Source organism: Fibrobacter sp. UWP2 (assembly GCF_900141705.1).
GTDB lineage: Bacteria > Fibrobacterota > Fibrobacteria > Fibrobacterales > Fibrobacteraceae > Fibrobacter.
The window spans coordinates 1-57,671 of record NZ_FQYM01000009.1; the positions used below are offsets into that span (position 1 = coordinate 1).

41 protein-coding genes and 2 pseudogenes (1 of these 43 running past the window's edge) are annotated in these 57,671 nt (G+C 54.8%); 17 read left to right on the plus strand and 26 right to left on the minus strand.

Going from position 1 to position 57,671, the window contains the following annotated elements; translation table 11 throughout:
* The 4 genes and pseudogenes from BUB55_RS06095 to polA form a co-directional block, all read right to left on the minus strand.
* Positions 1-1,269 (minus strand): annotated as a pseudogene (locus BUB55_RS06095) (hypothetical protein); the annotation flags it as partial.
* Between the two features lie 21 nt (positions 1,270-1,290).
* Positions 1,291-2,124: an FISUMP domain-containing protein gene (locus BUB55_RS06100; RefSeq protein WP_073189139.1), complete on the minus strand. Its 834-nt coding sequence runs from the start codon at positions 2,122-2,124 to the stop codon at positions 1,291-1,293.
* 12 nt (positions 2,125-2,136) lie between these two features.
* Positions 2,137-3,792, minus strand: coding sequence for a hypothetical protein (locus tag BUB55_RS06105; protein WP_073189141.1), 1,656 nt, complete (start codon positions 3,790-3,792; stop codon positions 2,137-2,139).
* Positions 3,793-3,966: 174 nt separating this feature from the next.
* Complete coding sequence (gene polA / locus BUB55_RS06110; protein WP_073189143.1) at positions 3,967-6,837, minus strand: DNA polymerase I; 2,871 nt, start codon at positions 6,835-6,837, stop codon at positions 3,967-3,969.
* 53 nt (positions 6,838-6,890) lie between these two features.
* Between polA and BUB55_RS06115 the strand changes: the two genes are divergently transcribed.
* Genes BUB55_RS06115 through BUB55_RS06125 form a run of 3 tightly spaced genes read left to right on the plus strand, consistent with a single transcriptional unit; the run spans position 6,891 to position 9,559 of the window.
* A complete protein-coding gene (locus BUB55_RS06115) occupies positions 6,891-7,592 on the plus strand; it encodes an SIMPL domain-containing protein (RefSeq protein WP_073189144.1) in 702 nt (233 codons plus the stop codon).
* Between the two features lie 3 nt (positions 7,593-7,595).
* The gene (locus BUB55_RS06120) at positions 7,596-8,375 is read left to right on the plus strand and encodes an FISUMP domain-containing protein (protein ID WP_073189146.1); all 780 of its coding nucleotides are present in this window, start codon (positions 7,596-7,598) and stop codon (positions 8,373-8,375) included.
* Between the two features lie 26 nt (positions 8,376-8,401).
* Positions 8,402-9,559, plus strand: coding sequence for an FprA family A-type flavoprotein (locus BUB55_RS06125; RefSeq protein WP_073189148.1), 1,158 nt, complete (start codon positions 8,402-8,404; stop codon positions 9,557-9,559).
* A gap of 47 nt (positions 9,560-9,606) precedes the next feature.
* On the opposite strand, the gene BUB55_RS06130 is transcribed toward BUB55_RS06125, so the two are convergent.
* The 16 genes from BUB55_RS06130 to BUB55_RS06205 all read right to left on the minus strand — a co-directional run bounded on the left by BUB55_RS06130 (position 9,607) and on the right by BUB55_RS06205 (position 40,479).
* Positions 9,607-11,376 carry an NAD(P)H-hydrate dehydratase gene (locus tag BUB55_RS06130; RefSeq protein ID WP_083596907.1) on the minus strand — a complete coding sequence of 590 codons (1,770 nt, stop codon included), beginning with the start codon at positions 11,374-11,376 and terminating at the stop codon, positions 9,607-9,609.
* A gap of 64 nt (positions 11,377-11,440) precedes the next feature.
* Positions 11,441-12,376: a hypothetical protein gene (locus BUB55_RS06135; RefSeq protein WP_073189260.1), complete on the minus strand. Its 936-nt coding sequence runs from the start codon at positions 12,374-12,376 to the stop codon at positions 11,441-11,443.
* A gap of 317 nt (positions 12,377-12,693) precedes the next feature.
* Positions 12,694-14,328 carry a 2,3-bisphosphoglycerate-independent phosphoglycerate mutase gene (gpmI, locus tag BUB55_RS06140; protein ID WP_073189150.1) on the minus strand — a complete coding sequence of 545 codons (1,635 nt, stop codon included), beginning with the start codon at positions 14,326-14,328 and terminating at the stop codon, positions 12,694-12,696.
* 104 nt (positions 14,329-14,432) lie between these two features.
* Entirely contained in the window at positions 14,433-15,443 is a 1,011-nt protein-coding gene (locus BUB55_RS06145) for a hypothetical protein (RefSeq protein WP_073189151.1), read from the minus strand.
* A 121-nt stretch (positions 15,444-15,564) separates the two neighbouring features.
* Positions 15,565-17,706 (minus strand): SF1B family DNA helicase RecD2, encoded by a 2,142-nt coding sequence (locus BUB55_RS06150; RefSeq protein WP_073189153.1) that lies wholly within the window; start codon positions 17,704-17,706, stop codon positions 15,565-15,567.
* Positions 17,707-17,709: 3 nt separating this feature from the next.
* A complete protein-coding gene (locus BUB55_RS06155; RefSeq protein WP_073189155.1) occupies positions 17,710-19,254 on the minus strand; it encodes a carbon starvation CstA family protein in 1,545 nt (514 codons plus the stop codon).
* A 28-nt stretch (positions 19,255-19,282) separates the two neighbouring features.
* A complete protein-coding gene (locus tag BUB55_RS06160; protein WP_073189157.1) occupies positions 19,283-20,434 on the minus strand; it encodes a DUF6588 family protein in 1,152 nt (383 codons plus the stop codon).
* Positions 20,435-20,474: 40 nt separating this feature from the next.
* Positions 20,475-21,143, minus strand: coding sequence for an outer membrane beta-barrel protein (locus BUB55_RS06165; protein WP_073189159.1), 669 nt, complete (start codon positions 21,141-21,143; stop codon positions 20,475-20,477).
* A gap of 87 nt (positions 21,144-21,230) precedes the next feature.
* Positions 21,231-22,247 carry a quinolinate synthase NadA gene (gene nadA, locus BUB55_RS06170; protein ID WP_073189261.1) on the minus strand — a complete coding sequence of 339 codons (1,017 nt, stop codon included), beginning with the start codon at positions 22,245-22,247 and terminating at the stop codon, positions 21,231-21,233.
* Positions 22,248-22,273: 26 nt separating this feature from the next.
* A complete protein-coding gene (locus BUB55_RS06175) occupies positions 22,274-23,101 on the minus strand; it encodes a metallophosphoesterase (protein ID WP_073189161.1) in 828 nt (275 codons plus the stop codon).
* Positions 23,102-23,204: 103 nt separating this feature from the next.
* Positions 23,205-23,933 (minus strand): pseudouridine synthase, encoded by a 729-nt coding sequence (locus BUB55_RS06180; protein WP_234971825.1) that lies wholly within the window; start codon positions 23,931-23,933, stop codon positions 23,205-23,207.
* Positions 23,930-25,423 carry a sigma-54-dependent transcriptional regulator gene (locus BUB55_RS06185; RefSeq protein ID WP_073189162.1) on the minus strand — a complete coding sequence of 498 codons (1,494 nt, stop codon included), beginning with the start codon at positions 25,421-25,423 and terminating at the stop codon, positions 23,930-23,932. The genes BUB55_RS06180 and BUB55_RS06185 overlap by 4 nt, the downstream gene beginning before the upstream one ends.
* Positions 25,424-25,433: 10 nt before the next feature.
* Complete coding sequence (locus tag BUB55_RS06190) at positions 25,434-25,808, minus strand: response regulator (RefSeq protein WP_073189164.1); 375 nt, start codon at positions 25,806-25,808, stop codon at positions 25,434-25,436.
* Between the two features lie 21 nt (positions 25,809-25,829).
* Complete coding sequence (locus BUB55_RS06195; RefSeq protein ID WP_083596908.1) at positions 25,830-28,181, minus strand: ATP-binding protein; 2,352 nt, start codon at positions 28,179-28,181, stop codon at positions 25,830-25,832.
* Positions 28,182-28,198: 17 nt separating this feature from the next.
* Positions 28,199-33,994 (minus strand): glycoside hydrolase family 9 protein, encoded by a 5,796-nt coding sequence (locus BUB55_RS06200; protein ID WP_073189168.1) that lies wholly within the window; start codon positions 33,992-33,994, stop codon positions 28,199-28,201.
* A 5-nt stretch (positions 33,995-33,999) separates the two neighbouring features.
* Positions 34,000-40,479 (minus strand): glycoside hydrolase family 9 protein, encoded by a 6,480-nt coding sequence (locus BUB55_RS06205; protein WP_159431936.1) that lies wholly within the window; start codon positions 40,477-40,479, stop codon positions 34,000-34,002.
* Between the two features lie 284 nt (positions 40,480-40,763).
* On the opposite strand from BUB55_RS06205, the gene BUB55_RS06215 reads away from it, so the two are divergent.
* From BUB55_RS06215 to BUB55_RS14570, 3 genes and pseudogenes are all read left to right on the plus strand, one after another.
* Positions 40,764-41,882 (plus strand): hypothetical protein, encoded by a 1,119-nt coding sequence (locus tag BUB55_RS06215; RefSeq protein ID WP_143152941.1) that lies wholly within the window; start codon positions 40,764-40,766, stop codon positions 41,880-41,882.
* A 141-nt stretch (positions 41,883-42,023) separates the two neighbouring features.
* A pseudogene (locus BUB55_RS14745) lies at positions 42,024-42,125 on the plus strand (hypothetical protein); the annotation flags it as partial.
* A gap of 112 nt (positions 42,126-42,237) precedes the next feature.
* Positions 42,238-42,891: a preprotein translocase subunit SecA gene (locus BUB55_RS14570; protein WP_143152942.1), complete on the plus strand. Its 654-nt coding sequence runs from the start codon at positions 42,238-42,240 to the stop codon at positions 42,889-42,891.
* A gap of 86 nt (positions 42,892-42,977) precedes the next feature.
* Here BUB55_RS14570 and BUB55_RS14465 read toward each other — a convergent pair whose 3' ends face one another.
* Positions 42,978-43,649 (minus strand): hypothetical protein, encoded by a 672-nt coding sequence (locus BUB55_RS14465; RefSeq protein ID WP_200778519.1) that lies wholly within the window; start codon positions 43,647-43,649, stop codon positions 42,978-42,980.
* A 248-nt stretch (positions 43,650-43,897) separates the two neighbouring features.
* Between BUB55_RS14465 and BUB55_RS06235 the strand changes: the two genes are divergently transcribed.
* The gene (locus tag BUB55_RS06235; RefSeq protein WP_073189179.1) at positions 43,898-45,535 is read left to right on the plus strand and encodes a fumarate hydratase; all 1,638 of its coding nucleotides are present in this window, start codon (positions 43,898-43,900) and stop codon (positions 45,533-45,535) included.
* Between the two features lie 3 nt (positions 45,536-45,538).
* On the opposite strand, the gene BUB55_RS06240 is transcribed toward BUB55_RS06235, so the two are convergent.
* Positions 45,539-46,090, minus strand: a complete 552-nt coding sequence (locus tag BUB55_RS06240) for a pseudouridine synthase (RefSeq protein ID WP_073189181.1) — start codon at positions 46,088-46,090, stop codon at positions 45,539-45,541.
* Between the two features lie 46 nt (positions 46,091-46,136).
* Here BUB55_RS06240 and BUB55_RS06245 point away from each other — a divergent pair, with 46 nt between their 5' ends.
* A complete protein-coding gene (locus tag BUB55_RS06245; protein WP_073189183.1) occupies positions 46,137-46,892 on the plus strand; it encodes an acyl-[acyl-carrier-protein] thioesterase in 756 nt (251 codons plus the stop codon).
* Between the two features lies 1 nt (position 46,893).
* Here BUB55_RS06245 and BUB55_RS06250 read toward each other — a convergent pair whose 3' ends face one another.
* A complete protein-coding gene (locus tag BUB55_RS06250) occupies positions 46,894-47,445 on the minus strand; it encodes a carbohydrate-binding family 9-like protein (protein WP_073189185.1) in 552 nt (183 codons plus the stop codon).
* 211 nt (positions 47,446-47,656) lie between these two features.
* Here BUB55_RS06250 and BUB55_RS06255 point away from each other — a divergent pair, with 211 nt between their 5' ends.
* Together BUB55_RS06255 and BUB55_RS06260 are read left to right on the plus strand one after the other, a co-directional pair.
* Positions 47,657-47,995, plus strand: a complete 339-nt coding sequence (locus BUB55_RS06255) for a SpoVG family protein (protein WP_083596909.1) — start codon at positions 47,657-47,659, stop codon at positions 47,993-47,995.
* A 10-nt stretch (positions 47,996-48,005) separates the two neighbouring features.
* Complete coding sequence (locus BUB55_RS06260) at positions 48,006-49,529, plus strand: YifB family Mg chelatase-like AAA ATPase (RefSeq protein WP_073189187.1); 1,524 nt, start codon at positions 48,006-48,008, stop codon at positions 49,527-49,529.
* 28 nt (positions 49,530-49,557) lie between these two features.
* Here the strand turns inward: BUB55_RS06260 and BUB55_RS06265 are convergent, their stop codons facing one another.
* Both BUB55_RS06265 and BUB55_RS06270 read right to left on the minus strand, forming a co-directional pair.
* A complete protein-coding gene (locus tag BUB55_RS06265) occupies positions 49,558-49,923 on the minus strand; it encodes a dihydroneopterin aldolase (RefSeq protein WP_234971826.1) in 366 nt (121 codons plus the stop codon).
* Positions 49,917-50,978, minus strand: coding sequence for a hypothetical protein (locus BUB55_RS06270; RefSeq protein WP_073189270.1), 1,062 nt, complete (start codon positions 50,976-50,978; stop codon positions 49,917-49,919). Before BUB55_RS06270 ends, BUB55_RS06265 begins: the two co-directional genes overlap by 7 nt.
* A 196-nt stretch (positions 50,979-51,174) precedes the next feature.
* Between BUB55_RS06270 and pgk the strand changes: the two genes are divergently transcribed.
* The 6 genes from pgk to BUB55_RS06300 all read left to right on the plus strand — a co-directional run bounded on the left by pgk (position 51,175) and on the right by BUB55_RS06300 (position 56,373).
* Positions 51,175-52,431 (plus strand): phosphoglycerate kinase, encoded by a 1,257-nt coding sequence (gene pgk, locus BUB55_RS06275; RefSeq protein ID WP_073189189.1) that lies wholly within the window; start codon positions 51,175-51,177, stop codon positions 52,429-52,431.
* 96 nt (positions 52,432-52,527) lie between these two features.
* Positions 52,528-52,881, plus strand: a complete 354-nt coding sequence (locus BUB55_RS06280; RefSeq protein ID WP_073189191.1) for a hypothetical protein — start codon at positions 52,528-52,530, stop codon at positions 52,879-52,881.
* A gap of 23 nt (positions 52,882-52,904) precedes the next feature.
* Positions 52,905-53,462, plus strand: coding sequence for a hypothetical protein (locus BUB55_RS06285; RefSeq protein ID WP_073189193.1), 558 nt, complete (start codon positions 52,905-52,907; stop codon positions 53,460-53,462).
* A gap of 49 nt (positions 53,463-53,511) precedes the next feature.
* Positions 53,512-54,747 carry a hypothetical protein gene (locus BUB55_RS06290; protein WP_073189194.1) on the plus strand — a complete coding sequence of 412 codons (1,236 nt, stop codon included), beginning with the start codon at positions 53,512-53,514 and terminating at the stop codon, positions 54,745-54,747.
* A gap of 37 nt (positions 54,748-54,784) precedes the next feature.
* Positions 54,785-55,399 (plus strand): imidazole glycerol phosphate synthase subunit HisH, encoded by a 615-nt coding sequence (gene hisH / locus BUB55_RS06295; protein ID WP_073189196.1) that lies wholly within the window; start codon positions 54,785-54,787, stop codon positions 55,397-55,399.
* A gap of 101 nt (positions 55,400-55,500) precedes the next feature.
* Positions 55,501-56,373, plus strand: coding sequence for a DUF3078 domain-containing protein (locus BUB55_RS06300; protein ID WP_073189198.1), 873 nt, complete (start codon positions 55,501-55,503; stop codon positions 56,371-56,373).
* 291 nt (positions 56,374-56,664) lie between these two features.
* Here BUB55_RS06300 and BUB55_RS06305 read toward each other — a convergent pair whose 3' ends face one another.
* Positions 56,665-57,282, minus strand: coding sequence for a hypothetical protein (locus BUB55_RS06305; RefSeq protein WP_143152943.1), 618 nt, complete (start codon positions 57,280-57,282; stop codon positions 56,665-56,667).
* A gap of 162 nt (positions 57,283-57,444) precedes the next feature.
* Here BUB55_RS06305 and BUB55_RS06310 point away from each other — a divergent pair, with 162 nt between their 5' ends.
* Positions 57,445-57,671 carry the start of a fibro-slime domain-containing protein gene (locus BUB55_RS06310; protein ID WP_083596910.1) on the plus strand. It continues 2,494 nt past the right edge of the window, so 227 of the gene's 2,721 nt are visible here — the first part of the coding sequence; it begins with the start codon at positions 57,445-57,447; the stop codon falls past the right edge of the window.

Sequence of the window (57,671 nt, forward strand, 5' to 3'; positions counted from 1 at the left end):
CGCAAGCCTCCATGCGCCCGCGTCGCAAATGAGGCGGTCCTTGTCGTCATCGTTGTTGGGGACGCCCTTGGCGACAACAACGCCGTCGTTCGCCTTGGCGCAGCTGTCCAGCTTGAATTCCGTCTGCCAGAACAGGGTCACGAACTTCTCGAACGCGGGCACGGAATCGGAAAGCTTCCAGGATTTCACGTTCGCGCGGAAATCGGACAATCGGCCGTCGAGGTCCGCGTTCATCGCCCAGTCGGCGATGACCTTGCGCATGGACTCGTCGTCCCAGGTTCCGTCCTTCTCGAGGTTCGCTGCGAAACCTGTGATGAAGTCGGAGAGCTGGCTCACCGAGCCGTCGCGCTGCATCATGATGGATACGGCGAGGAGCGCCGCGTCGGCTTCGCTGGTGCCCGCGATGTTCAGGTCTTCCGAGCTCTTGAAGTCCTTGGAGTCGATGTGGAACGCCGCGAAGATTTCTTTTTGCGCCTGTTTTTTGGCGGAGGCGAATCGCTTGCCCATGTTTTTCACCAGGTGGTACACGCGGTCGTACTCCAGGTGCGTGAGCAGGTTCAGGTTCGCCGAGGTGTGCGTCGTGAGGTCGGTCAATGCGTTTAGCGTAATCTGCGACTCGGAGTTTTTGCCTGTGACTTCGTTGCGGTAGAAGCCCGTGGCGGTGAGGCTCACGTACTGCGACTTGAGCATGCCGCCGCGCAGCTTGAACTCGCCGTCGTCGCTGCCGATCTTGCCCTCGTAGGTGATGTTGGATTGCGTGAGGGTGCGACCGTTTTCGAGGCCGCGCACCGAGACGGGAGTCCCCTTGAGGAACGGTCCTTTTTGCGAGTAGCCTGTGATGCTGTCGAGCGAGGTCGCTACCGCTTCGGAGTCCGCAGCGGCGGTGTCCTTGAGGTCCTTGCCGTTGGCTCCGTTCTTGCCGTCACTTCCGTCCTTGCCGTTTAGTACCACGCCGACGGAGTCGCCGTTGCACATAAGTTTCATTCCGCTACTGTCGGCGAGAGGTTCTGTATAGCATGTGCCTCCGCTGCCGACGATTGCCCACTCCTCCTCGGAGCAGACCCTGAGCTCGTTCTCGCTCTTGATCCAAACGTACGCCCCTTCATTGTCGGTGGTACATTCCGGGAGGCTGTCCAAATCGGCGACCAGGTCAAGGGAACCCCCTTCAACAATGTTGGTTGTTTCGTTTGTGTCGCCACAGGCGACAAGAAACGCGGTGATCGTTGAAAGGGCAGTCAACGATTTGCAGGCAAAAGAACAAGTCTTCATGGTAGCCTCACAATGAATTTTTTAGTCTAGCACGCAGCGGATGGAAAATGCACTGTATTCGGTGTCGTCTTCCATGGTCATGTAGTTGCCTTGATCGCTGTTGTTCGATAGCCAGTATGTTCCGTAAATGCTGTCTTTAATGGCCCACCAGTTGGCTTTCTCGTCAATTCCAAAGAATTCATATTCGCCTTCATCGTCACGAGCAGCTGATCCACTGGCGAGAGCGTTGAAACCAAAACGGTCGCTGCCGGCCATACCATCCCAGCCGGTTTTGCTTTTTACCATGGTTCCAAAATTTGAACAGAAGTTTTCGGCATTGGCGTCAAATGAACCGCCGCAGGCCATAAATGCGAGCGCGTCAAGATCGGTGTCGGTGGGCAAATGCGTTCCCTCGGGGCAAGCGCTGCTTAGAACGGCCTTGGTGCCAAGGTAAAGCGCCCCTAGTTTTTCGCAGTTGAAGTCTTTGTTGTCGTAGCATACGGACCCCTTGGCTGGCTGATAGCTCAAGTTACTGCCGAACCAGCAGGTGTTGGCGCCATCTTTGTTTGTCAGGGTGATGATGTCGTATACGGCATCATCTCTGGAGTCGGTAAATGTCTTGGGACACACCACCACCGAAGAGGAAGACTCCACCGACGATGAGGATTCAGGCTTGGAATCCGCAGAGGGCATGATAACAACTAGGGTGTCCTTCCCGTGTTTTTCAGAAGAGGAGGATTCCTTGTCGGCTACGGACGAAGAGGAGATTTCTTCGGCCTGGGTAATGGGAAGCAGGTCTTCGTCAAAGGTATCGTACAGAGTGCAGCCAGTAAACGAAAGGGCGAGCACAGCAAAAATGGATAATGTCTTTTTCATTTCTATACCTCCTTACCATTCCACGCCAAGGCTTACGTAGGCTCCGTTACCCATATCGGTAATGAGTGCGTAGCCGACTTCGATGTTGAATACCCAGAGCGAAACGAAAACGCCGCTCCTGAACTGCATCCACTGTTCCTCGTCGCTCTTGGCAATCGGGAAAATGGCGGTTTCGCGGAAGCCAAAGAACTTGTAGCCGAGTTCGACCTGGCCGAGCGGAGCTACGTAAACGCGTTCGAGTTCATCGCCAATGGCGAACCCGACCATGCCTCCGGCACCGATGGCAAAGGAACCTTCGGCCTTTTCGCCGAAGTTCAACTTGACGCGCACGGCGGCGGCCACGTCGGGCAATATGAACATGTCCTTTTTCTTAAGCCCGTAACCCAGAGCGGCCTCGTTGTCGTAAATGGCGCCGACGCCTGTGATGGCGGCCCAAAGGGACGGGTGCACGCCGCGGCGCTTCTCGATTTCGGCGTCTTCGGCGGCCTTTTGTTCTTGGGCGGTCGTGGTCTCGGCTGCCTGCAGGGAGTCGGCGTCAAAGGCGGGGCCAAAGTCCACGCCCTCGGTATTGCCCTGGTTTTCCCAAATCCAGCGACCGTTCAGCTTTGCCGACTTTTGTGGGAATTCCACCGAGCCCTTGAATGCGGCCGGCGTGCCGTCAAACTTGGTGACGGAGGATTCGCCGTCGACCTTTACGGGGGAGCCCTTGGGGAAGGAAATGCGCAGGTGGCTCTGTGAAGCCGGACCCGGGTTGATGCGCGTGTGGAACAGCTTGACGCCGTTCAGGTAGTAGGCGCTGCGCACGGGCTGCGTGTTGTCAAGGTAAAGCATGGGTGCGCCCGTGGTGTCCACCTTGTACACGGCACGGGAGCCTTCGTTAGACAAGTCTTCGTTGAGCTTGGCAACGCGTTCCAAGAAGAACGGGGCAAAGCCCTCGCCGTCTTGGCGCACCACCATCTCGCGGCAGGTCTCGCCCCACTTTTGGGCAATTTCAAAGGCGCGTTTTTGGTGGTTCGGCTCAAACGTCAGGTTGAAGTTGTAGTTCGCCTGGAATCCCTTGGTGAGCGGTTCCAGGAACACGCCGCCGTCGAGGTTTACGTGCTGGTCTTTGGAGGTCGAGAGGCTGTAAAGAGCGTCGACGCAAGCGAAGATCTGTTTTTTGCGGTCTTCCAGGCCGCGGGCGGTCTCCATGTAGCCAAGGCGGACTTCACCGGTCACCTGCATGTAGCGGGCTTCGAATTCGGGGAGTTCTACGCGGTAGAAGTCCCAGCAGTCTTCGCCCATCACGTCGTTGATGCTAATGGCCGAGCAGTGGTCGTTCATCTTCGCGATTTTGTCGGCGTACTGGAGTAGGGAGTCCAGCTCTTCGTTGGCGCTGCCCAGACCTTGTTGCAACTTTTTCAATTCATCTTGGTGCTTGTGGAATATCGCGGGGTCCTGCACAAAGATCGAAGCGGATTGCGACGCCTCGTTTGCGGGAGCTTCTACCTTGGGAGTTTCAGCTACAGGGACGCTATCGGCTGCAGGTGCCGCGGGCGTTGCTGCAGTGTCGGCAGGTTGCGAGACTTCGGCTTTAGGCGTTTCTGTGGTGGGGAGTGCCGCGGGCTCCTGCGCAAAAGCAAAAGCCGTAATGGCTAGAGGGAGGACGAATTTTAGTTTGTTTTTCATAGGCATAACAACTTATTACGGAGCGTTCGCTCGCGTAATAAATTCTCACAAAAATGTTACACATAGAATGTAAGTTCTAAGTTTACATTCGTCAATAGGAGGTGATGTACCTTAAAAGACCTTTTGCCCATTTTTAGGGACAAAAAAGCCCTTTTGGGAGGTCTTGCTTAGCCTTTAATGCGCCTCGAGCCAGTTTTCACCGAAGCCCACGCTCGCAACGAGCGGAACCTTCAGCTCCATGGCACCTTCCATTTCAGATTTCACCATCTGGGCCATCGCTTCCACCTGGTCGCGGGGGCATTCGAACACGAGTTCGTCGTGCACCTGCAGCATCATGCGGAGCGGGAGTTTTTCTTCGTTGATTCTCTTCTGGATGCGTATCATCGCAATCTTGATGAGGTCGGCGGCGGAGCCTTGGACGGGAGTATTCACGGCCATGCGCTCGGCCATTTGCGATTCCATGCGGTCGCTGCTGTCGATACCTGCGATGTAGCGGCGGCGGCCCGAAAGCGTTTCCACATAGCCGTCGCGGTGGGCGGCCGCCTTGGTATCTTCAATAAACTGCTGTACACCCTGGTACATCCCGAAGTAACCGTCGATGAAATCCCTTGCCTGCGACATCGGGATTTTTAGGTCACGGGCGAGGCGGAAGGCCGTCATGCCGTAGAGCACGCCGAAATTCACCACCTTGGCATCGCGCCTCATGTCACTCGTGACGGCGTCTAGGTCAACTCCGTAAATTGCGGCGGCTGTGCGGGCGTGGATGTCGATGCCTTCCTTGTAGCTTTCGATGAGCGCGGCATCGCCACTCAGGTGTGCGAGCATTCTGAGTTCAATCTGCGAGTAGTCTACCGCAAGGATTACGTTGTCCTTGCTCTGCGGGATAAATGCTGCGCGAATCTTTTTACCCAAGTCGCTACGCACGGGAATGTTCTGCAGGTTCGGATCGCGGCTCGAAAGGCGGCCTGTCGCGGTACCCCACTGGATAAAGCTCGTGTGGATGCGGCGCGTGTCCGGATTGATGAGCGTCGGGAGCACCGAGATGTAGGTGCTCTGCATCTTCTTGAGTTCGCGGTATTCTATGACGGAAAAAACAATCGGGTGCGGCGCGCGGAACGAAAGTTCTTCGAGAACGACGGCGTCGGTACTGCGCTTCTTGATTTCGGGGAGGCCGAGCGTATCGAAAAGCACATCGCCCAGCTGCTTTGGCGAGCCGATGTTGAACTCGACGCCCGCCATGTCGCAAATTTCCTTTTCCAGGTTTTCGATGCGGCGTGCAAGTTCCTGCTCCAGCGTCTTGAGGGCCGGAACATCAATCGCGACGCCCACGGATTCCATCTGGTACAGTACCTTCAGCAGCGGCATTTCCTGCTCGAAGAAATACTTCACGTAGTCGAGCTTTTCGAGTTCCTGCTTGAGCGGCTTCCAAAGGCGGAGCGTGTAGACTGCATCTTCGGCGCCGTATTCGGTGGCGTCCTTGATGGGCGTGCGGTTGAACGTAATCTGGTTCTTGCCACGTCCAATCAGGTTCTCGATGGGAATCATCTCGTGCTGCAGGCGCTGCATCACCTGGTTGTCGAGGCCGAGGCCCGATTGTCCCGGCGAAAGCATCCAGGCGGCAATCAGCGTGTCGATGATATTTGCGTTGTCGATGACGGCTTGCGGAATCTTGAAAGCGCGGGCGAGAACGTGCAGGTCGAATTTTGCGTTATGGAATACGAATGCTCGTTTTGAAGCCGCGCCCTCGGCGCCATCATTTTCAGCGACAGGTGCATTGTCGGCGAAAAATGTGCAGAACCACTCCTTCGCCTTGTTGAAGTCGAAGTTGCCGCCCTTGCCCGCGGGGAGCGGGAACCCGATTTCATCGGTGTGCGCAAGGGGAATGTAGTAGCCTTTCGCCACGTTGCCTTCGCTGTCGGCAGACGCAAGGCACATTCCCACGAGGCCGCACTGCATCGGGTCGAGGCCATCGGTTTCGGTGTCGATACCCACGGTGCTTGCGGCGGCAAATTCGGCCTTCATCTGCTCGAAAATTTCATCGGTGTCAACACAGATATAAGTCGGCGGGATATCGACCGGAAAATCGGCGCTTACTACGGTGTCTCCGTTCGCAGAGTCAGTGCTTCCCGTGCCATCAGAACCTTCGCGCACAAAGCCCGTCTTGCTGGGAATGCCTTCCAAAAGGCGGAGTAGACTGTTGATTTCGTGATCCTTGAACATCTGCGCCAAGGTGTCTACGTGCAGGCCGTTGTATTCCAGCGTGTCGAGGTTGCCACTAAAGGCGCGCTTGGTCTGGAGAGTCACCAGTTCGCGGCTGAGAAATGCCTTTTCGCGGTTGTTTTCCAGATTGTCATGCAAACCCTTTTTAGTCACTTTATCCAGGTTTGCGTAAAGGTTGTCCATGTCGCCAAAGTCATTCAGCAACTGGATGGCGGTTTTCGGACCCACCTTCGGAACGCCGGGGACGTTGTCGCTTGCGTCACCCATGAGTGCCAAATAATCGCGAATTTTTTCGGGCGGAAGTCCGTATTTTTCAAGAACCTGTTCCGGGCCAAAGTCAATGCCGTCGGCGCCTTTCGTCAAATGGAAAAGATGGATCTTGTCGGTTACGATCTGCGACATGTCCTTGTCTTTACTTAAAATCACCACATGGTCAAAGCCTGCTTCGACCGCGGCCATGGCGGTACTTGCCATCACGTCGTCCGCTTCGTAACCCGGTTCCGACAAGAGCGGAATTCCGCTTGCTTCCAGACTTTCGCCGAGGAGCGGCATCTGAGCCGCCATTTCTTCGGGCATGGGCCCGCGATTGGCCTTGTAGTCGGGGTAAAGTTCGTGCCTGAAGGTCTTGGTGTGCGCCACGTCGCGTGCAATGGCGAAATGTGTCGGCTTGTGTTTGGCCAAAATGCGGAGTACGGCCCCCCAGTAGCCATGCATCATCGAAACCTCTTCGCCTTGGCTGTTTTTCAGCGGGTTCTGCGAATAGGCGTAAAACATGCGGAACGCAAGCGCGTAAGAGTCGAGCAAAAGTAGAGTCTTTTCAGGCATGCTTTGAATGTAGAAAATTTGTATATTGAATTAATGTAAAAAAGGAGTTGGATATGCAATCGAGAGTTAAAGAGGCAATCATTTTGGCGGTGGCCATTTTGTGCTTGGGTGTATTTTTCTATCGGGCCCAAATCGATGTCAAGGATCGCGACCGTGTGGTATTCGTGCGCGGACTTGCTGAACGCGAAGTTTCGGCTGATTTTGTGATTTGGCCGATTGTATACAAAGAGGTGGGCAACGATCTTGCCGAGCTTTCTGCAACATTACAGTCCAAGTCGCAGATACTTGAAAAGTTCCTGCTCGAAAACGGCGTGAAAAAAGAAGATATCACTTACTCGACCCCGGCCATTGTCGATGCCGATGGCGAATTGTACAGCGGCGGCAAGCATGCCTATCGTTATGTCGCGACAGTTGTGGCAACGGTAGCCACGAACGATGTGGCTCTTGTTCGTAAGGTCATGGAGAAACAGAGCGAACTCCTGAAACATGGAATCGCCTTTAGCGGTAGCGATTACCAGTATCGCACCGTCTATAGCTTTAACGGTCTCAACGAAATCAAACCCGCCATGATTGACGAGGCTACTAAGAATGCAAGGAGTGCCGCCGAGAAGTTTGCGAAGGATTCCGATAGCAAACTCGGCAAAATCAAGACGGCCACGCAGGGTGTGTTCTCCATTGAAGACCGCGACGAAAATACGCCGTATATCAAGAAAGTGCGCGTCGTAACGAACGTGCAGTATTTCTTGGAAGATTAAACCATGAAAAAGAATGCAAAAATTGTGCTGTTTGTGCTCGGCATGGCGATCCTTGCTGCCTGTGGAAGTGACGAATCCAGTAACCCCGAGCCTTTTTATTTGGAGAAAGTTCCTCCCTGTAGATCTAATTCCGAAGATAATTGTGAGTACGGATTGTTGACGGATGAACGTGATGGTCAAACATATAAAACAGTGAAAATCCGCGATCTTTGGTGGATGAAAGAAAATTTGAAATACCGTTATTTGCAACCTACTTCGTCTATGGATTCAAGTAGCTTTTGCTACAACGATACTCTTGAATATTGCGGAATAGATGGTCGTTTGTATTTATGGAGTGCCGCAATGGATAGCGCTGGCGTTTTTTCCGATAACGGCAAGGGATGTGGTTATGGTTCAGAGTGCAACCATGCTGCTGTGGTTCGGGGTGTTTGCCCTGCGGGCTGGCATCTTCCGAGTGAAGAAGAGTGGAATAATCTTTTTCAAGCGGTTGGATATGGCAACTTTATCGGCGACAAACTAAAGACGACAACAGGTTGGTATAGTAATGGAACCGATGATTATTCGTTCTCTGTTGCTCCAGTTTCTCCGATGTATTATCATGATGGACAATATGGATTCTTTCTCCGATGGGATACGTATACGGCATACTGGAGTACGGCATCAAGGGATGAATTCTATGCTGTTACAATGTACGTTACGAATGTAGATTATTATGTGTATGTTGGTGATTACTATGATTTTGCAAAGATAAATGCATATCCTGTCCGCTGCGTGAAGGATTAGTATATTTTCCTCAAAAAGGAGTCTCTATGAAGAACTTTAGCGAAAACATCAAGTACATCGGTGTCGATGACCGCGACTTGGATTTGTTCGAAGGCCAGTACGTGGTGCCCGAGGGCATGGCCTACAATTCGTATGTGATTATTGACGAAAAGATTGCCGTGACGGACACGGTCGATGCGCACAAGGTGGGCGAGTGGCTTGCCAATCTGGATGCCGCTCTCGCTGGCCGCAAGCCGGACTACCTGGTGATTCACCACTTGGAACCGGACCATGCCGGTGGCATTGCTGATTTTGTCGCGAAGTACCCGGAGGCGACGCTTGTGGCATCTGCGAAGGCGTTTGCGCTGCTGCCGCAGTTCATGGCGCTCCCGGAATCGGTCAAGAAGCAGACCGTGAAGGAAGGCGATACGCTTGCGCTCGGTGCGCACACCTTGCAGTTTATCGGTGCTCCGATGGTGCACTGGCCCGAAGTGCTGTTCAGTTACGAACAGAGTGAAAAGGTCTTGTTCTCGGCCGATGCGTTCGGCAAGTTCGGCGTGTACGATGCCGACCCGGACGACTGGGCCTGCGAGGCCCGCCGCTACTACTTCAATATCGTGGGCAAGTACGGCAACCAGGTGCAGGCGGTGCTCAAGAAGGCTGCTGCACTCGACATCAAGACGATTTGCCCGCTGCATGGCCCGGTGCTCACCGAAAATCTGGGCTACTACATCGACAAGTACAATACCTGGAGCAGCTACGCTCCCGAAGACAAGGGCGTGCTTGTGGCGTATGCCTCTATTTACGGCGGAACCAAGAAGGCCGCGGAATTGCTCGGTGAAAAGCTCAAGGCCGCCGGTGTCGAGAAGGTGGTGGTTTCTGACCTTGCCCGCAGCGACATGGCCGAAGTCATTGAGGACGCCTTCCGCTACGATCGCATGGTGGTGGCTGCTCCTACATATGATGCGGGCCTCTTCCCGGTCATGGAAGATTTCCTCAATCACCTGAAGGCAAAGAACTATTCCAACCGCAAGGTGGGCATCGTGGAAAACGGCACGTGGGCTCCGATGGCCGCGAAGAAGATGACGGAAATCCTCGCCACGCTCAAGAACGTGACGCTTGCCGAAACGGTAGTGACGGTAAAATCGACGCTCAGCGCCGAATCCGAAGCCGCGATGGACAAAATCGTTCAAGAACTTGTGTAAGAGAGTGTCATCCTGAGCGTAGCCCCTATGGGGCGAAGTCGAAGGATCTAGCAACCAAAGGCTGCGGGCAACATTTCAATGACATCGCTCGGGAGCATGCTGAATGCTCCCATTTTTTTGCGGGCTATGCGGCCCGCTTTTTGATGCAACAATGCTCCGAGTACGGCGGCTTCGGGGGCGGCAAGGCCTTGCGCGAGTAGGGCCGTGATGATGCCCGTGAGAACGTCGCCGGAACCGCCTTTGGCGAGTCCGGAGTTATGTGCGGGAATCACGAATACGCGGCCGTCGGGAATGCCGACAAATGTCGGCGCGCCCTTCAGGAGAATGACCTTCTTTGTATTGCGGGCGATGTCGCGCACCAGTTTGGGGATGTCGATGTCGTTTGCCGGAAGGGCGCCGAAAAGCCTTTCGAATTCCCGACGGTGCGGCGTGAGGATTGCTTCGCTGGGAATGCCGAACAGGAATGACGATGCTCCCGAGGTGGGGCTTGCTGAAGTCTTGTTGAGCGTGGCGATGGCGTTCAGCGCGTCGGCGTCGATGACCGCCGGGCACTTGATTTGCGGAAGTAGGTCGATGACGGCGTCGCGCGTGCATTCGGCGCACCCGATTCCGGGCCCGATGGCGAGCGCCTGGTTGTGCTTTGCCTTTTCAAGAATTTGCGGGATGTGCGCGGGCGAGAGGGCTGTGGCGCGGTCGTCGACCGTGTCGCCGTCTTGGCCGGCCATGTCTTGCAGGTTCACGAATACGGGTTCCGAGAGTTTCGCCTGCAGTACGGGCATTGTGGCGTCGGGGCTTGCGAGCGTCACGAGGCCGGCGCCGCTCCGGAGGGCGGCCTGCGTGCAGAGCGCGGCGGCTCCCGGCATATCGCCGGAGCCTGCGACAATCATGGCGCAGCCTTGCTTGCGCTTGTCACCCCAGTCGTCGCGCTCGGGCAGCATTTGCGGTATGAGCGTTTTGGTGGCGAGGAACGTGTTTTCGCTGAACTGGGCGACGATGCCTGCGGGGTAGCCGAGCGGCGCGACCGAGGCTTCCCCGAAAGCGGGACCGCCTTCGCGCGTGTAGGCGTCCAGCCGCGGGAACCCGAACAGGAGGGATTCAAGTGCGTGTATGCAGGGTTCCCGACGCCCATGTTCCGCGGAATCGTAACCGGTGGGGGCGTCGGCCGCGACAACCGGGATGTTTGATGCGGCAATGTCGCGGACCGCGGCTGCGAACGTCTCCCGCAGTTCTCCGTGCGCTCCGTTCCCGAGCATGCAATCTACGGCCAGCGTGATGCCTGCGAATCTCGGCGCCCGCTGCGCAGTTTCAGCCTGCGTCGCGACTTCTGTCGGCGAATACATCGTTAAACGCCCGCCGGCCTGCGCAAAATCATCCAAAGCCATCTTGGCTTCGTTCTGGAACTTCTCGGCGGCGGCAAGCGAATACGTGGTGCAGGGGATTCCCGCTTCAATCAGCAGCTTCGCGAGCACGAGCCCGTCGCCCCCGTTGTTGCCTCCACCGACAAATACCGCCACAGACCGCGGCGCATTTCCAATCTGCGTTTCGGGCGCATCCCCGGTCCCGCAATAAGCATCCCCGCGACAAACGGCGTCGCGGTTCAAAACTTCAATCACCTTCTTGAACAGCGCGGCTCCCGCCTGTTTCATCAGTTCATAACCGGCCTCAATCGTCACGCGCGTCTCACCTTCAATTGGGGCGTCTGTCTGGCGAACGTCCTTGGCGAGCGCTTCCTTGGCCGCCTTGTCAAGTGCACGCATCCCCTCGGTCGAGAGGACGGGCATGAGTTCCGTAAAGCTGAACTGGTCGAGAAGTTTCATATTTTGAATATAAATTTATACCGCAGCCTTTGACAAGACCTCGATGGCGTATTCGCTCGGAAAACTAGAACAAATCCAGTGAACTGTCCAGGTAAATCTCTTCGCGCACTTTGAGCTGGTGCTCGGGCTTGGTCATGTAGTAAAGCAGGAATTCCAGGATGATGGCGCTGCCGAGGCTACGCCCTTCGATTTTGAAGTGCCGGAATCCCGCTGGCGCGTACACATTCTGGATGTCGTCTATCCCGATAAATCCCGGGTTCTTCATCGCGTCGGAGAAACGGTAGCCTCTCTGGGCGGTGGGCGAGATGCATTCATGGTCTGCACAGTCTTCGCCGAGGCTCTTGCGGCTCACGTTCTCGTAGCAGGCCTTGCGGTCATGGCAACCGAACCAGCAGCATTCATTGCACAGAAACTCGACCTTCTGCTTTTGCGCATCCGTGAGCGCGTTCAGCTTTTCAAATTTCTTGTTGAGCCGAAAATCCGGAACAACGTAACGGAATTCATCGCGGTCCAGTTCGGCGACAAACTGCTCAAAGTCAGTAATCACCTTCGTGGTCGAAGAGACGAAATAAAACCCGGGATACTTTGCCTTGATGTAATTGAGTAGAAGGTCCGAGTGCACGATGATGCCCGCGCAGTCCAAACCCGCATCGTTTCCAGCGCAGTCTGTACCCGAACCTTTTTTACTTGCGTTCTCGAACACCCTGCACAACTCGTTGCACCGCGCATCATCAAGGTGTTCTTCGCGAACTAGCGAATTGCTGAAGGTAAGCCGAGGTGAAATCCCGTATTCCTTCACGAGTGCAGCGACTTTCTCCGGCTCAGCCTCGCCGAATCCGACGCGCCCGCCACCCCAGATGCAATCGCTCGGCGCTCCGTAAATAGAGCCGATTTCGCACCAGTCGTAAAAGTATTCCCGATGTTCGCGCCATAGCGGCAAAAAAGCCTTGTACAGGTCGTAAAACTCGAACAGTCCAGGAAGGTGGAAAAAGATTTTCATCTTGCCCAAAGTATAATATAATTGAAGGCGAAAAAAAGGAACCCTTGCGGGTTCCTTTTTTAATTCTGGCTCAAGGTCCCTGAGCTTGTCGAAGGGTTACTTGATGATGAGCATGGAATCGTCCCACGCCTCTCGTGAGACTCCGCACCTATGGTGCGGGAGGAGGGTTTTATACCCTCCGTTCGTCGAACGAAATCGTTGTTATTAGAGATGCGCCAGCCTATGGCTGCCGCAGCTCTTAACAAGGATTTGGAAGCGTGGCAAAAATGGACCCCTTACGGGGTCCATTTTTAATTTTGTCTTATGTTAATCATCAATTATTTGATGATTAACATACTATCATCCCACGCTTCGTGCTTTTCGAGGCCGAGGAGGTTGGCCGTCGTAGCAGCGATGTTGGAAAGACCCCAGTCGCCTTCCTTGAGGCCGAGCTTGCCGCCCGTTACGTTATCGTAAAGGATGCAAGGAACCTTGTTGAGCGTGTGGCTCGTCTTGGCCTTGAACGTACCGTCCTTGTTGACCTTCGGCATGCCGGTCTTCTTGTCGATTTCGTACATTTCGTCGGCGTTACCGTGGTCTGCCGTGATGATGGCGACACCGCCGAGGGCGTCGATCACCGGGAGCAAGCGGGCGAGGCCGATGTCCACAGCTTCGATAGCCATGGTAGCGGCGCGGAAGGAACCAGTGTGGCCCACCATGTCTCCGTTCGGGAAGTTGCAGCGGAGCGTCTGGTACTTGCCGCTCTTCAAGGCTTCGATCATGGCGTCGGTGATTTCGGCGGCCTTCATCCACGGGCGCTGTTCGAACGGAACAACGTCAGATTCGATTTCCAGGTAGGTTTCGCCGTCGAACTTGCTGGAACGGTTACCGTTCCAGAAGTAGGTCACGTGGCCATACTTCTGCGTTTCGGAGCAAGCGAACTGCTTGACGCCCGTTTCAGCGAGCCATTCACCGCTGGTTTCCTTGATAGCCGGAGGCGGCACGAGGAAGCGGTTCGGGAGCTTGAGGTCGCCGTCGTACTGGAGCATGCCGGCGTAGCAGACCTTCGGGAAGCGCACTCGGTCAAATTCGCTGAAGGATTCTTCTTCGAAGGCGCGGGTGATTTCGATGGCGCGGTCGCCACGGAAGTTGAAGAACACTACGGAGTCGCCGTCGTTGATGGTACCGACCGGCTGGCCGTCCTTGGCAATCACGAACGGCGGGAGATCCTGGTCAATAGCCTTGGTTTCGCCACGGAGGGTTTCGATAGCCTGGGTGGCGTTGTCGAAGTAGCGGCCTTCGCCGAGCACGTGGGTCTTCCAGCCCAGTTCCACCATCTTCCAGTTAGCATTGTAACGGTCCATGGTAATCTGCATACGGCCACCGCCGCTAGCAATGCAAACGTCGAATTCCGGGCTGCGGAGTTCGTCGAGGAACTTTTCGAACGGGCCAACGTAATCGAGAGCGGAAGTTTCCGGCACGTCACGACCGTCGAGGAGGATGTGCACGCGGACCTTCTTGAGCCCCTCCTTCTTGGCCTGGGCGACCATGGCCTTCAGGTGAGAAATGTTGGAGTGGACGTTACCGTCGCTGAAGAGGCCGATGAAGTGAAGCACGGAACCGTGGTCACGCACGTTGGAGGCGATTTCCTTCCAGGCGTCGCGGCCGAAGATGTCGCCGGAGACGATTGCGTCCTGCACGAGGGCTGCACCCTGGTTATAGACCTGGCCCGCACCGATGGCGTTGTGGCCCACTTCGGAGTTGCCCATGTCTTCGTTGGTCGGCATACCCACGGCGCGGCCGTGAGCCTTCAAAAGCACGTTCGGGTACATCTTGAAGAGGTTGTCGAGAGTCGGGGTGCGGGCAGCCTTGATGGCGTTGCCTTCGACCTTATCGGTGATGCCAAAACCGTCCATCACGATGGTGACGACGGGTCCCTTGATGCCGGGGAAATTGGAAAGCTTCTTGAGCATGATTTACTCCGTTGAAAAATTTACGGGGTAAATATAAAAAATTGCCCTCCAACAAAAAAGAAACCCCCACGGAGGGAGCTTCTTTAAAAGGCTTGGAATCTAGATTACTTGTAGTAGGTGATTTTGATGGAACCCTTGGAGCCGCCTTCCGTCATCGGCTTGCCAGCCATGAACGGGTATTGCTTACCATCGGCGGTCGTCACAATCACCCAGGTACCATTGGCGAGCTCGTCCTTGAACTGGCGGACAGATGCCTTGAAGTCTTCGAGGCAGAGCGGGACCTTGTCCGGGAGGAGACCGTTGGTCTGGGAGTAGTTGTCCTCAAAGAGGGTGACGCCTGCAGCAGGTGTTGCATAGGCTACGCCGTCTTCGAACGAGATGGTGATGTGCGGATTGTCGGCGAGGCCCGTCTCAAAGTTGAGAGCGTGCTGATCGCTGCCGAGGCTTGTAGAAAGCGTGATTTCGTGTGCGGTGACTTCGGTGCAAACAGCGGGTTCAGTGCTAGAAGAAGACGGCGGGAGGTCGGCTTCGCACTGGTTCTGTTCGCGAACAAAGGAACCGGAAGTGATTTCTTCGGGATCGTCGCCAAAGACGCTGGTGTAGATGACCGTTTTGACGTTGGGTTCCTGAGTGCTGCTGTAAACAACAATCTGCAGGTGGAAGTTGCCGCAACCGTTCAGCTCGGCGGTTTCGAAGGTCTTGCCGCTAAGCGGGATCAACTCGGTGGGGAATACAACGCCGTCGAGAGGGACGGTGACGCTCTGGTTGATGGTCTTGTCGTCGACCACAAAGAAGCGGACGCTGTCGATCTTGGTTACAGCTTCGGGAGAGAACGACGGGTCGAGGGTGATGCCTTCCATGTTGAGCTGGATAATGCCGCTAATCGAGACGGTGCTCGACTTGGGGAGGGCGCTGATAGACAGCGACGTGCCCACGCTCGAGAACATAATCGGGTTGATTGCAGACTGTTCCGGGAGGACCACCGGGTCACCCTGGGAAGGAACGGAGTTCGGCTGCGGATCGTCTGCGCTGCTGCTGGAATCGCCGCCACAGGCGATAAGACCAAAAGTGGATGCGAAAACGGCAGAGCCAAGGAGAATCTTTTTGAAATTCATAAGTTTTACCTCTCTAATCTTTGCTCTTGAAAATACACAAAAAAGGGGCGGAGTGCAAACTAAAAAGAGTAAAAAAAAGCTACAAAATGGCTGAAAAACGAAAAATAGTGCGAAAAAACACTTAAACCAGCCTTTCGTAAAGGCGGGTGAAGCGGCGGGCGTTCCTGCTGTTGCGGACGGCTTGTCCAAACGCCCCCGGGGCGCTTAGCACCCACACGTGCCCCTTGGCCCTGGTGACTGCCGTGTAGACGAGGTTCCTCTGCAGCATCACGTAGTGGCTGGCGTCCAAAATGACGACCACAGCGGGGTACTCGCTGCCCTGGCTCTTGTGGATGGTGCTCGCGTAGGCAAGCGTCAGTTCGTCCACTTCGTCGCCCTCGTACTCCACGGTCTTGTCGTCGTAAAAGACTGTGATTTTCTCGGAGTCCTTTGCGACCTTGAAAATGATGCCCACGTCGCCGTTGAACACGTTTTTCTCGTAGTTGTTGCGGACCTGCATCACGCGGTCGCCGTCGCTCCACGGGATGCCTCTCAGCTTGTGGCGCGCCTTGCCCGGATTCAAGAGCTCTTGCAGGTAGTGGTTCAGTTCAAAGGTGCCGAGCGGCCCCTTGCGCATGGGCGTGAGGATTTGCAGGTCGGCCTTGGGGTCGATCTGGATCTTGCTCCTGATGCCTGTGGCGAGGAGCCCGCGCAAAATTTCCTTGGCCTGTTCCGGCTCGTCGTAGGGCATAAAATGGAAGTTCGGGCCGTCAATGGGCGAGGGTGCAATACCCTGGTTGATTTTGGCGGCCTTGTCGGCGATGTCGTTCCCGCCCGATAGCCTAAAGATGTGCTGCAGGCGCGTCGTCGGCATTTGGGGGCAGCGGATGAGGTCGTTGAGCACGTTGCCGGGGCCCACGCTCGGGAGCTGGTCGGCGTCGCCCACGAGCACGATGCGCGTGCGGTAGGGAGTCGCGGCGAGGAGGGCGGCGCAAAGCCAGGTGTCCACCATGCTGAACTCGTCCACGATCAGGAGGTCGCAGGGGAGCTGGTTGTCGGCGTTCCTCGAGAACTTTCCGGTGCCGGGGTCCACCTCCAAAAGGCGGTGCAGCGTGCGCGCGGTAATGCCGCAGAGGTCGCCCATGCGCTTGGCGGCGCGTCCGGTGGGGGCGGCGAGGAACACGCTCTCGTCCATCTTTTGCGCGAGGTGCAAAATGCACTTGAGAATCGTCGTCTTGCCGGTACCCGGGCCGCCGGTGATAACGGAGATGCGGCTTTTGAGCGCCATTTGGATGGCGTTTCTTTGGATGGGGTCGAGGGTGATGTGATTCTCCCGTTCCCAGTTTCCCAGCTCTTTTTCAAAACCTTCGGTGGGGAGGGCGCTTGAACCGAGGCGCCTCAAAATGTTGTCGGCAATGTCTTGCTCGGCGCGGAACATCGCCGGCGAAAAGCAGTCGTCGTTGACGCGCTTGATGCGTCCCTGCCTGCAGACCTGTTCGAACTGCTCCAAAAGGCTGTTGAGGGTGTCCTCGTCCTCGGGCAAAATGCGCAGGTTGCGGATGGTCTTTTCGAGGAGCGTGTTCTTGGGCAGGTAAGTGTGGCCCTCGTTAAAGCTCGCTTGCTGCAGCACGTACAAAAGCGCCGCCTGCAGGCGGAGCGGGCTGTCTTTGGGGATGCCGACCTTGGCCGCGATCTCGTCGGCGAGCAAAAAACCGATGCCCCACACCTCTTCGCAGAGCAGGTAGGGGTTCTCTGTGACCGTCGCGATGGTCTCTTGCCCAAAGCGTTGCCACAGGCGCTTGGCGACGCTCCCCGTGATGTTGTGGCTGTACAAAAAGAGCATGGTTTCGCGGCTGTGGCGGTTCTCTTGCCAGCTCGCCAGGAACGCCTCTGCCTTTTTGGCGGTGATGCCCTTGATTTTTGCCTTGCGGAAAATTTCGGGATGGTTGTCGAGAATGTCGGTGGTATTTTCGCCGAGGGCGTTGACGATGTTCTCTGCCGTCTTTTTGCCAATCCCCTTGAAAAATCCGCTGGCCAGGTACTCGACGATGTTGTCTTGCGCGGGGGGTGCGACCTCGAACGCGCTACACTTGAACTGCTTGCCGTACTTGGGGTGCGTGCCCCACTCGCCCTGCATTTTCAGCTTTTCGCCGCTCCGTAAATCGGGAAAAGTCCCCGTCACCACGACGGGGGCTTTCAATCCATCTACGGTCACGCGAAAAACGGAGAAGCCGTTCTCGGGACTATGGAAGGTGACATTCTTGATGACTCCTTCGAGCTCCATTCCTTATTTGTCGGTCGCCTTCGGGTTGAACTTGTTCTTTTTGTCGAGGGACTCGTCCCACTTGTCGGCATCAAAGTTCTCCCTTGTCGAGAGTGTTTTGCCGCGTTTGCAAAGGAGCGTCACAAGGCCCGTCGCCAAAATCACGGCGAGGGCGATGGCGGTATTGTAGTCGAGGCCAAAGCCGAGCGGGGCGCCCTTGAGGTTTGTGGGGCTCACCCAGAGGATGTAGGCAAAGCAAATGAATGACATGAACCAGCAGGGGCAAAGCGTAATCCAGAAGTTCTTCTTTTTACTCCTCAGGTACACGGTCGCCACGCAGAGGCTGCAAACCGCCATGAGCTGGTTGCTCCAGCTAAAGTAGTTCCATAAAATGTTGAAGCCTTGCGGGTTCAGGTTGCTCCAGAAGATGATGGCGAGGCAGATGGCGAACATGGGCACGGTGAGGAGCAGACGGTTCTTGGCCTTGGCCTGGTCAATGCCCGTGAGTTCCGCAATCGTGAGGCGGAGGCTCCTCAGGCTCGTGTCGCCGCTCGTGATCGCGAGGATGATGACGCCCACCACCACGAGGATGGAAATCGGGGTGAAGGGGATCACTGTCGAAACGAGTACGCTCAACACCTTCACGCCACCGGCGCTCATGAGCTGCGGCTGCATGTGGTAAATGAACATACCGCCGGCTGCCCAGATCATGCCGATGAGGCCTTCGATAATCATCATGCCGTAGAATGTCTGGCGACCGGTCTTCTCGGTCACCTCGGTGCGGGCGACAAGCGGGCTCTGGGTGCTATGGAAACCGCTGATGATGCCACAGGCGATGGTCACAAAGAGCATGGGAATAACGGGCTGGTGGCCCGGATGCTGCACAAAGTTCGAGCCGAAGTCGCTCAGGCTGATTTCATCGAGCACGTTTAGATGCGGGGCGATGCCGATCATGATGCCGAGCGAAGCCAATATCAGAAGTCCGCCAAAGATCGGGTAAATGCGGCCGATGACTTTGTCGATAGGGCAGAAGGTGCTAATGAAGTAATAGGCGAAAATCACGCCGACCGCAATCCAAAAGAGCGTGGGCGAAACTGCCGAGCCCACAAGGATCGGGGTGTTGACAAGCTGTGCCGGCGTGTTGGTGAACACGGCGCCCACGAGGATGAGCGCGACCGAGATAAGGGTCATCACGACCTTCGAGGGCCCCTTGCCCAGGAATTTGCGCGAAAGGGCGGGCACGTTGTAGCCGTTGTTGCGCATGCTGACCATGCCAGAGAAGTAGTCGTGCACGGCTCCGCCAAGCACGTTCCCGAGCGGAAGAATAATGAACACGATGGCGCCGAACTTGATGCCGAGAATCACGCCGATCACAGGACCGATTCCCGCGATGTTCAAGAGCTGGATGAGCATGTTCTTCCAGTGCTTCATCGGGACGCGGTCGACGCCGTCCGGGATGGCGAGCGCAGGCGGTTTGCGGTCGTCGGGGCCGAAGACTTTTTCAACGAACTTTCCGTAGGTGAAGTATCCTCCAACGAGGATGGCGATACCAATTAAGAATGTAATCATGTTGTTTGCCTTCTTTTTGTGTTAAAACTTATTCTTCTGCGGAGTCTCCTTCGTCCGTAGTGCTTGCGCTGTCGTTTTCGGCGCTTTCGTCGGCAGCTTCGCCAGCGGTTTTGTTGGTGTTGTCGTTTTTGCTGTCGTCGGTATTTTTGCTTTTGACGGGATCGTCTTCGCCAAACTGCTGCCTAAAGTAAAGGATGTTCGTGGTGAAGCTCGACTTGCCTGCGTAATCGAAGCCGACGACCGGGTGGAACGAGGTGCCCAGCTGGAAGGCGACGGCAATGCCGAATTTGAAGCCGTTATTGCCCTTGACCGAGATGTTCGGGTTGATGGTCTGCCCGTAGTAGCCCACGGGTTGGTTGTTCTCCTTGGTTTGGCAGGTCAGCTTGCCGCTCGATTCCATGTTGGCGTACTGGTAGCCGAGCGTGAGCATGGCTTCCACGAACTTGACCGGCTTGTAGCCAATGACGGCGTCGAAGGTGAGGGCGGTAATGTCGAGGTCCAGCGAACCGTCGTAGTCTTCGGGCTGGTAGCTGATGCTGCTGGTGTTGTAGCCGAACACGAGGCTCACGTCAAGACCTTGCGCGGCGGGGGGCAACTTGTCGCGGAACAGGTGCCCAAAGCTGTATTGCAGGCCAAAGCCAAACAGGTTGAACCCTTGCAATTCGCTAATGGAGGGGAGCATCATAAAGCGGAGCACGGCACGGGCGTGGTAAAAGCTTGCGCCAAGCTGCAGGTAGGGGTAGGTGAAAAAGCCGAGCCCGTTCAGGGTCTCGTTGCCGTAAATGGTCCAGTCGGTCGCGGCGCTGTCCGGGTCGCCGTGGGTGCCAAAGATGGTCGGAACCTGTTCCGGGTCCCCGAATTCATCAACCTCGGTAAACTTTTGGTCGTCGCTTCCAATGGGGATAAGCGAAATGGGAAGCCCCGCTTCAAAGGTGAAACTTTGCGGGACGCTCGCGCTCACGTACCAGTTGCTGTTCAAAACATTGCCCAGGTTGTCGATGATGGGCTTTACGTAACCGGGACGGTTAAAGAATCGAGCGACACTCGGGTCTGGGTTAGCGCGGTCCTCAAAGGCGGCGAGAGACTCGTAAATGGAGGCCCAGCCCTTGTCGTCCATGGCGCAAACGGAGGCAACTGCCCCCAGGATAATCAGGATTGTCTTTTTGGCAGTCTTTTTCATGCCGCCAAAGATAGCTAAAAATGGGGTTCTTGACCGAGGGCTAGAACTGGTATTGGAGTCCCACGGAGACCATTACGTAGGTCTGCCACAGGTAGGGATCCAGGTCCAGCGTCCCGGTGGCCTTGGAGTTGACCGCCTTGAACCAGTTCTCGTAAATCTTGATGGCCGGGACCATCGAGAAATTGTCGGTAATGTAGTAATGGATGTTTGTGATGAATGCGAATCCGGAGCCCATCAGCTCGGAATTCTGGATTTTGCCGCCAATGTAGGCGGAATTCTCGGTCTTGAGGTTTGTGTAAGAGTAGCCAATGCCCGCGCCAATCTGGAAGAAGTCGGGCCAAAAGAAGTTGTACATGAATTCAAAACCGAAACGCCAATAGGTGTATTTCTCGGTGACTTCGGGGTTGTCGATGAGTTCGTTGGAGGAGTTCCAATACTGGAAGTCTATATCTAGCGAAAAACAGCGGATGTTGACGCCCAAGGTGATGTCGGGCATGGGCATGATCTCGATAGCGGGGGTGTAGATAATGGATTTTGCCCCTGTGGAATCGGTGACAGAAATCGCCCTTTCGTTGACGTCACCCCTAGTGGCGACCGCGCCGAATCCTAAGTTGATATAGTAGGATCGTGGCCAGTAGCCTTCATCCTCGTCGGCGTGGGATATTGTGAATGCGCACAGGAGTGCGGCGATCGTCAACAAACGTTTCATAACAGTCCTTGTCCCAAACCGTCCCGTTTCCTAACCCGTTATGCCCTTTTTTGAGGGCAAACCAATAATAGTAAATTTACAAAAACATTAAAGGGCGGAGTAGTGGAACATGGCGTCAATGCATTTTTTTGCGGCGACGCGCACATTTTCTTCCAGATTCACGTGTTCCGCTTTTTCGGGGTGGCGGAGTGTCTCGAGGATGTTCTCGAGCGAGTTGCTCTTCATGTACTTGCACATGCTGCAGCTGCCGATGAACTCTTTGTCGGGGAACTCGTAGTGCATGCGGGCGTTGAGGCCGCATTCGGTGAGGAGCAAGAACGGCGTGCCGCTCGGCTGTTCCTTGATGTAGGTGACCATCTGGCCGGTGCTGCCCACATAGTCGCTCAAAAGGGCGACTCCCGGGTGGCATTCGGGGTGGCTCACCACTTTGAGGCCCGGGTTCTGCGAGCGGAAGAAGTTGATGAGTTCGGGGTCGTACGTTTCGTGCACGTAGCAGCAGCCTGTGTGGAGTACGATTTTCTTTTTGATGCCCTGGCGGATGAGTTCCTTCTGCAGGTTCTCGCCCATCAGGCGGTCGGGAACGAACACGATCTTGTCGTTCTCGAGGGACTTCACAATCTTGAGGACGTTGCCGCTGGTGACGCAAACGTCGCAGGCCGCCTTCACGTCGGCGGTGGTGTTGATGTAGCACACGAACGTGTGGTCGGGGTACTTTTTGCGGAGCGCCTGCACCTCTTCGCCGGTAATGGAGTCGGCGAGGCTGCAGCCGGTGAGCGGCCCTGGGATGAGCACGTCCTTGGTGGAGTTCAAGATCTTTGCGGTTTCGCCCATGAAACGCACCGCCGAGAACACGATGGTCTTTGCCTTGACCGTTGTGGCGTCCTGGCTCAGCTTGAAGCTGTCGCCCGTGTAGTCGGCGACGCCCAGCACTATTTCGGGGGCCACGTAGCTGTGCGCAAGGATCACGGCGTCGCGTTCCTTTTTGAGCTCGTTGATCTCGTTGATGGTCGAGATCATCTGCTCGCACTTTTCCATGGTGTAGGTGCAAAGGACTGCACCCGGGTGGATTTTGTTCAGACGGTTGTAAAGCTCTTCTGCGGTCATGCCGCCAAATTTAGCAAATGGGGACGTCAATAGCCAGCCCATTCTGCCGAAATAGACGGGCTCGCCTTGCGAATCGCTTCGTCCTCGGGCGTGTTTTTTGCCGGGGCGATTTCGCCCGCGGCGATTTTCGCCTTGATTTCGTCAAAAGTACGGGGAGGCACCGAAGAGGGGGTGTTGTCGCCCAGCACCTTGCAGGGGGCGGCCTCCGATTCTTTCGCCTTGTCCTTGACGGGCGTGTATTCGCGAGCGGCGGGAATCTTGTAGAACTTGTCCTCTTCGGGGCACCATGCTGTAAGGCTCTTGCCGTAAACACACCCCGAGTCGAGACCGATGAATCCAGGGACGTGTACAAAGCCCTGCTTGGCCCAGTGCCCAAAAATCACGAGCTTGTCCCATTGGACCTGCTCGTACCAGGGCTTGTCATTCCAGTAACGGATCGAGAGCAACACTTCGGGGTTCATGTCCTCGAGGTGGGATTTGCCCGGTTCAAGGCCCGCGTGCACCAGCAGGGCGTGTGGCGTGTCGCGCCATAGCGGCCACGTTTTGACGGTGTCGCGGATGTAGGTCCACTCTTCGAGCGAAAGCGCCTTGAAACGCTTGCGCTGTTTTTCGGTCCAGTACGACTCGGGCGTTTGCATCATGCGGATGAGGTGCTCTTCGTGGTTGCCGCGTACGGTCAAAATGCCGCAGTCCTCCACAATCTTCATCGCCCGCATCATGTCGGGACCCTTGTTGATGATGTCGCCCGTTTGGTAAAGCGTGTCGCTTCCGCGAACATAGCCGAATGCGTCCAGAATTTTTTCAAGTTCGTCGGCGCAACCGTGCACGTCACCTATGTAAAGAGTCCTAGACATAATTGATAATGGGTGATTGATGATGTGAAATCTTCTATCTCTAAGTTCTGCCAACTGAACTGTTTCATACAAGCATCTATCTCTCGTCTGAAGGCGCAGCCGCCTATAGGTGTACTGCTTGGCGCAATTTGTTCATCTCGTCGGCGGTGAGTTCGCGGAATTCGCCGGCGGGCAGGTCGCCCAGCTGAATATGGCAGTAGCTCACGCGTTTGAGGTCACGGATCTCGTAACCCACGGCGCGCATCATGCGGCGGATTTCGCGGTTTTTGCCCTCAATGAGCCAGAGTTCCGCGTAGTCCTTTTCAAGGTACACGTCTGTCGCAAAGGCGATTTCTTCTTCGGCGTTCGGGTCTTCGGGGTCGCGGATGTCCACGCCGTTGACCAGCTTTTGCGCGGCTGATTCCGAAAGTGGACGTGTGGTCCATACAAAGTAGCTGCGAGGGATTTCGTAGCTCGGGTGAGTCAAGCGGTGCAGCAGTTCGCCGTCGTCGGTGAACAGCAATAGACCGCGGCTCTGCAGGTCGAGCCTTCCCACGTACTTGAACGTTTGGTATCCCGGCGGCAGGTAGTCGTAAACGGTGCGGCGGCCTTGCGGGTCGTCCTTGGTGCAAACGCAGCCTGCCGGCTTGTGGAATAAAATAGCCTTCGTTTTTTTTGGGAGCGTCGCGCGCTTGCCATCGACCAGCACCTCGTCCTCGTTTTCGTCCACCTGGTGACCGAGGTCGCTGATGGTCACTCCGTTGACCTGCACGCGGCCTTCGGCCACGAGCCCGTCGGCGGCGCGGCGACTGGCGAGCCCGCTGAGCGAGATAAACTTGTTGATGCGCATCATGTTTCGGTACTGTCCATTTCGATTTTGAGCGCCTTCACCTTGCGCCACAACGTGGATCGGCTAATGCCCAGCTTTTCGCAAATCTCCGCCTGGTTCCCCTTGCACACCGAGAGCGCATGCAAAATGTGACGACGCTCCATCTCTTCGAGCGAAATGATTTCGTCCTCGGATTCCTGCGGGGCGCTTTTGCCGGCGGGGCGGGCGAGGGCGTTGTTGCGGGAATTGCCTGCGGTGGGTTCGGCGGTGTGGTTCTCAATGGCTTGGACCGGCTCCACGACGATTTCGCCGTCAATAGCGTCGCTCTTCATGTGCGGGATGGCGAACTGCTTTTCGCGCGCCTCTGCCTGTACTTCTTCGGGCAGGTCCTCCAGGCGGATGACGCCGTTCTCGGAGAGCACAATCGCGTGCTCCACGATGTTCTCGAGTTCGCGGATGTTGCCTGGGTAGGGGTATTTGGTCAGCGCGTACTGCGCTGCCGGTTCCAGGTCCAGAATCTCCTTGTTGTGCGTTTCTTTGTACTTCAAAATAAAGTAGCGGATGAGCGTCGGGATGACCGGCTTGCGTTCACGCAGGGGAGGGAGCTGCAGGTGGAATGTGTTCAGACGGTAGTAAAGGTCTTCGCGAAAATCGCCTTGCAGCATGGCCTGCTGCAGGTCGCGGTTGGTCGCGGCAATCACGCGCACGTCCAGGTAGCGGGCCTCGTTTTCGCCTACGCGGCGAATCTCGTGGCTCTGCAAAAAACGCAGCAACTTCACTTGGGTCGCCGCCGAGAGCTCACCGACTTCGTCGAGGAACAGTGTGCCGCCGTTCGCCGATTCAAACAAGCCCTTCTTGTCCATGGTAGATCCGGTGTAGGAGCCTTTTTTTGCTCCAAAGAGTTCGCTCTCGACCAGGTTCTCGGGAATCGCGCCGCAGTTGACTGCCACAAAAGGTTCGTTCGCACGCTTGCTAAAGCGGTGGACTACGTTCGCCAAGAATTCCTTGCCACTACCCGATTCGCCGGTGATGAGCACGGTACTCGTGGTGGGGGCAATCTTGTAGACCGTCTTTAAAATCTTGCGCATCTCGGGCGTGTCGCCCAGGAGGCTGTCGAGCACCTGCGATTCCATCAGTTGGTGCGTGCTCTTGTTCTGCTGCTGGGTCTGGATCTTTTTGGCTGTGTCCTCGAGCTGCTTGAGCGAAACCGGCTTCATCAAAAAGCTGTTGGCGCCGCGGTTGATGGCGCTGGTGGCGCCGGGCCAGTTTTTGCTGTCGCAAAGCACAAAAATCTCGATGCCGTGATTTTTCTCTTTGAGGTAGCTTACCATGTCCATGTTTTCGAGAGTCAAAAACGGAACTTCGATAAACGCGAGGTCTATCGCTTCGTTTTTAATTAAAGGCATGAGCGCGTCACTGTCGGAACACACCAACAACTCGGTGTCGGGCATGAGCCAGGAACGCTGGATGTCGCTGATAAAGGTTTTATCCAAATCGGCGATCAAGATTTTCATAGATTCTCGATTACTGGTGGTTCTGAATGATTTCCTCGACCTTGGCTCTGATTGCCTGCAGGTCCACGGGCTTGTTGAATGTGGCAGCCACGTCAAAGTGTTGTGCTGTCACCAGGTAGTCTTCGGCTGCGGTGCGTCCGCCACCGCTCACGGCGATGACGCGGTCGCTCATTCCCATACGGCGGAGATCCAAAATCACTTCGTAGCCATCCACATCCGGCATAATGATGTCGGTGATAATGACGTCGAACTTCTTGTTTTGGTACAGGGTCTTGGCTTCCTTGCCGTTCGAAGCAGTTTCCACCTCGTAGCCCTTGATTTCCATGGCCGATTTCAACATGAGGTTGAATTGTTCGTCATCATCAATAATAAGAATGGTGGACATGATCACTCCTTCCTTTTATCGTTAAATTTCTTTGTACAACTTCCAATATAGATTAAATTTCGTGCCTTCGCCAATGGTTGTCTGTATTGTGAAATAGGCATTGCCCTCTTTTAACAGGCGTAAGGCGCTCGAAAGCCCCAATCCCAGGCCTTCGCCAGGGGCTTTGGTGGTAAAAAACGGGGCAAAAATGCGTTCCAGCGTGCCTGAGTCCATTCCGGTACCGGTGTCCGAGACCGATATCTTGACGTAATCCCCGGTCGGGATGGGGGGCGCGTGCGGTGACACAATCTGCTGCAACAGGGATTCCTTGGTGACCGAGAATCCGAGGGTGCCGCCCGTTTCCTTCATGGCGTAAACGGCGTTGTTCGAGAGGTTGCTCAAAATGCGTTCCATGGAAGGCGCCTGCGCCTTGACCTTGATGGAGTCGTCCAACTGCTCGGCGGTAATTTTGATGTTCGGCGGCAAGGTGATGATGAGTTTGTTGATGACATCGCGCACAATGTCGGTGGGCGGGAATACAGTGTCTTCGATCTTGCTCTCGGTTTTGCCTCGCACGGTATCGAGCAGCACGTTCAGCGATTCCTTGCCTCGTTTCGCCGCCTTTGTGGCTTCAAGAACAAAGTTGTTGGCGCTGTCGAGCTGGGCCTTGACTTTTTTGTCGGAGGCGTTGCTGCTGACCGTCCCCAAAATTTCGTGGGCGAGCTCGCAAAATCCGATTTGAGAACCGAGGATGTTGTTGTAGTCGTGGGCGAATGCGCCGCAAGCCGTACCCAAGTCCTCAAGGCGCGAATGGATGATCTTTTGTTCGCGCAGTATGTTGCGCTCGCGCTCTAGGCGTTTTTCTTCGGAAAGGTCGATTTTTAGCCCAATGACCTTGTACGGCGGTCTGTTGGTAATGATGGGGATAAAGTGGTTCTGGTAGGTGTAAACCGCTTTCTCGTTTTTGAGGTCCATCGAGGCCTGTTCTTCGGTAATCACGTTGTGGTTGGCGTCCTCGTAGCTCGTGAACACGCTGTTGATGCCATTGTCGCGAGCCTTTTGCTCGTAGGGCGAAATACTGTCGATGGGGTCGGTCGTCTTGTTCAGGTTGCCGCGCACGGCAATGTCTTGCTGGTTTTGCGTTTGGTAAACGCCGTTCTCGTTCTTGGACCAGAACTGGAAGGGCAGTGCGTTGATGAGGGTGACGTTGACGTTCTCGGTTTCCTTGGATTTTTTTTCGGAGATGTCCAACCGGTCCTGGTAACGGATAAGGTCCTGCTTGTACTCGGCGAACTGGCGGTTGAGCGTCTTGATACGTTGCTGGTAAAAGAGCAGGTTCGTCTGGTCGCTCAGCAAAAGCGCGTTCAGCGTGGTTGTCATGGACTGGTGGATCCCAAAGAGCCCCACGTTGAAGGTGTGGAGTTCATCCTTGATTTGAACCTTGACGTTTTCGTAGTAGGCTTCCTGAAAAACGTCAATGCCCGGGAGCAGGTCCTGGACTTTGATTTTTTTGAATTCGGCTTCGGAACACTGGAAAAGCTGCTGTGCGGCGGGGTTGGCGTAGACGACATCCCCTTTGGAACTAAAGTACAGAACGCCGTCGCTTAAACGGAGCAATAATGAATTCAGGAACCAGTTGGAACTTTTGTTCTTGAACGAGATGGAGGTAAAATATTGCCCGTCGATAATGGCGATGAACAGGGCGCAGTACTGGAACCACTGTAAAAAAGTGACTTCCCCTCCGTCCATTTTAAAGTTGTATGCCAGCGGGAGCACAAAGTCGAATGTGATTGGCAGAATGATAAAAAACGTGAATGCCGCCAGCATGTAGGTGCCAATTTGCGAGAGCGACAAGTCGCTCGACAGGATGGTCTTTTGAATCAAAACGTAACCGGCAGAGACCAAGGGGGTCATTACAAATATGGCAAAGACGATGGAGAAAGCGACGAATACAGGGCGGTTCTCTAGCCCGTTAATGGGCAGGCTGAAAAGGGTCGCCATTTTTTCGGGAATGGTGCAAAACAGTACGGTCAGAGTAATAACCGAGAGACCGCCCAGTATGTTCATGACAGTCCAAACGTGGGTGTGCCTGATTTTAAAATTGAGTTCCCCCACGCGGTAGGCGGCGTTGCCCAACTGCACCCAGGCGAGCGCCTGGATGCCGAAAATGACTTGCCTAAAAATGGTATGCTCGTAGCCGCTGCAAAACAGGTTTCCAATAATGTTGGCGTTGTTCCAAACGCACAAAATGACTGCATATTGGTAAACCGGTCTTGGCAGCTGCCGGCTCCTTATTTTTTGGCCAATGCTAAAGGGGAAAAATACGGCAATGACCAATGCAACACAGGAGAGGACCAGTGTTACAGGGGAGCTGGAGAATAAAACTTCGTGCATACCGATAAAAGTAACTCTTATTTAATGCGTTTTATACCAAAGGTCCTGGTCTTGTCGTAAGAATCCTTGGCGCTAAAGCGCTCCTGGGTCTTGGCGTCCTTGGTGGTGCTCGGTATAAACTTGGTCTTGAGTTCAGCCTTGTAAATGTAGGCGCCGGTGCCCACGGCCTTCCCGTCCTTGGAGCGAACGCCCGTATTTTGGGTGTTCGTCCATTCCACATACAAGGTGACCTTGTTGTTGTCGGAGAGGTAGGCTTCTGGAGTCACATCATAGTTGCCCGAAATACGGTTCACGAAGGTGCCCAGGTTGGTATAGATGGGCATGTCGTACTTGATTTGCAGGGACTTCCAGGCGGCGGGCTCGTTCTTGGCGGCTCCACGGGGGACGGTGAGGTCGAACACCCAAACGGCGCCGGTAAGCGGTGCAACCGTGGTGTCTATGCCCTTTTGCAGAACAAGCCCGGTCTTGGTGTCGATCAGGTCCAGCTTGCCGGAGGCCTGGTTCTTGATGAAAAGGCGCATGGTCGGGTCCTTGTCGGTCGCCGTGGCAATGGAAGAATTGATATTGGAAACGGCGCTCTTCACGTACACGTTGAACGTGATTTCGGGAGTGCCCTCGCTACCGATGGTGACCCACGGGTTGTTGGTGGCGGGCGAGTTCCCGCTCATATCCGCAAAGGCGCTCTGCGCTTTGGGGGCAAAGCGGGCACGGTCGCCTTCCATAATGAATTCGCTCGAGGTGTCAATGGCGTTGAGCGTCATGCTCTTTTGCACCCAGCGGTAAACATTGTCTTTGTTGACGGCGAGGTCGTCGCGCTCGCGCAAAAAGAGTGTCCGCATAGAGTCGATGGTCTGCACCGGCTCGCTTATGAACAAGGTCAGGTTGTTGAGACCGGTATTTTGCAGCGAGGCCGAGACAAACACAGGACCCACATGGTCTTCGGCGTAAATGGAGTTGCTCTCGTAGGCGGCTCCGGCACCCAGGTGTTGCACGGCCAGGCCGGCACCCACAAGTGCTTTCCCGTTGACTTCGCCGTCGTACGGACCGTTGGTGTTGCCCAAAGCGAAGGGCTTTGCCAAGGTGAGGTGCAACGATTTTGCGTCGGCGCTGAACTGGAGCGCCGACTTTTCGACGGCAAGGGTCTCGGGGGTGGCGCTGCCGAATATGAGAGTCAGGGAATCGGGCATGTGCTTGGCGTCAACCGCCTGCATAAATTCCACTTCGGCGTATTCGGCAATGCCGTCTTCGTCCTTGTCGTCGATCAGGGCCGAGACCATGGGAATCGGGCGGATCTTCAGCAGCACGGTGACTTGCTTGGGCGTGCAGGAACCAAGCTCGTTGCCCGCCAAGTCTCTGATGGGAGTTGTCGGGATTAGTTCCACAGTCATGCCTTCGGTAATCAGCGAGCCTCCGCCGGCATCGAACGCAATCTCGAATTCCCAAATGTTCAGGGAGTCGTTGTAGAGCCTTACGTTTTTCACCGTGGGGGCGATCTCGGCGGAGTTCACCTTGAGAGGCCATTCGGCTGGTGTCTTGATGGGCTCGCTAAACTGGATGTAAACGAAGTCGCTCGTGGCGTCGTTCAAACGCTCCAGTACTGAGACCGAGACCAGGTTGGGCGGCATGCCGTCTTGGTAAAAGTCCTCTGCCGTCTTGACCCCTTCCTGAGTGTTGCTGATGAGCGAGATGAATCCAACGGGGTTCGTGTTGATGGTCGTGTCGTTGATGCCTGCGCCAACAACCAGTTGTTTGCCGTTTTGGGCAATTACATTGGTCGAGGAGAGCGTGTCCCCGCGGTAAACGAACTTGATTGCGTTGAAACTCTGTCCTTCGGTGGCGACGTACTCGTTCGAAAGCGTAATGTCAAAGGCGTCGGGGATGTCGTCGCAGTCGGTGTCGACCATCTTGGCTACGTCAATGATGGGCCAGGGCGGCAATTCTTCGATAATGAGGACTGCCGTAGCCGGGCTGTACGTGTACTTGGCGGTGTTGTTGCCAAGCGCCTTGAGGATGGTTGTGGTCGCCGTCTCGGAACTCACGTAGAACACGCCTTCACCGTTGATGATGTCGATCTTTTCGACAGGGTCGGCAGACGTGGGCGAGGTGAAGAACTTGGCGTATCCCGATTCAGAGGTGACCAGGACGGTCAGCGGATCTGTGTCGAGCAGAGCCATGTTGCTGTCGAGCAACTGCACGTGGACCTCGACCATCTTGCCGGTGTAGAACTTGACGGTGTCGACGGTGAACCTGAGGTGGCGCTGTTCCGGTGGCGTGGTGATGGTGTCAACCTCGACGTTGGTGCGGACTACGGCGCAGGCGCAGTCGTACTTGTTTGTGGAACTCATGTTTGCGGCGTGGTTGTGCCAGCTGACCCATTCGTAGTAGTTGTTGCCGTATTGCGCCTTGTAGGGGAAGTTGAACGAGAGGGAGTCTTTGCGAGGCGCCGAGGGGAATTCAACGAAATCAATAATCGACAGTGCGTTCATTTCAAAGTCATCTAGGAATCCTGTCGGCGAAACACGGCTGCCGCCAATATAGGTTATGTTGCTGTCGGTAGTTTCTAATGAACTGTGCGGGGTTACAAACGGGCTTGTAAAGTTGAGGCTCACTGTACGCGGCATTTGCGGGCCGGTTTCGGGCGTGTAGTCGGGGCCATAGCCGTAAATGTGCTTGCCGTGGTAGTAAACCACTACATACGGGTCTCTTGTAAAGGCGGGGACCCTTTCGCCCTTTGAGTTGACTTCAATTAGGGTGGTCTCGGAATTGCTGAAGTACGGGGCCTGGGTCAGGTCAATACCTTCAAATTGCTCCGGGTCGTCTTCGGCATTATGCGCAACAAGGGACCATCCCTCGGTAAAGTCCTTGAAGGTTCCTGTCATAAACTTGAGTTGGAACAGCATTTGCCCAGAGACCTTTAGGGTATCCCCTATGGTAATGGGTATGTAATACTGGTCTTTTTCCAAGGTGGGCGACCCGAATGAGATGCTTTTTATTGAGGTCATCGTTCCTTCGCCGCCCCAGTTTTGGGTGAGGGGTGCCCACGAAATGGGTTGGAAGGTTGAACTCTTGCCAAGGTAGAGGCGAATCTCGAAATCGTGGAACGCCATCGTGTCGTTGTTGGCGATAGAAACAATGAACTCGTGGCAGTCCTTCCAATCGGTACATTCTGCTTGGTAAGAAGTGGGCTTTATATAAATGTCCAAGTCGGCGTAGGTGGAGTATTGTTCCGTGGTAAAGCTGTAGTAGTTTCCACCGTTGTTGTCTGTGGTTGCTCCCGAGGATACGCTAAAGTAGTAGGTGGTGCCTGCGCTCAAGTTTGTAAGCAGGACTTCGTGGAAAAGGACTGCGCCGCCCTCGGCGGGTTGCGATTCGGTAAGATTCGAGCTGCTGGTCCCGTAGTTCACGATTCCGTTCAGTCGGTCGCTGCTCCACCAGTAAATCTTGGCGCTGCGGTTGTCCACCTGGCAAATGGTGACGCCGCTGATGGTGGTGTTGAGCGGGGTCATGGTGAACTGGTACCATTGACCGTGATTGTCGTCGGTGCCAATGTTGTGCTTGACGTCCATGCCCTCCAAGAAGAAGTAATAGGTTTGGTTGGGTTCGAGCCCGTCAATGGTCAACGCACCGCCCTTGCTGGCCGTGGTCTGCGTGACGGATTTTGCAGTGCTGGCGTCGGGTGTGGTGTTGTAGAACACCGTGGTGAGGGCGACTTCGTTGGCGTCCCAGCTAATGGTGGCCGAGGTATTAGAAATGGGAACTCCGGCAACATTGCTGTACAGGGGCCCTTCGGCATCTTCGGGCAGTGTCTCTGCTAGGCTTTGGGCTGGGATCAAAAGCTGTGCCGAAAAGTCAATGCACGTTTCGGTAACTGTCCAAAATTCCCAATAATCTTGCAATACGGCGTCGGGGAAGGTGCCGCCCATCAAGGCGCCCAGTGGGCAGGTGTACTTATAGGGCATGCCGCCAGCATTGTATCCGTCGGGGTTGGCGGCACGGTTGTGCGGGTGGTTCAAGTTTTTGTCGCCGGCACCCATCAAGAACGAAACGTCCCACGGGTTCGCGCCAAGGCTATAATAAATGTTGTCGAGGGCAAGCTGCTTGTATACATCCTTTTCTTGACCGGTGGTGATTTCAGAAAGCATAAAGATGGCGTTTGCCGCGCCCAGATTGTAGCGGTTCAATCCCCAGCCGCTGCTGGTCCATATCAGGTTGTAAGGAGGGACCGCCTTGACCGCTCCGAAACGGTTTGTAAATCGCGGAGTGCCTTCAGAGCCATCGTCGGTCAAACGACGGAGGCTGTTGGTGGACCGCTGTATTAATGTATCCCTTTCCAGTTCTCCAACGCCGTAGCTAGCCGCGGTTTCCTGGTCCTTCAAAATGAGTTTGACAAAAGAGAACAAAACGTGGGCGTGGATGTTTTCGTAGTCCGTCATCCAGCCGCCAGGGTAAAATCCGCTTGTGAGGCCAAGGTAGCCGCCCTTGAAGTAGGGACCTGCGTCGTCGGGCTCGTTGTTGTAACCGTAATTGGTGGAATTGTCGTTGATTGTCAAATCTTTGTACAGGTCGTTTTGGTAGGTGGGGTCGGCGGTGGCGTACCAAAGCGCCAAGGCGGCTGCGGCCGCATTGTCGGTTCTGTTGGTTATGTTGGAGCTTCCGGTATAGAACCCCTTCAACTTGCCGGTTACATTTAGGTAGGATTTTTTGACCACATTTGCGTAGATGTCTTTTGCTGCTTCCAAAAGGGAGTCTGCATAAACCGGGTCAAAAACATACCAGGCGGCAGCCACTTCGGCGAGGACAGCGGCATACATGCCCGAAACGTTGCCGGCAGAGTCTGCCACATCGCGGTCGGGCCCTCCCTTGGAATGGGGCTGGGCATCCTGCTTTTCGGGCACGTCCCAGTATTCATGGTCCACCTGGTCTACGCCAACCGAGTGGTACATGTCGCCCTTGGCAATCAACCCGTCTGCTTTAGACGCCTTGTACAATTTGAAGATAAAGTCTGCGCCAATCTTGGCTTCGTAAAGCAGGTCAGGGATGCCGTCCGTGATGGCTGTGTCGGCGTAGGAGTTGCCGTAACGGTCCTCTGCCTTGTCTTGGTAAACCAGGTATGTGGTAATCAAAACGTAGGCTGCAAAGCCCAGGGTCTCTGAAACTTTAAAGTGGTCTCCGCAGTCGTGCCAGCCACCGGTAAGGTCGTGGCCTATTTTAGAGCCGTCCTTCAAGTGGCAGGCGGCATGTGTGTGTGATTTTGTATTTCCGCAGCGTTGTGAGCCAAAGAATTGTAGGGAGTATTCCAAAACCGAGTTGAAAATGGACGGGTGAACGTGGAATGTGGCGGAGGTGTCTCCTCCGCAAACCACAAAGTATTCGCCTATGGTCGCCAGTTCGCTAAAATCTGCTTTGTATAGGGCCTCGGTGCCTGCGACAGCGGTTGCGGAGTCTGCCAGGCTGAATGAATACAAGGTGTTGTCGTTTCCCGCTTTAAGGACTCCCGCCACCCAAAAGTTGGGCTTTGGCGCATTGGCGTCGGCTAAGGTGAGATTTTTTGCAGAAATTACGTCTTTTTTTGTATTCGCGTCAACGACCTTGAACGTTTGTGCCGAGGGGTCCGCCACATAGGCATACTTGTTGTCTTGTGGGCGGAAGCCACTTTGGTTAACACGAATTACGCGACGATTGAAAACGTTCATCGAGTCGAGGTACCTGCGTTCGTGAACCTTGTCGGTACGGTCGATATTGGGCAACTCCGCCATCGCCTGGTTGGCGAGGCTCAAACCCAAAAGGAATATTCCGGCTAATATCTTTTTCATTCTATTTACTTCTTTTTAGCGCGTTTGAAACCAAATGCCTTTGTGGTATCGTCAGAACTTGAACTCTTTTGCTGAGTTTTGGTGTTTGTTTCTTTTGCCTTGAAGGTGAACTTGGCGATGTATGCGCCAGTTCCGATTTTTTTGCCCTTGCTCGAAATGGGAGCTTCTCCATTGTGGGCGAGCCATTCCAAGTTCATGCGAATCACGCCGTCGTCCGAAATGACTTTGCGAACGGTTTCTCCGTTGATGGTTATGGTTTCGCTGTTGATGAATTGCCCCATGTTGTCGAACACTTCAATGCTGAATTTTACATCAATGAGATTGACAAGGGCGACCTCCCCTCCGAGGGTGTCCAATATAAGCGCCGACGGTAAAGTGATTTCAATGCCGAATACAGGACCTGCGTGCAGATAGCTATTGTCTGCAGCGTTAGTTGTAGCCATCAAGATGTTATTCATGATGTTGGTGAAGTATTCCTTGCCTTCTTTGAGTACCGTAATGCGGAAAGCTTCATCCTGGGCGGGCGGGAACGCGCTGTAGGAGAATTCGTTGCCGTTTGCCTTGGTGACTCCGTTAGCAAGCGTTACTTCGAACTTGATATTGCCCGCTGCGCCAGTGACCATCCTCCACGGATTTTTGTCGGTGGGACTGTTGCCGGCAACGTCTTTGTAACGGCTGAGGTTCATCAGAGGAACAAGCCTAATGGAATCGCCTGCATGGATGGCATCATCGGCGTCAGTCATGTAGGTGTATGTCTGTTTGGAACCATTCATCCTTACTACTTTGGAACTACGGAGGTATACGCCCGCGGTGGAACCACGTTTGCGCTCAATGTATTCCAGTGCATCGGAAGAGTCCGCGACCAGAGGCTCAGAAGCTATCACAGTAAGGGTGGTGAAACTGCCGCTGGAATCGGCCTTGGCTGTTACCAGAATTGGCGGACACTTGTCAAATAGTGTTGCTGTATTGTCGTCAAAGAATCCGCCCAAAGGTCCTTTGCGAGGCAATAAGGTGCCGTTGCCACCTTGTGCGCCATATGTTGTGTTGGCGTACACGCCTTCGGGGATAGGAATCCTAATGACCGTTGCTGTGGACTGTACCGTGTCATACCCGATGGTGACAATCTCCGGGATGAAGGTGGAATCTATAGTTGTCGTACAGTTGGTCTTGTCTTCTTTGGTGGTTATTGTCATAGAAAGAGTGTCGATGTGGTCTACCACGTCGGTCTCCAACCCGGTGATAGAATCAATGACGTAGACTTTCCTGGTGTTGTAAACGGTATCTTCCTTTGTGGCGCAAGTCGTGCTAGACCTTGTGCTCCAAGTGCCGTTAGCGGAATCCAACTGCGTAATGGGCTTTGCCGTTTTTTCGCCATAAATGGTGTCAAGTGCCCAGCCGTTGGTGGGCATGGCAAAGGCGTGGTACACGGAAGGGCTACCCCAATAGACGTCAATTGTATCCACCATGTCTTTGTCGCGGAGCGTCTTGGTGAACTCAATGTAAATTATGTCGGGGTTGCCGTCGCCCTCCTTGTCTTCGATGTAGGCGTACTTGACAGGGATAGGACGGATGGATTCAATGATGGTTACCGGGCCATTGCATGTCGAAAGCGGGTTTGCGGCCATATCACTAATAGAAATCCCTTCTGCGATTTCGGCCTTGTAATCTTGCTTTACAATGACTCCGTCGGTATTGCCTTCAATAACGTACTGCCATGTTTTTCCGTTATCCGAGGTGGTAGCCTTAATTACCGAGATGGAAGTTTGGTTCACTTCGGCGCCGTTATTGACAACGCGAAGAATCCAAGAGTTTTTGGACGGAATATTCACCGGTTCCGAGAAGGCTATTTTCAAGGTGTCTTGAACACGGGCGTGATTCTCGTTTTCAAGGATTGCCACCGAGGTGAGCTTGGGGGCGATTCCGTCAGAAATATTTGCGGTCGCCGTCTTGACGATATTGTTCTCGGTCATGTAAATGGTGGCCTTACCCACAGGTGCGGTGGTTTCGGGGACCAAGGACTCGTCTATGGCGATGACCGCCTCGGAACCAGATACGGTCTGGGTAGGCTTGAGCATAAAGCTGACAGAGTCGCTGTTGACCGGGTTTTCCATTTCAACAAGGACGCTGTCCAGCTTCAGCAAGGAACCGTCAAACTGGCTTCCACTGAAGGTCAGTGTCAGCTGGTCCGCCTTGGAATTGCAGTTCTCGTCTTGCATCATGACGGTTTGCGGAATCGGAGTGGTCGGGTTCGCGTAGAAGTACTGCGAAGTCGAGTCTTCGTCATCGTCGGCGTCAATGTAAATGACGTTGATGGTGTCACCGCCAACGAGGGCCACATTGGGGAGCACGGCGTTGGAGTTGTTCACAGCCGAGAACCAATCGCTTTCGAAGTAGCCGAGGGCTTCGTCGGTGCGCTTCAGGGTAACAGACGTTGCTTCGCCGGTTCTAGAGTTGTGCAGCGTGACAGAGACGGTTTCGTGCTTGTTGTTGTCCTTGTCGCTCACGAAGATCTTGAACTTCATGGGGTCTTCGGTAACAGGGCTCGAAACGGAGTTCCCGTCTTCACGGAGCAGTTGCAGCTTGCCGGCAGTACGGTCGCCCTTGCTAAACTGTACATAGTAGTTTCTGTTCACAAAGGCGCAACCGCCAAATTCCTGGCAAGACTCGCATTCGGGGTTTGGCCCTGCAAACACGGTGATGTCGACCTTGTTTGTGCCTATGGTCATTTTTACCGGGATGTTGAGCAGGTAGCGTCCTGTGGACGGGTCGTAGACTGCCGCAGTTTCTCGTTGAGCCTTGGAGAGGGCGACGCCGTTTACCCAGATGTCGGTGATGTAGCCGCTCTCGGTGACAACGGCGGTGCCGGTCGCATACAGGGTGCTCTTACTGGAGTCAATCTGAACGTATGAACCATTTGAAAGGTTAAAAGGAGGGTCGTAGGAAACAGTGAGTTTGTAGTCGGCACGCTTGGTTGCCATTTCGCTGTACGAGGGGCTGAAGCCCGAGATGAATTCATCCTTGCGGTAGACTGCAATGTAAGGATTTACTGGTGCATGTTCCTTGTCGCCTTGGTCCTTCTCCCATTCGGGCATGCCGTCGTAATCGGCGCCGTCGATTTCCCTTTTGTGCGGCGCCCAGCTCCAGTGACCGCCTGCGGCTGAGAAACGGATTTTCCCCGGTTGACGAAGGGTCTCACAACCGCCGTTTTGGTAAATGCCCGAAGAGAACCCGAGGTCAATGCGCATACGTGATGCAGACTTGATTTCGGTGCCGCCTAGCGGTATGGGGAAGTACCAGCCGTAGGTGCCTGTTGCCGCATCGTAGGTGTCATCGAGCCTGATAGGCACGGAATGACGGAGGTTGTAACGAATCATTTCATCGGCGGAGGAACCGTCGGTGGTCAAGCAAGGCTTGTTGAAGCCTGCTTCGTCGTAAGCCTGGCAAATGTCTTCGTCAATGAGCAGGGGGCAGGTTCCCGGTTGGTTGTTCTCGCCAGGTGTGGCCTCAATCTCATCGGGGCGTGCTGTTACGTAGAGGCGAAGTTCCAAGCTGTCAAAGGCTCGTTCTTCGTTATTGACAAGGTTCAGGTTCATGAAGTCGAGCCCGGTGAACTCGTACTGGTAGGCGGTAACGTCAAAATTGAAACGCGTGACAGGTGTCGTGAACTTGAGCGGAGCGCCCTTGTCGTTGATGCAGCTCCGGCTTCCGTTACTTTCGACACAATAATAGTAGGTCGTTTTTTCTTTGAGGCCACCAATCTTTACGTAGTGGAAGTTGGTGGGGATTCCCGAGACATCGGCGTTGATGTCGCCCGTATTCCACTGCATTTTGTCGTAGCTGGTGAGGGTCGTGTCCCAATACATTTTGGATTCGTACTGGCCATTGGGAGTGTACCACATGATTTCGGCGCTGTCGGAGCTCAGGTTGCAAACTTTAATGTTCTGGATGTCGGCATCGCCTGGCGGGCTAACGAGCGTCGTAAACGAATAAGGGGTTGAGGTACTGTCGACAAGCCACTTGGTGGTGTAGGCCTCGCTGCGGCTGTTTATGGCAACGACCTTGAAAAAGTATGAAGTCCCGTTTTGGAGCCCGGTAAGATGAATCTCGTGAGACATTCCCGGCACAGTGTCTTTGACGGGGATGTTGAAGGGGCCGGTTTCGTTTGTGCTGTAGAGGATCATCGCAGTGCCGCGGATGTCCTGGGTGATTTTAACGATGGCGGAATCGTAGCCCACATAGCGGATTTCAACGCCAATGTCCTTGGGGGCACGGTTCCGGTCCTCCTCTTTGATGACCATCGTCGCTGCGGCAAGGAACATGGATGTTGCGTCAATACAAGTCTCTTCCTTAAAATGGTCCTTCCAGCTATATGCCATGCCAGGAATCCAGGCGTTCCCTTCTTTGGGTGCAGGAGCACCAATGAGGGCGCCTACAGGGGGGGTATATTTGTAGGTGGCGCCGGGTATGTTTTTGCCTTCGGGGTTTGCTGCGCGGTGGTGGGGGTGGGCGTCGTTTTTGTCGCCAACGCCAATCAAGAACGAAATGTCCCACGGGTTTACGCCGAACAGGTAGTTCAACTGGTTAATGCCCAACTGCTTCATGGCGGCGGAGTTCCAGGTTTGCACGCCCTTTTGAGGCAGGCGGACGCCCTCTAGGTCTTTGGTCACGTCGACGTAGGCGAAAAGGTCAAAAATATTACCCGCTTGGTAACGGTTGTAAATCCATTCCATTTGGTATTGCATTTGGTACCACAGGTCTGTCGCTGTCACGATGGCCGTTCCGTTGTCGGGGTGCGGGATGGTGATGCCGTTTGACCCGGAGGAGGACCTTGCGGAGATATTGTTTGCGAGTGTGTAGGCGATGTTCTCGGCGTAAAAAAGTCGGTCGTCGTGTGAAATTCCAAAGGAAGCCGCGGTACTATCGTCTTTTAAAAGCAGCTTGTAGAATGAGTAAAGGGCAAAGGTCTCGACATCGGCCCAAGATGTGTTGGAGGACTTTTTCATGCCGTTGGGGGACGCGGCAAACCACCCGCCCCGGAAGTGGGCTACACCAACATTGTCGTCGTTGCGAAGGGTTTGGTCCTCGGCGGCGTCGTTCAAGTATTTCATGCCGGAATCGGGGTAGGTTCCATAATGGAGGGCGACTGCCGCGATACTGATGTCGTCCAGATATGAGTTGCCGCCGTTATAGGCTGCGCTAGACCATGTGCCGGGTTCGGTATTGTGTACAAAAGGCTTTCCACCACCGTAGGTGGGGTTGCCGAGGGCCAGGTTCTTGGCAAAGTCGTACATGGCGACCGCGACCATTTTGCAGGAATCGGCGAAGGCCTTGTCGTAGCGGGCGTAGTCACGTCCCAAAATGGCGAGGCCCGCTGCAATTTCGCTAGAAACATTGGCGCCCAATTCGCCCAGGCGGACGTCTCTTTCGCTGGGACCGCCGCTGCCTTTGCGTGTTGCGGGAATGGCATCCTGGATTTCGGGCCTGGCCCACCAGCCGTGGTCGGCGCCAAAGTTACCAATAGAAACGGGCATGTTGTCGATGACGCCATTGGCTACGCGATAGGCCCTTAAAAAGAAATCGGCGCCGTGCTTGGCTTCACGAAGAATGTCGGGAATATCGTCAATATTGACAGTCTCGCCATGGTTGTAGGCGTAGTTGTTGTCATCGCGGTCTGCGTTGCCAGCTGCAGTCGTGGTTAACACCATAAAAGAGAGACCTTGGGTGTAAGACTCCTTCAGGTGGTCTCCGCAGTCATACCAGCCGCCTTGCAGGTCGCCCTCTTTCACGGTAATACCGGCCGTGGAGCCTCCCGAGCCGCTATTTACGAGAGTGCCTCCGCCATCCTTGGTGTGGCTCGGCTTGTGGAACCAGGACTCCGAGTTGCCGCTACGGTTGATGCCAAAAAACTTTAACAGGGCGTCGCGAATCATGGAGTAAACTCGCTCGCTGATGATGAAGGTCGAGGAATATTGGTTGAGAACCTTAATGCGGTATCGGGTATTGTGGGCCAGGTTTTCTGCAAGCTGGGATAGGTTGCCAATGCAAACTTTGCCGGAGGGGCCCTCTGTCTCGGTGTTGTAGCGAACCTGGTCATTGGTCGCTGCATCGGTGGATGCTATTATTTCCCAGGACGATGACGTTGATAAACCAGAGGGCGTGAAAGTCCCTCCGGTTGCGACTTCGTTGCCGTCTAGGTCCACGATGGAGAAATTCTCGGTACAGTTCCCGCTAGAAACATAGTAGAACTGCATTTCGGGGTCGTCGGGAAGATAGCCCGCTTGGTTCACACGGATACGTCCGATGCGCATGTTCATTGCGTCTATAAAAGCCTGGTTCAGCGTATCGGGAATAAAGGCGTTTGGCTTAAAGTCCTGGGGTACGGAACCTACCTTTGGAACGGTATTGTGCTTGGAGGGGTTCGGAACAAAATGACTAAAGCTCTGCACGGTTCCGCCGTCGTCGACGGAAGCGGTATCCCATTTCATAGGCCAAACAGGGCGGATGAGATCATAGGGCGTCGGTTGTTCTTGATCGGCGGCAAAGGCGCATGACACAAAAAAGGCGAAAAGCAATAAAACAAAAGCCGGCATGAAGCCTCCTTTTCATAACATTGATCCCAATCACATTATGAAAATAGGCTTTTTAGCTGCTTTTGTCAAAAACGAAAGAAAAAAAAACGGACTAATACGGACTAAAAACGACTCTTTTTTTTATATTCATTCCTATGAGAGTGTTTAAAAAAAGTTTTTTGTTAAAAAGTGCTGTTTTAATGGGGTTTTGTACCGGTTTTTATGCCTGTGGGTCGGACTCCCCTTCGGAGTCTTCTCCGGGTGATTCCCCGATTGCAGAACAGCCGGTCAGTTCCGCAGACGTCCTTGTAGAGGGATCTTCGGAGTCTATTCCGTCATCGGCCGAACCAGGAACAAATGCGTCGTCCGCCACTGGAGATGTCGGCAAGTCCTCTGCATTGACGCCTAAAAGCTCCTCGTCCACTCAAAAACCCGCAGTTTCGTCGTCTTCCAAAAAGACTGAAACCGTGAGTTCCGAGGAAATTTTGAACGAACCCACCAATTTGGTTAATGGAAAATGCGGCCCGCAAAGTCCGATTGTCGAGCGCGACAGCATGGCCTCATGGGTTTTCACGCGTTCCTCGGGCGACGTATTTGACCAAATCTTGGCTCCATTCGTGTGGACGTTTGATGACGGCAAGTCGTTGCAAGGAAACGGGTTAAGCACTGTGAATCTACGTTATTCTAAATCGGGAGTCGTAACAGCGCAGCTTTCTGTAGATGGCAACGCCATTACCTGTAGTCCGCTGCAAGTCCAGGGCGAGCCGATTACTATTTCGTCTTGCAAGGCCGACAAGGCTGCCGCCAAGCCGGGTGATGTTATTACCTGGAATGTGGTCGCAGAGTCCAAATCTCCAATTATTTCGTATGATTGGTCCACTGATTTTGAAGGAGTCTCCATTACAGGTACTGGAGCCTCCGCTTCACTTACGGCGACTAGTGCCATGCATAAGAAAAAGGTGGCTTCAAAAGTCGTCGTGACCAATGAAGATAAAACAGTGCAAACTTACGCATGTGAAGGAGTCGGTGTAGTTGATCCGGACCAAGTCGATATTGTTTTATCCAAATCGGCTTCCGATTCTTCCAAGGCATTCCCGACAGCGCAAACAGTTGTAGTTCAATACCCCTCTGATGCCGTGAATTGCCAAATGATTTGCGGTGCCCAGTCTGATGGAGTTCTTCTGGATATAGACGGCGAAGAATACACGATAGATTATTCCTTGAACATTAGCCCGAAGGGTTGCAAAGATGGTGCTGCCGCCGGCACAAAAATGTCGGTGACCGCTTCTATGCGGGTGCTGTGCTATGTCGCGTACTAGCGGCGCTGCATGAGTAAAATCCGTTACGCTGATTTGAAAAAAGCCCGGCTGCGGTCGGGCTTTTTTGTTTTTTTCGAAAGCAAAAAAGATGTAAATTTTTGGTTGCAATTTATGAAAACGTAAGAAAAAAAATTTTTGTTCTTGAACGGACAGCAATATGTAATCGAAGAAGGCAAGGTCGTTATTGTGGACGAGTCTACGGGTCGTAAAATGCCCATGCGTTCGTGGAATGGCGGCTTGCATCAAATGATAGAGATTAAGGAGGGGCTCGAGGTGTCTGGGCTCAAGGAAACCGAAGCCCGCATGAGTTTCCAGCGGTTCTTCCGCCTGTACAGGAATTATATACGGAGCCCCTGTGGTGTGCATTCCCAACCATCGCAAGTGCTTGCGCAAGGTCGGCGTGCTCAAGGCGTATTCCACCAAGAAGGCAAAACGGGACGCCATTGTCCGCGAAGTCGTCCGTTACCACAAAATGGGGCGCCCAGTGCTGATTGGAACCAAGAATATTGACGAGAGTGAAATTCTTGGGGAACGTATAACGGAGCTTGGTCTCAGCTGTCGGATCATTAACGCCGTGCGCAGTGAAGAGGAGGCCGCCATTATTGCCGAGGCGGGCAAATTGGATGCTGTCACGGTGGCGACGAATATGGCTGGCCGCGGGACCGATATTAAGATTGATGAAAAAGTGCGAAAGTTGGGTGGGTTGCATGTTATAGCCACCGAGTGCAACCCTTCATCCAGAATAGACCGTCAGCTCTTTGGGCGCGCGGCGCGCCAAGGGGACCCTGGCAGCGCGAGCCATTACGCCTGCTTTGAAGACGATGTGCTCAAACGCAATTTGCCACCTACGTTGATGCCTATGTTGCGGCACTTGGGCGTACTTTCGACGTTGGTTGTAAAATGGGCTCAGTTTATCGCCGGTCGAAAAGCGTACCAGAGTCGCCTTGCGGTTATGCGAACCGACAATTGGCTCGAAGAATCGCTTGGCTTTAGCTCCGGCGATATTTGATTTGCTTGGACCTAAGTTTGTTTCAATGCAAAAAAAGACCCGGCCTTGCGGTCGGGTCTTTAAACTTGTTCGGCGCTAGCCTAGAATCAGTCCCCAGTGAAGATGATCACGAGAACGGAGGCCACGAAAGCGGCAGACACGATCAGGAATTCCCACGGGTTTTCCATGATGGTGGAGCTGGCGGTTGCACCCTGGGATTCGCCTTCGGCCTTGGCGGTCTCGGCGGCTTCAGCCTTGGCAGCTTCTTCGGCGGCCTTCTTGTCAGCTTCGGCCTTGGCGAGGGCGGCGCTGTCTACCGGGGCTTCTTCCTTCTTTTCGAGGACTTCGGCGGCGGCAGCGGTGTCGGCCTTGGCGGTGTCAGCAGCGGCGGCTACCGGGGCAGCGGAGTCGGCCGGGGCGGCAGCGGCTTCAGCGGGCTTGGCGGAGTCGGCCGGTGCAGCAGCGGCTTCGGCAGGAGCGGCAGCCGGGGCGGCTTCTTCAGCCTTCTTGGCGGTGTCGGCCGGGGCGGCAGCAGGAGCAGCAGCGGCTTCGGCAGGAGCGGCGGCAGGAGCAGCAGCCGGAGCGGCGGCAGGAGCAGCAGCCGGGGCAGCGGCAGGAGCAGCGGCAGGAGCAGCAGCCGGAGCAGCGGCAGGGGCGGCAGCCGGAGCGGCTTCGGTCTTGGCCGGGGCAGCCTTGGCGGCAGGTGCGGCCTTAGCAGCCGGAGCGGCGAAGGCAACAGCAGCGGCAACGACTGTTGCCATTAAAATCTTCTTCATCATAGTACATTCCTCTTTGATGGTTTGTTAAAAATCACCTTAAAGATAACACTTCGGGGGGCGGTTCGGTTAAAAAAATTTAAAAAAAGTGAAAAAAAAGCCCTTGATTCTAAAAAAAATGCCTTAAATCGCTTTTTTTGGGCGCATCGTCATAAAAAATTTTTTTGATATGCTGTTCTTTGATAAAAAACAGGGTGTGGTTCTTTTTTATATCTTTCCCCCTGTAACGACAAACCAAAAAGGCAAATGTTATGGCATTCAAATACGAAGCGACCGTTCAGCACGGCGAAGACAAAACTGAATATGTGAACCTCGGCAAGGAAGGCGTTTCCGTCGCCGAGTTCGAAGGCAAGAAGATTCTCAAGGTCGAGAAGGCTGCCCTCACGAAAATCGCCCAGGCGGCTTTCGAAGAGGTGGAATTCTGCCTGCGCCCGGCCCACACGGCCAAGGTCGCAAAGATTTTGCAGGACCCGGAAGCTTCGGACAACGACAAGTTTGTCGCCCTCACCATGCTCAAGAACGCCTGCGTTGCCGCCAAGGGCATCCTCCCGTTCTGCCAGGACACCGGTACGGCAATCTGCGTTGCCCACAAGGGCCAGCAGGTGTGGACGGGCTTCGACGACGCCGAAGCGATTTCCGAAGGTATCTACAACGCCTACACCACCAAGAACCTGCGCTACAGCCAGATTGCACCGCTCACGATGTACGAAGAAAAGAACACCGGTTGCAACCTGCCTGCCCAGATCGACATCCACGCCGAAGAAGGCGCCGAGATGAAGTTCCTCTTTGTGGCGAAGGGCGGTGGCTCTGCCAACAAGACTTACTACTGGCCCATGACCAAGGCGCTCCTCAACCCGAAGTCCTTGGAAAAGTTCCTCGCCGAAAAGGTGAAGACCTTGGGTACTGCGGCATGCCCTCCGTACCACCTCGCGATTGTGATTGGCGGAACCTCTGCCGAAATGAACACGCACATGGTGAAGCTCGCTAGCTGCGGCTATCTCGACGATATTCCGACCAGCGGTTCCGAAGGCGGCCGTATTTTCCGCGACCTCGAAATGGAAGAAAAGGTTCTGCACATTTGCCAGAAGACGGGCATTGGCGCCCAGTTCGGCGGCAAGTACCTGGTGCACGACGTGCGCGTGATTCGCGCTCCGCGCCACGCTGCAAGTTGCCCGGTTTCTATCGGCGTGAGCTGCTCTGCCGACCGCAACATCAAGGCAAAGATTGACGAGAACGGTCTCTGGCTCGAAAAGATGGAACACCATCCGGAAAACTACATTCCGGCAGGCAACGCCGTGAACCTCGCTCCGGCAGTTGAAATCGACCTTGACCGCCCGATGAAGGAAGTGCTCGCCGACCTCACCAAGTATCCGGTGAAGACCCGCCTCAGCCTCAAGGGCACGATGATTGTGGCCCGCGACATGGCTCACGCGAAGATTGCCGAAATCTTCGACAAGCAGGAACGCGGCGAAGAACTCACCGACGAAGAAAAGACCGTGCTCAAGGTCGTGTCTGACCACCCGATTTACTACGCCGGCCCGGCCAAGACTCCGGCTGGCATGCCGACGGGTAGCTTCGGCCCGACGACGGCTAACCGCATGGACCCGTACGTGATGCGCTTCCAGAGCAAGGGTGCCTCGATGATCATGGTTGCGAAGGGCAACCGCAGCCAGGACGTGACCGACGCCTGCAAGAAGTACGGCGGATTCTTCCTCGGCTCCATCGGCGGTCCGGCAGCCATCCTCGCCGAACAGAACATCCTTTCGAACGACATCGTGGCTTTCCCGGAACTCGGCATGGAAGCCATCCGCAAGATCACCATCAAGGACTTCCCCGCCTTCATCCTCGTGGATGACAAAGGCAATAACTTCTTCGAAGGCCTAATCTAGTAATTAAATTACTTTATCAGTAACAATTTTCCATTCCCCTGGTTGCAAGTCACCCAGGGGAATTTTTCCTATCTGCACTCGAATTAGGCGCAGCGTCGGGAAACCCACTGCTGCCGTCATGTGGCGGACCTGTCGGTTTTTACCCTCGATGAGGGTGAGGCGTACCCAGCTGGTGGGAATGTTCGCGCGGAAGCGGACGGGCGGAACCCTTTCCCAAATCCAGTCTGGGGCTTCAACAATTTCTGTTTTGCAGGGCTTAGTGTGATAGCCTTTGATGTCTACACCTTTAGCGAGCTTGCGAACGGCCTCTTCGGTAATTTGTCCATCTACCTGTGCCAAGTAAGTACGCGGGTGTTCAAACTTGGGATCGAGCAATTTCTTGATGAGTTTCCCGTTGTCTGTAAGCAGCAAGGCGCCTTCGCTGTCATGGTCCAAACGGCCTGCCGCGTATACGCCCGCAGGGAAGCCGAAGCTGTCGAGCGCCGGGTGTCCCGATTCGGGCGTAAACTGGCTCAGTACGCCAAACGGCTTGTTGAAGAGAATGACGGTAGACATGGAATTTCCTTGTTCTTAATAGTAAAAAAAATTATAGATTAAAAACATGATAGACATTTACGAATTATCAAAGAATCCTTTAGTATTCCAGAAACCACGTACCATCACGTCGGCGTACATTGACGTTTCGGGCAAGATGGGCATCGCCCAGACGGTGCTCATGGTTCAGGACAACTTTACCGAGAATTTTGGCGCCATCAAGCAAGACAACTTTTTTGTGAAGGAGAAGGGCGGCTACTGGGCCATTTCAAAGGCGAAGTTCAAGTTCTTTGAACGTCCGTACTGGAGCGAGAAGGTGGTGACGACCTCCTTCCCGGCGAATAACTCGCTTATCCGTACCGACGAGAATACGGCAATCACCACGCCCGAGGGCGAGCCCATCATCTTGGCGGTGCAGGAGGCTTGCTGCCTTGACCTGGAACGCCACCGCCCCATGAAACTCAGTGCGGTGGACTTCCCGACGGAGGGGTTCCCCGAGGCGTTCATGGACGGCAAGTTCACCAAGTTCGACGTGCCGCCCGAAGGCTATGCCGAGGTTTACCGCCAGCGCGTGCTCCCGCAGCACATCGACATGTCGCACCACATGAACAACATCGAATACATCAAGCTCGCGTTGAACGTGTTTAGCGCCAGCGATTTGGAAGTGTGCCTGCCGTCGATGCTCGAGGTGCATTTCCTTGGCGAGACCCGCGAAGGCCAGGAAGTCACCATCTTCCGTGCCGACAACAAGGGCGCGACTTACATGAAGATCGAGGACGACACGGGCCGCGTCGTTTTCGAGATGAAAATCAAGATGAAGTAGCCTAAATCAGGATATCGAAGAATTCAGGCCGGTGAAAATCCGGCTTTTCTGTTTCTATCGTGAAGGCGCTCAGGTAGTGGGGCGTCTTTGTTTTGTCGCCGCACTTGTAGAGATTCCCTCGGATTTGTACACCCTCGAACGAGTTCATCCCGAACAAACTTGCGGGGATGGAAAGTTTCATCCCCCAACTGATAAAGTCTCCGACGACGCTGGCGAGCTGTTTTTCCCGTACGACCCTCGAAAGGTCGGTGGTCTCCAACAGGGTGCGGTTCTCGCGCCCGGTACCCCGTGCCGCCAACAAAAATCCCCGGCTGGTCACCTCGAAGTTGAAGTACTCGGCGGGGTTCGTGGGGTTTTGCAAAAACACCTCGACGCAGGAGTCTTCCCAGCTGCGGCCGGAGTCTTCCATGACCTCGGCGCGGAAGCAGTCCAGCGGCTCCTCGACGGTAAAGGACACTTCAAAAAAGTCGTTGTTGACGGAGGTCTCCGCCAAGACGGTGGGGAGCGCGATTCCCTGGTTCTTTTCCCAGTTCATGTTCGGTTTTAAAAGCATAGCCCTAATATAAAAGAATATGTGTCCGTTAAAAAAGTGCCCGAACACTTGTGGACACTTTTTAGACAGCAAGCAATGGGGACAAAACTGCAGAATTTGTTTAAAATAGGCGTTTCCGCTTTTGGCACGGCTTTTGCAAATACAAAGTGCCGAAGGTTACAGAGCCAATGTTTGGACTCGCCTGGGTAATAACAATAATATAGGAGGCCTTATGGCTGAAACGAATGCAACAGAAACTAAAGTTGAACCCGAAAAGGCGAAGTCTTCCGCCTTTGATTGCCTTGCCGTGACGCAGGTCAGCGTGTGGCCTTTCAAGGAGGGCCCGAACCTGGGGCACATGAAGGGCATTGCCCAGATTGTGCTGAACGACCAGATGGTCATTCGCGGGCTCCGCGTGATGGACGGCCAGAACGGTTTGTTTGTGGGCTACCCGAACGACCCGTTCTACAAGGGCGAAGATTTCCGCAGTCTTTGTAACCCGATTACGCGCCAGCTGAAGGAACACATCGAGAACTGCGTGCTCGAGAAGTTCCAGGCGGCGGTCGCCTAGCGGGTCCACCTTGTTCAAGCGAATCCGTTCTTACTGTTTGTTCGGCATCAAGGCTGTGCCTGTGAGTGTTGAGGTGGATGCAGCCCAGGGCCTGCCCGGGTTCACCTTGGTAGGCCTCCCCGATAGTGCCGTGAGGGAGTCCCGCGAGCGAGTCGTCTCGGCCATACGCTCGGTGGGGAAGGTGGTGACGGGTTTCCGTACGACGGTGAACCTTTCGCCCGCGGATTTGCGCAAGGAGGGGAGTGCTTTGGACCTTCCACTGGCTGTTGGGTTGCTGGTCGCGACAGGTGAGGTTTCCTTTCCTCACCTGGACCGGTATGTCTTTGTTGGCGAACTCTCGTTGGACGGCTTGATGAAGCCTGTGCGAGGGGTGCTGTCCATGGCGATGAGCTTGCTCAAGGACGGGAGCGTCTTGGTGATTCCGCGAGAGAATTGCCAGGAGGCTTCGCTGGTGGAAGGTCTCCGTTTTATTTGTGCCGATACTTTGAAGGAGTGCGTCGAAGTTTTGGAAAGCGGCGGGGATTCTGCCATCCAGGTGGCGTCGGGAATCAAGCGTGATTCAGCGGCTGCGGTATACGACGTCCCCGATTTTAAGAACGTCATTGGGATGGAAGGCGTAAAAAGAGCTTTAGAAGTGGCGGCTGCCGGCGCCCACAACTTCCTCCTCGTTGGCTCCCCGGGCGCTGGCAAGACGCTCTGCGCGCGCTGCCTGCCGGGGATCCTCCCCGACATGACGGACGAGGAAATCTTGGAGACGACGCGTATCCATTCGTGCGCGAGGCGGGCGGGCGATTCTGCCGTATTTCGCCCCGTGTTGGTTCGCCCGTTCCGGTCGCCGCACCATTCTGCGTCCATGGTGTCGCTGGTGGGCGGCGGCTCTCGCCTCGCTCCCGGCGAGGCGAGTCTCGCGCACAACGGCGTGCTGTTCCTGGACGAGCTCCCTGAGTTCAACCGGTGCGTGCTCGAGGCGTTGCGCGAACCCATGGAGGACGGCTCCGTTTCGGTGAGCCGTGCGAGCGGGACTGTGGTGTGGCCGGCGCGCTTTATGATGGGTGCCGCCATGAACCCTTGCCCCTGCGGTTTTGCGATGGACCCCAAGCGGGTCTGCACCTGCTTGCCCGACGCCCGCAAGCGCTACCGCGAAAAAATATCGGGGCCGCTCCTTGACCGCATCGACATCCAGGTGAGCGTGCCCCCGGTCGACGCCAGCCTGTTTGTGGGCCGCAAGGAGAACGAGTCCTCGGCGGCCATCCGCAAGCGGGTGTGCGCCGCGCGCGAACTCCAGCGCCGTCGTTTTGCGGACCTGCCCTTCAAGTCGAATGCCGAGATGACGTCGGAGTGGGCGCGCAAGGCTGCCGCCATGGATGCTCCCACGGAACGGTTTGCTGTATCCGCTGCCGATAAAATGAACCTGAGCGCCCGCGGCTATTACCGCCTGCTCAAGGTGGCAAGGACCGTCGCCGACTTGCGGAATGCCGTTAACGTCGAAATAACGGACCTCTCCGAGGCTATCCGTTACAGGACGTATTCTTGATGGGTGAGAGCGTTACGCCCCGGCTACGTTACCGTTTAATACGGATGGAAGATTCAGCCCCGGCGCAGTTGGGTATTGCCTGGGGCTTGCGCACCGTGACCTCGGCCATGAGCGCCTTGGGGTAGTTGTTTAGAATGTGCTTTGCTGTCTCGAAAACGAGAGTCTCTTCGAGCTGGAACTGCGAGTGGCGGATGAACCCCTGGAGGTCCTCCGCTAACTGGGCATAGTCTATGGAGTGGGCCAGGTCCTCGTTACGGGCGGCCTGTGCAAAATCCAACCAGAGGGCGACGTTCAAAACAATCGGCTGTTCCTTTTCCCTTTCGTAGGGGAGGGTGCCGATGATGCAGTTGAACTGCAGGTCCTTGATGCAGATTTTGCCGGCTTCGATTACCATACAAAGAGGACGATGGCGGCGGTCAGGGTCACACCCGTCACGCCGAACCAAATGTTACGCGCCGTGGCGTGGGAATCCTGGGTCTTTTTGTTGGTGTCCATGCGCTTTTCGAGGGTCTTCAACGAGTAGTTGGAACCGCCGGTCAGGTTGTAGTAGCTCATGGCAGCTACGCAGGAACTGACTGATTCTGGGGCGTTGTCGGAACAGGCTTGAAGAATTTTGCCGTAAAGCTGGTCGTGGACATCGTCGAGTTCGTCGTAGGCGTCGCCGGCCTTGTTGGCTTCCATGTGTTCGAGAATGCCGAGCACGGCGCTGGTAGCGGCGATGGCAGAGAGGGCGACTGCGCTCCAGAAGCGGACTTCGTCGGCGATACCGAAACGGTCGGTAGCGTTTTCGCTGGCGTCATAAGCGGCGTCGTCGGCGGAGTTGTCGCGTTCGTCGGCTTCGGCATTCGTCTTGTCGAGGTTGCCTGCGACATCATAATCTTCGTCTTCTTCTTCGTCTTCGCAGTCCGGATCGTACTCGTCGCATTCTTCCTCGGCGGCGGGGGCGGCTGCGGCAACGGGGGCGGCCTCTTCGGCAACCGGGGCGTCGCCCTTCAGTTCAACGGCGTCGCCCGCGACAAATGCGATGGCGCTGGATTGATTTGGGATATAGACGGACTTGCCGTCAAAGTACACTTTTTCGAAGTCCTCGCCGGCGTCCATGCCGCGGCGCTTGTAAAGCTTTGCCTTGACGATGTCGTCATAGGAGGCTCCGTCGGGAACGGAGAGGGCGGTCATGGAGCTGAGGTCGCCTGCGCCACCCTGGTATAGCTGGTAGGCTGTTTCGGATTCACCGAACGGGTCCTCGAATTTTTGACGCACAACCAGGCGTCCCTCTTGCAGGGAGGAGACTTCGTTTACCGGAGCGACCTTGAGTTCGCCGCCGAATTCGGCAGTAATGTATTCGTCGGGGGTGCCGACGTCCTGTGCGGTAAATTCGTCAATATCATAGGGGCCAGCAAAGGCTGCGGCCGCGGAGAGGCAGATTGCCATAAAAATGCTACGATTCATCATATTACTCCAAAAGGACTAATTTTCTAGGAAATATATAAAAAAAAAGCCAAATGTTTAAAAAAATAAGGATTTTGAGTGTTTTCATCGCCTGTTTTTGATGAAGGTCAACCATAATTACATATTTAAGGTGTTTTTCTTGTAAAAATTTCTACTTTTTAGCCCGTAAATTTTAACCCTAAAAGAGGAATCCATAATGGCAAAGCTCTCTATCGAAGATCTCGAACTCGCCGGCAAGCGCGTGTTCATCCGTGTTGACTTCAACGTTCCGCAGGACAAGGTGACTGGCGAAATCACCAACACCAAGCGTATCGAAGCCGCCCTCCCGACCATCCAGTACGCTCTCGATCACGGTGCAGCAGTCGTGCTCGCTTCCCACCTCGGCCGTCCGAATGGCGAAAAGAACATGAAGTACACGCTCGCTCCGGTTGCCAAGAAGCTCGAAGAACTCATCAAGAAGCCGGTGAAGTTCCTCTCCGACTGCGTGGGTCCGGAAGTCGAAGCCGCCTGCGCCGCTATCAAGCCGGGTGAAATCATCCTCCTCGAAAACCTCCGCTTCCACATCGAAGAAGAAGGCAAGCGCAAGATCAAGAACGCCGATGGCACCGAAACCAAGGAAAAGGCCGACAAGGAAGCCGTCAAGGCCTTCCGTGCAAGCCTCACCAAGCTCGCTGACGTTTATGTGAACGACGCTTTCGGTACCGCTCACCGCGACCACTCCTCCATGACTGGTGTTGAACTTCCGCAGCGTGCCGCCGGTTTCCTCATGAACAAGGAACTCAAGGCATTCGACCAGGTGCTCAACAATCCTCCGCGTCCGTTCCTCGCCATCCTCGGCGGTGCCAAGGTCGCCGACAAGATCCAGCTCATCAACAACCTCCTCGACAAGGCCGACAAGATCATCATCGGCGGTGGCATGGCTTTCACCTTCAAGAAGGTTTTGAACAACATCGAAATCGGTTCTTCTCTGTTTGACGAAGAAGGCGCCAAGCTCGTTCCGGATCTGATGGCCAAGGCCAAGGCTGCCGGCAAGGAAATCATCCTCCCGGTCGACTACATCGCTGCCGACAAGTTCGCTGCCGACGCTGCCACGAAGGCTGTCTCTGACGCCGAAGGCATTCCGGCTGGCTGGATGGGCCTCGATGTGGGCGCTGAATCCACCAAGCTCTTCGTGAACGCTATCAAGTCCGCCAAGACCATCGTCTGGAACGGCCCTGCAGGCGTGTTCGAATTCGAAGCCTTCGAAAAGGCTACCAAGGCTATGGCCGACGCTATCGTCGAAGCTACCGCTGCCGGCGCAATCACCGTGATCGGTGGTGGCGATACCGCTACGGCTGCCAAGAAGTACGGTGCCGACAAGAAGGTGACCCACACCTCTACGGGTGGTGGCGCTTCCCTCGAACTTCTTGAGGGAAAAACCTTGCCTGGTGTAGCAGTGCTTACTGACAAGTAATTCAAAAACAAATTTTGAATTTTATAAAGACTCTGCATTTTCGCAGGGTCTTTTTTTTATATTGTGCGATTGAATCATCCATCCTTCGGAGGAAATATGTCCATCGCCGAGTTAGCAAAAACATTCCATGCAGACAAGCGCGGTAACTGCGCGATGTCGGTAGCTTATGGCTATGCGCGGGCTCACGGCAAGTCGGACGAGGAGTCGGTGGCTTATGCGGCGCCTTTCAAGGGGCTTTCGGGTGGCCGCGCTCCGGACGGACTTTGCGGGGCGCTTCACATGGCGAAGCTTTTGCAGCCGGACCATGCCGATGCCATTGAGCAGTTCTTCCGTGAAGGAGCCAAGGGCGTCGCCCGCTGCAAGGAAATCCGCCCGACGGCGGTTATCCCCTGCAACCGCTGCGTGGCTTTGGCGGGCGAGGCGCTCGACTTTTTGGAGCAGGACGCGTAGTTTTTTGCTAGATTTCAAAACAAATGAAACCGGTTGTTTTTTTATTTGCCCTTTTGACAACGCTCGCCTTTGCGCATGCCGCCGAGGCTGGCGCGGCCATGGTCCCCTTTGTTGTTCCCGATTCCTCTGCCGAACAGATTACGGTCCCTTTTGCTGCCCAGGCTTCTACAGCTTCGGCGGATTCTATGGTGACCGAACCTGCTGAACCTGCGATGGCGCCGGATTCGGCGGTGGTTCAACCGGCCGACCCCGACAGCCTCAAGTATTACGAGGTCGAGGCGTTCAAGTACCGCCAGGAACAAAAGCACAAGCACGCGGTCTCGAAAGTGCTTACCTGGGTCGCCGTGGGTGTGGGCGTTGCGGGAATGGGGACTCTCGCTGCCGGGTTCATGCTCGAGGACGAGGACCAGGGCAAAATTTGCCGCGGTGTTGGCGGCGGCATTCTTTTGGGTGCCCTTGTGACCATGGGCTTCTCGTTCGGTTTTGACCTCTCTGCCGAGGGCTTAAGGGTCAAGGCGCACTATTATGACCAAAAGCTGGCTGACTACAAGCGCCGTCACTCGGCTTTGAATCCAGAATAACTATCTTTGCCCCAGTGTTTGGATGTGCATGGCTAACAAAAGGAGACTTATGAAAAGCCGTCTTTGTGCGATTGCCTTATTTGCTGGGGTGAATTTGCTTTTGGGTTGCGGGGAAGATAGCTCCGCGACAAGTTCTAACGAAACCGCGCAAACAGGAACCCCAGCCGCCGCCGATACGGCGACGACCCCGGTCGATGTGGACGACCCGCAGCAGGTGCTGCAACCTTGTGATGTGGAAGGCCAGTTTATTTGGGAAGTGGCGGGCAAATCTTATTTTGAGTGCGAAAACGGCTTTTTTGCCCGCAAAGAGGTGCTCCCGCACACGCCGGGCTTTAACCCGTGCCAGTTCAACATGGGGGCCGCCTGGCAGGCCGCCCACGAAGAAGAGGAAACCTATGACGGCCTCGACTACATTGCAGTGTGGCTCGGCGACAATGACTGGTACAATGAGTTTGAAAAGCGCATGGTCGAGATGTGCGTGAAGGTGCATGCAACGCCCATGATTTACGCCTACGTGATTGCGGAGTTTGGCAAGGACAATGGTCTTGTGGACTGCGACATGATTGACGAGGAACACCCGAACAGCCTTTGCACCCACGGGGCGAACATCATCCGCGAGTTCTTCTTTGATTCCATTTTGACGCGTTATGCGACGTACGCCTCCGGTATGAGGGAACAACTGTCGGTTTTCCTGGACCAGAATCCCGATACCTACGAGACGATTTGGCTTATTGAGCCGGACTTTTACCAGTATTCCGAGACGGGGTCCAGGCAGCGCTCGCTTGCCGACTCCGGCAAGGCGCAGATTGGCGGTGGCATCCCCGATGCCGAGATGGGGCTTTACTTTGCGCAGATCGTGGGGACGATCAAGCAGTACTTGCCTGCCGCCAAGATTGCCATCGACATTTCGCCCTGGATTTCGGACTGGCCCGAAACGAGCCAGTCCGCTTGGTACTCCAACTTTGACATGAGCCTTGTGGACTACGCCAGCACCTCGGGCGGCGGGACCGCGGCGAACAATGCGAAAATTCGTGCGGGCAACAAGGCTACCTGGCAAGAGATTTATGCGGTCACGGGCAAGCCAATCCTTGCCGACGCCGGCTACGACAAGGGCGGTCAGGGCACCGGTCACTCCAAGATTTGGGACATGGTGGCGAACTTGAATGCCCGCATTGCCGATAACGTAGTTGGCGTGATGCAGATGGACGCCTCGCTCGACTACCCGGCGGTTGCCGATACCATCAGACCGCAACTCAAAGTGAACTACCCGTGGTGCGTGCAATAAAAAAAGCTATCTTTTACGCCGTAAAGTAGAGGTTCCTATGTCTATAACGGTCGTGGATTACAAAGCTGGCAACTTGACTTCGGTGATGAACGCGCTTAGGCACATTGGTGTGGACGCCAAGGTGAGCGACGACGCCGAGGAGATTGCCAAGGCCACTCGCCTGATATTCCCGGGTGTGGGTGCCGCCGCATCGGCCATGGAGACTCTTACCCGCACGGGCATCGGCGAAGCCATTAGGATGGTGGTCAAGGCGGGGAACCCGGTGCTTGGCATTTGCATTGGTTGCCAGATCATTTTGGAAGAGAGCGAAGAGGATGGAGGTGTCAAAACCCTCGGGCTTTTGCCTGGCAAGGCGGTCCGCTTCAAGGACGAGCCCGGCCTCAAGATCCCGCACATGGGCTGGAATCAGGTGAATTTCACTCGCGAGCACCCGATTATGAAGGGGATCCGCAGTGGCTGCGACTTCTATTATGTGCACTCGTATTTCCCGCAGGTCCCAGCGGAGTACAGTTTTGCCGAGACGACCTACGGCACACAGACTTTTTCGGGGCTCATTGGCAATGGCAACCTAGTGGCAAGCCAGTTCCACCAAGAAAAAAGTGGCGAAGTGGGTCTTGCCATGCTCAAAAACTTCTGCGAATGGAAGGTGTAGCCGCCCAGGGGGACTTCACTTGGCCCGGAAAAATGATTATATTAGGTTTTAACTAACACTCGGCCTACTGGTGTTGACCACGGCCATAACAAAGGAATAATATGAAACTCAAAAAAGTTCTCATGGCTTGTGCTGCCGCTTGTGCTTTTGCCGCTCCTGCTATGGCAGAAGGAGGCATGTTCGAGGGCGCTCTTCCCGAAAACTGGACTGCCGACGTGGTTGCCGCTGTCAAGTACAACTACTACAACTTCCACAACTGGCAGCAAGACGGTACGTCGAACTCCATGTGGCTCGTGACCTACCATGCCGACGTTCAGGGCAAGTGGAAAATCGCCAACTGGCGTAACCTCGTCGACATCGAGCTCGGTCAAACGTGGACCGAGGGCTTTGGCACCCGCAAGTCCGCCGACAAGCTCTTCTGGGAGTCCATGCTCGACTTCAACATGACCGAACAGGTCAAACCCTACATTGGCAACCGCTTTGAAACCCAGATAATGAAGGGTTACGCTTATAGCGAAGACGAAAACGGCGACGAAGTCAAGACGGCTATTTCTAGCTTTATGGATCCGGCTTACGAAACGCAGGTTGCCGGTATCGCCTACATCCCGAACGACAACTTCTCCCAGCGTATCGGTTTTGCAAACCGTATGACCATTTCTAATGGCTACGGCTTTGCCGACGACCCGGATACCGAGAAGTTCGAAAAGTTCAAGGACGAACCGGGTTTGGAATCCATCACCGAAGTCAAGTACGCATTCTCTGACGTTGTCAACTTCCACAGCCGCTTGTGGGCGTTTGTGAATTTCGAAGGTACCGACGAAATCGACGGCAAGTGGGAGAACCTCCTCTCGGTGCAGCTGATGCCCTTCATTGAGCTCCAGGTTGGCTTCGACATGGCCTACGACAAGGATTTGGACGAGGATGCCCAGTACAAGAACATGGTGCTCTTTGGTCTGACCTGGCGCTGGTTCTAATGAGACCGCTCGTTCGACGTCTCTGGCGTAGAACCTTCGGATACTCACTCGCTCTCGTCTCCATCGCCGATTAATATCGGCGATTACGGCTCACGGGGATACCGCTCGTTCGACGTCTCTGGCGTAGAACCTTCGGATACTCACTCGCTCTCGTCTCCATCGCCGATTAATATCGGCGATTACGGCTCACGGGGAGACCGCTCGCGTCTTTACGTCGATAAACAATTTAGTCCCTGCCTTCGGGCGGGGATTTTTTTGTATGCGGTCGTACCGGACGTGCTAGTTTGTCTGTTATCGGTCGATGCTGAGAAGGTCTTCCAACCAGGCGTCGCGCTGCTTGCGGAGCTTTTCGAGGGCGTCGTCCTCGGCGCCGCTCTCGTTGCATGCCTTGGCGAGTTCGCGGTAGCTTTCGAGAAGCTTGTTTGCTTTGGGGTAGGCGGGAGTAAGCGCGGTCAGCGCCTCTTCGATGGCCTTGTCGGAGTAGAGCCTCGAGATGCCCTCCAGGGAGCGCTCCACGTAGGTCCGTTGGTCCCCGTTTTTAAAGGCGGTCTCGGCCTCGGCGAATTCCATGGGCTTTAGCTGGTCAATGTAGGCGCAAGCCTGCACGTAGAGGGCGTCGCATTCCACGTAGTTCGCCATCGTCTTGGCCAGGTCCAGTTGTTTTTTGATGAACGGGCGGTACCCGTCGGCGTCAAAGGGGAGGCCCTGCCCGTCGCAGAATTCCTTGAGATTTTGCAGGTTCAGCTCCGCAGGGCTGTTCAGCAGGCACTCCTTGAGTACCGCCATTTTGTCTTTGGCGGGGAGCCTTTGGAACGATTCCGTTTTGGCGCTGTTTGCCTTGATGTGGAGCCAAAACACCCTCAAAAGAATCAGGGCTATGGCGATAGTGAACAATAGTGACCAATTCATGGTTCAAATTTACCCAAAACTTCATGTTTTATGTCACGGAAAACGCGCAAAACCCCTTTTTACATAGTTTTTTCAAAAAAATAAGAACTTAAAATGCCGATTTTGGTTTATATTTAAGGGGTATATTTGGATCCTATATAATATAGGTGGAGATTGGATTATATGAAAATCGAAAAGACTCTATTGATGGCCGGATTGGCTTTCGGTGTAACGAATGTTTTTGCTAAGTCCACTGTGGATTGTACAAGTCCGCAAGACAAGGGAAAACAGTGTGCCGAACTGGACATCGTGGTCCGCGACTTCCAGGTGATTCACCCTGACTTTGAAAACTTTTACGAAGAAGCTTCGGTAAACCTCAACGCTTCTTGGACGTCGCCGGGCTATAGGGA

Excerpts from the sequence above, each read along its gene's own strand:
- BUB55_RS06205 (WP_159431936.1), bottom strand. The coding sequence starts at position 40,479 with ATGAAATGGGATACCGCTTCCGTCGACGACGGCGGAACCGTGCAGAGC.
- BUB55_RS06115 (WP_073189144.1), top strand. The coding sequence starts at position 6,891 with ATGCAATCGAGAGTTAAAGAGGCAATCATTTTGGCGGTGGCCATTTTG.
- BUB55_RS06100 (WP_073189139.1), bottom strand. The coding sequence starts at position 2,124 with ATGAAAAAGACATTATCCATTTTTGCTGTGCTCGCCCTTTCGTTTACT.
- polA (WP_073189143.1), bottom strand. The coding sequence starts at position 6,837 with ATGCCTGAAAAGACTCTACTTTTGCTCGACTCTTACGCGCTTGCGTTC.
- BUB55_RS06290 (WP_073189194.1), top strand. The coding sequence starts at position 53,512 with ATGAAAAGCCGTCTTTGTGCGATTGCCTTATTTGCTGGGGTGAATTTG.
- BUB55_RS06190 (WP_073189164.1), bottom strand. The coding sequence starts at position 25,808 with ATGTCCACCATTCTTATTATTGATGATGACGAACAATTCAACCTCATG.
- hisH (WP_073189196.1), top strand. The coding sequence starts at position 54,785 with ATGTCTATAACGGTCGTGGATTACAAAGCTGGCAACTTGACTTCGGTG.
- BUB55_RS06185 (WP_073189162.1), bottom strand. The coding sequence starts at position 25,423 with ATGAAAATCTTGATCGCCGATTTGGATAAAACCTTTATCAGCGACATC.
- BUB55_RS06165 (WP_073189159.1), bottom strand. The coding sequence starts at position 21,143 with ATGAAACGTTTGTTGACGATCGCCGCACTCCTGTGCGCATTCACAATA.
- BUB55_RS06240 (WP_073189181.1), bottom strand. The coding sequence starts at position 46,090 with ATGTCTACCGTCATTCTCTTCAACAAGCCGTTTGGCGTACTGAGCCAG.
- BUB55_RS06130 (WP_083596907.1), bottom strand. The coding sequence starts at position 11,376 with ATGAAACTTCTCGACCAGTTCAGCTTTACGGAACTCATGCCCGTCCTC.
- pgk (WP_073189189.1), top strand. The coding sequence starts at position 51,175 with ATGGCAAAGCTCTCTATCGAAGATCTCGAACTCGCCGGCAAGCGCGTG.
- BUB55_RS06255 (WP_083596909.1), top strand. The coding sequence starts at position 47,657 with ATGGCTGAAACGAATGCAACAGAAACTAAAGTTGAACCCGAAAAGGCG.
- BUB55_RS06280 (WP_073189191.1), top strand. The coding sequence starts at position 52,528 with ATGTCCATCGCCGAGTTAGCAAAAACATTCCATGCAGACAAGCGCGGT.
- BUB55_RS06250 (WP_073189185.1), bottom strand. The coding sequence starts at position 47,445 with ATGCTTTTAAAACCGAACATGAACTGGGAAAAGAACCAGGGAATCGCG.
- BUB55_RS06105 (WP_073189141.1), bottom strand. The coding sequence starts at position 3,792 with ATGAAAAACAAACTAAAATTCGTCCTCCCTCTAGCCATTACGGCTTTT.
- gpmI (WP_073189150.1), bottom strand. The coding sequence starts at position 14,328 with ATGCTCAAGAAGCTTTCCAATTTCCCCGGCATCAAGGGACCCGTCGTC.
- nadA (WP_073189261.1), bottom strand. The coding sequence starts at position 22,247 with ATGACCGCAGAAGAGCTTTACAACCGTCTGAACAAAATCCACCCGGGT.
- BUB55_RS06300 (WP_073189198.1), top strand. The coding sequence starts at position 55,501 with ATGAAACTCAAAAAAGTTCTCATGGCTTGTGCTGCCGCTTGTGCTTTT.
- BUB55_RS06265 (WP_234971826.1), bottom strand. The coding sequence starts at position 49,923 with ATGGTAATCGAAGCCGGCAAAATCTGCATCAAGGACCTGCAGTTCAAC.
- BUB55_RS06135 (WP_073189260.1), bottom strand. The coding sequence starts at position 12,376 with ATGAAAATCTTTTTCCACCTTCCTGGACTGTTCGAGTTTTACGACCTG.
- BUB55_RS06270 (WP_073189270.1), bottom strand. The coding sequence starts at position 50,978 with ATGAATCGTAGCATTTTTATGGCAATCTGCCTCTCCGCGGCCGCAGCC.
- BUB55_RS06145 (WP_073189151.1), bottom strand. The coding sequence starts at position 15,443 with ATGAATTTCAAAAAGATTCTCCTTGGCTCTGCCGTTTTCGCATCCACT.
- BUB55_RS14465 (WP_200778519.1), bottom strand. The coding sequence starts at position 43,649 with ATGATGAAGAAGATTTTAATGGCAACAGTCGTTGCCGCTGCTGTTGCC.
- BUB55_RS06195 (WP_083596908.1), bottom strand. The coding sequence starts at position 28,181 with ATGCACGAAGTTTTATTCTCCAGCTCCCCTGTAACACTGGTCCTCTCC.
- BUB55_RS06215 (WP_143152941.1), top strand. The coding sequence starts at position 40,764 with ATGGGGTTTTGTACCGGTTTTTATGCCTGTGGGTCGGACTCCCCTTCG.
- BUB55_RS06245 (WP_073189183.1), top strand. The coding sequence starts at position 46,137 with ATGATAGACATTTACGAATTATCAAAGAATCCTTTAGTATTCCAGAAA.
- BUB55_RS06120 (WP_073189146.1), top strand. The coding sequence starts at position 7,596 with ATGAAAAAGAATGCAAAAATTGTGCTGTTTGTGCTCGGCATGGCGATC.
- BUB55_RS06235 (WP_073189179.1), top strand. The coding sequence starts at position 43,898 with ATGGCATTCAAATACGAAGCGACCGTTCAGCACGGCGAAGACAAAACT.
- BUB55_RS06180 (WP_234971825.1), bottom strand. The coding sequence starts at position 23,933 with ATGATGCGCATCAACAAGTTTATCTCGCTCAGCGGGCTCGCCAGTCGC.
- BUB55_RS06125 (WP_073189148.1), top strand. The coding sequence starts at position 8,402 with ATGAAGAACTTTAGCGAAAACATCAAGTACATCGGTGTCGATGACCGC.
- BUB55_RS06305 (WP_143152943.1), bottom strand. The coding sequence starts at position 57,282 with ATGAATTGGTCACTATTGTTCACTATCGCCATAGCCCTGATTCTTTTG.
- BUB55_RS06200 (WP_073189168.1), bottom strand. The coding sequence starts at position 33,994 with ATGAAAAAGATATTAGCCGGAATATTCCTTTTGGGTTTGAGCCTCGCC.
- BUB55_RS06150 (WP_073189153.1), bottom strand. The coding sequence starts at position 17,706 with ATGGAGCTCGAAGGAGTCATCAAGAATGTCACCTTCCATAGTCCCGAG.
- BUB55_RS06285 (WP_073189193.1), top strand. The coding sequence starts at position 52,905 with ATGAAACCGGTTGTTTTTTTATTTGCCCTTTTGACAACGCTCGCCTTT.
- BUB55_RS06160 (WP_073189157.1), bottom strand. The coding sequence starts at position 20,434 with ATGAAAAAGACTGCCAAAAAGACAATCCTGATTATCCTGGGGGCAGTT.
- BUB55_RS06175 (WP_073189161.1), bottom strand. The coding sequence starts at position 23,101 with ATGTCTAGGACTCTTTACATAGGTGACGTGCACGGTTGCGCCGACGAA.
- BUB55_RS06155 (WP_073189155.1), bottom strand. The coding sequence starts at position 19,254 with ATGATTACATTCTTAATTGGTATCGCCATCCTCGTTGGAGGATACTTC.